Annotated in this window: 51 protein-coding genes and 1 pseudogene (2 of these 52 only partly in view); 27 read left to right on the forward strand and 25 right to left on the reverse strand. The window is 62.6% G+C overall.

Features of this window, described 5'->3' with window-relative positions; all coding sequences use genetic code 11:
- The 3 genes from aroC to H9642_RS14860 form a co-directional block, all read left to right on the forward strand.
- Positions 1-55, forward strand: the 3' portion of a protein-coding gene (gene aroC, locus H9642_RS14850; RefSeq protein ID WP_251837242.1) for a chorismate synthase. Its footprint begins 1,037 nt before the window's first position; only the last 55 of its 1,092 coding nucleotides appear in the window; its start codon lies off the left edge, out of view; it ends in the stop codon at positions 53-55.
- A gap of 83 nt (positions 56-138) precedes the next feature.
- On the forward strand, positions 139-1,296 hold the full coding sequence (locus tag H9642_RS14855; protein ID WP_251837295.1) for an MFS transporter: 1,158 nt from the start codon (positions 139-141) through the stop codon (positions 1,294-1,296).
- Positions 1,297-1,362: 66 nt separating this feature from the next.
- Positions 1,363-1,902, forward strand: coding sequence for a 1,2-dihydroxy-3-keto-5-methylthiopentene dioxygenase (locus tag H9642_RS14860; RefSeq protein WP_251837243.1), 540 nt, complete (start codon positions 1,363-1,365; stop codon positions 1,900-1,902).
- A 13-nt stretch (positions 1,903-1,915) separates the two neighbouring features.
- On the opposite strand, the gene H9642_RS14865 is transcribed toward H9642_RS14860, so the two are convergent.
- The 8 genes from H9642_RS14865 to H9642_RS14900 form a co-directional block, all read right to left on the reverse strand.
- Positions 1,916-2,413 (reverse strand): methylated-DNA--[protein]-cysteine S-methyltransferase, encoded by a 498-nt coding sequence (locus H9642_RS14865; RefSeq protein WP_251837244.1) that lies wholly within the window; start codon positions 2,411-2,413, stop codon positions 1,916-1,918.
- A 2-nt stretch (positions 2,414-2,415) separates the two neighbouring features.
- Positions 2,416-3,300 (reverse strand): DNA-3-methyladenine glycosylase family protein, encoded by an 885-nt coding sequence (locus H9642_RS14870; RefSeq protein ID WP_251837245.1) that lies wholly within the window; start codon positions 3,298-3,300, stop codon positions 2,416-2,418.
- A gap of 329 nt (positions 3,301-3,629) precedes the next feature.
- On the reverse strand, positions 3,630-5,321 hold the full coding sequence (betA, locus tag H9642_RS14875; protein ID WP_251837296.1) for a choline dehydrogenase: 1,692 nt from the start codon (positions 5,319-5,321) through the stop codon (positions 3,630-3,632).
- 93 nt (positions 5,322-5,414) lie between these two features.
- Positions 5,415-6,887: a betaine-aldehyde dehydrogenase gene (gene betB, locus H9642_RS14880; protein ID WP_251837246.1), complete on the reverse strand. Its 1,473-nt coding sequence runs from the start codon at positions 6,885-6,887 to the stop codon at positions 5,415-5,417.
- A 144-nt stretch (positions 6,888-7,031) separates the two neighbouring features.
- A complete protein-coding gene (locus H9642_RS14885; protein WP_251837247.1) occupies positions 7,032-7,889 on the reverse strand; it encodes a glycine betaine ABC transporter substrate-binding protein in 858 nt (285 codons plus the stop codon).
- Between the two features lie 178 nt (positions 7,890-8,067).
- Positions 8,068-9,012, reverse strand: coding sequence for a choline ABC transporter substrate-binding protein (gene choX, locus H9642_RS14890; protein WP_251837248.1), 945 nt, complete (start codon positions 9,010-9,012; stop codon positions 8,068-8,070).
- Positions 9,009-9,920, reverse strand: coding sequence for an ABC transporter permease (locus H9642_RS14895; RefSeq protein ID WP_251837249.1), 912 nt, complete (start codon positions 9,918-9,920; stop codon positions 9,009-9,011). Before H9642_RS14895 ends, choX begins: the two co-directional genes overlap by 4 nt.
- Positions 9,917-11,119, reverse strand: a complete 1,203-nt coding sequence (locus H9642_RS14900; protein WP_251837250.1) for a quaternary amine ABC transporter ATP-binding protein — start codon at positions 11,117-11,119, stop codon at positions 9,917-9,919. Before H9642_RS14900 ends, H9642_RS14895 begins: the two co-directional genes overlap by 4 nt.
- Before the next feature lie 1,058 nt (positions 11,120-12,177).
- On the opposite strand from H9642_RS14900, the gene H9642_RS14905 reads away from it, so the two are divergent.
- Complete coding sequence (locus H9642_RS14905; RefSeq protein WP_433962712.1) at positions 12,178-13,362, forward strand: patatin-like phospholipase family protein; 1,185 nt, start codon at positions 12,178-12,180, stop codon at positions 13,360-13,362.
- 260 nt (positions 13,363-13,622) lie between these two features.
- Here H9642_RS14905 and H9642_RS14910 read toward each other — a convergent pair whose 3' ends face one another.
- Entirely contained in the window at positions 13,623-14,306 is a 684-nt protein-coding gene (locus H9642_RS14910; RefSeq protein ID WP_251837252.1) for a spermidine synthase, read from the reverse strand.
- A gap of 163 nt (positions 14,307-14,469) precedes the next feature.
- On the opposite strand from H9642_RS14910, the gene H9642_RS14915 reads away from it, so the two are divergent.
- The 12 genes and pseudogenes from H9642_RS14915 (at position 14,470) to H9642_RS18530 (ending at position 27,415) form a co-directional block, all read left to right on the forward strand.
- Positions 14,470-15,177 carry a succinate dehydrogenase iron-sulfur subunit gene (locus H9642_RS14915; protein ID WP_251837253.1) on the forward strand — a complete coding sequence of 236 codons (708 nt, stop codon included), beginning with the start codon at positions 14,470-14,472 and terminating at the stop codon, positions 15,175-15,177.
- Between the two features lie 308 nt (positions 15,178-15,485).
- Positions 15,486-17,663: a transcriptional regulator NosR gene (gene nosR / locus H9642_RS14920; RefSeq protein ID WP_251837254.1), complete on the forward strand. Its 2,178-nt coding sequence runs from the start codon at positions 15,486-15,488 to the stop codon at positions 17,661-17,663.
- 59 nt (positions 17,664-17,722) lie between these two features.
- Positions 17,723-19,621, forward strand: coding sequence for a TAT-dependent nitrous-oxide reductase (nosZ, locus tag H9642_RS14925; RefSeq protein ID WP_251837255.1), 1,899 nt, complete (start codon positions 17,723-17,725; stop codon positions 19,619-19,621).
- Positions 19,622-19,746: 125 nt separating this feature from the next.
- Positions 19,747-21,051, forward strand: a complete 1,305-nt coding sequence (locus H9642_RS14930) for a nitrous oxide reductase family maturation protein NosD (protein WP_433962713.1) — start codon at positions 19,747-19,749, stop codon at positions 21,049-21,051.
- Positions 21,048-21,971: an ABC transporter ATP-binding protein gene (locus tag H9642_RS14935; RefSeq protein WP_251837257.1), complete on the forward strand. Its 924-nt coding sequence runs from the start codon at positions 21,048-21,050 to the stop codon at positions 21,969-21,971. The genes H9642_RS14930 and H9642_RS14935 overlap by 4 nt, the downstream gene beginning before the upstream one ends.
- The gene (locus tag H9642_RS14940) at positions 21,968-22,798 is read left to right on the forward strand and encodes an ABC transporter permease (protein WP_251837258.1); all 831 of its coding nucleotides are present in this window, start codon (positions 21,968-21,970) and stop codon (positions 22,796-22,798) included. The genes H9642_RS14935 and H9642_RS14940 overlap by 4 nt, the downstream gene beginning before the upstream one ends.
- 22 nt (positions 22,799-22,820) lie before the next feature.
- Positions 22,821-23,384, forward strand: coding sequence for a nitrous oxide reductase accessory protein NosL (locus tag H9642_RS14945; RefSeq protein ID WP_251837259.1), 564 nt, complete (start codon positions 22,821-22,823; stop codon positions 23,382-23,384).
- Positions 23,385-23,430: 46 nt separating this feature from the next.
- Positions 23,431-23,622: a twin-arginine translocase TatA/TatE family subunit gene (gene tatA, locus H9642_RS14950; RefSeq protein WP_286010358.1), complete on the forward strand. Its 192-nt coding sequence runs from the start codon at positions 23,431-23,433 to the stop codon at positions 23,620-23,622.
- A 586-nt stretch (positions 23,623-24,208) separates the two neighbouring features.
- Positions 24,209-25,399, forward strand: coding sequence for an NnrS family protein (locus tag H9642_RS14955; protein ID WP_251837260.1), 1,191 nt, complete (start codon positions 24,209-24,211; stop codon positions 25,397-25,399).
- Positions 25,400-25,517: 118 nt separating this feature from the next.
- On the forward strand, positions 25,518-26,261 hold the full coding sequence (locus tag H9642_RS14960) for an SDR family NAD(P)-dependent oxidoreductase (RefSeq protein ID WP_251837261.1): 744 nt from the start codon (positions 25,518-25,520) through the stop codon (positions 26,259-26,261).
- A 353-nt stretch (positions 26,262-26,614) separates the two neighbouring features.
- Positions 26,615-26,911: pseudogene (locus H9642_RS18525) on the forward strand (methyl-accepting chemotaxis protein); the annotation flags it as partial.
- Positions 26,912-26,992: 81 nt separating this feature from the next.
- Entirely contained in the window at positions 26,993-27,415 is a 423-nt protein-coding gene (locus H9642_RS18530) for a CZB domain-containing protein (protein ID WP_433962714.1), read from the forward strand.
- A 101-nt stretch (positions 27,416-27,516) separates the two neighbouring features.
- On the opposite strand, the gene sodC is transcribed toward H9642_RS18530, so the two are convergent.
- The 15 genes from sodC to H9642_RS15040 all read right to left on the reverse strand — a co-directional run bounded on the left by sodC (position 27,517) and on the right by H9642_RS15040 (position 44,540).
- Entirely contained in the window at positions 27,517-28,035 is a 519-nt protein-coding gene (gene sodC, locus H9642_RS14970; RefSeq protein ID WP_251837263.1) for a superoxide dismutase [Cu-Zn] SodC, read from the reverse strand.
- Between the two features lie 144 nt (positions 28,036-28,179).
- Positions 28,180-28,794, reverse strand: a complete 615-nt coding sequence (locus H9642_RS14975; RefSeq protein WP_251837264.1) for a NapC/NirT family cytochrome c — start codon at positions 28,792-28,794, stop codon at positions 28,180-28,182.
- 10 nt (positions 28,795-28,804) lie between these two features.
- Positions 28,805-29,245, reverse strand: coding sequence for a nitrate reductase cytochrome c-type subunit (locus H9642_RS14980; protein ID WP_251837265.1), 441 nt, complete (start codon positions 29,243-29,245; stop codon positions 28,805-28,807).
- Entirely contained in the window at positions 29,242-30,153 is a 912-nt protein-coding gene (gene napH / locus H9642_RS14985; RefSeq protein WP_251837266.1) for a quinol dehydrogenase ferredoxin subunit NapH, read from the reverse strand. The genes H9642_RS14980 and napH overlap by 4 nt, the downstream gene beginning before the upstream one ends.
- Complete coding sequence (napG, locus tag H9642_RS14990) at positions 30,150-30,905, reverse strand: ferredoxin-type protein NapG (RefSeq protein ID WP_251837267.1); 756 nt, start codon at positions 30,903-30,905, stop codon at positions 30,150-30,152. The genes napH and napG overlap by 4 nt, the downstream gene beginning before the upstream one ends.
- A 48-nt stretch (positions 30,906-30,953) precedes the next feature.
- Positions 30,954-33,485, reverse strand: coding sequence for a nitrate reductase catalytic subunit NapA (gene napA / locus H9642_RS14995; RefSeq protein ID WP_251837268.1), 2,532 nt, complete (start codon positions 33,483-33,485; stop codon positions 30,954-30,956).
- Positions 33,476-33,775 carry a chaperone NapD gene (locus H9642_RS15000; protein ID WP_251837269.1) on the reverse strand — a complete coding sequence of 100 codons (300 nt, stop codon included), beginning with the start codon at positions 33,773-33,775 and terminating at the stop codon, positions 33,476-33,478. Before H9642_RS15000 ends, napA begins: the two co-directional genes overlap by 10 nt.
- Positions 33,772-34,263, reverse strand: a complete 492-nt coding sequence (gene napF, locus H9642_RS15005; protein WP_251837270.1) for a ferredoxin-type protein NapF — start codon at positions 34,261-34,263, stop codon at positions 33,772-33,774. The genes H9642_RS15000 and napF overlap by 4 nt, the downstream gene beginning before the upstream one ends.
- A gap of 287 nt (positions 34,264-34,550) precedes the next feature.
- Positions 34,551-36,077 carry a cytochrome D1 domain-containing protein gene (locus H9642_RS15010; RefSeq protein WP_286010359.1) on the reverse strand — a complete coding sequence of 509 codons (1,527 nt, stop codon included), beginning with the start codon at positions 36,075-36,077 and terminating at the stop codon, positions 34,551-34,553.
- Complete coding sequence (gene cobA / locus H9642_RS15015; RefSeq protein ID WP_251837271.1) at positions 36,068-36,901, reverse strand: uroporphyrinogen-III C-methyltransferase; 834 nt, start codon at positions 36,899-36,901, stop codon at positions 36,068-36,070. The genes H9642_RS15010 and cobA overlap by 10 nt, the downstream gene beginning before the upstream one ends.
- A gap of 119 nt (positions 36,902-37,020) precedes the next feature.
- On the reverse strand, positions 37,021-38,208 hold the full coding sequence (nirJ, locus tag H9642_RS15020; protein WP_251837272.1) for a heme d1 biosynthesis radical SAM protein NirJ: 1,188 nt from the start codon (positions 38,206-38,208) through the stop codon (positions 37,021-37,023).
- 208 nt (positions 38,209-38,416) lie between these two features.
- Entirely contained in the window at positions 38,417-39,106 is a 690-nt protein-coding gene (locus H9642_RS15025; protein WP_251837273.1) for a lysoplasmalogenase, read from the reverse strand.
- 650 nt (positions 39,107-39,756) lie between these two features.
- Positions 39,757-42,354 carry a TRAP transporter permease gene (locus H9642_RS15030; RefSeq protein ID WP_251837274.1) on the reverse strand — a complete coding sequence of 866 codons (2,598 nt, stop codon included), beginning with the start codon at positions 42,352-42,354 and terminating at the stop codon, positions 39,757-39,759.
- Positions 42,355-42,462: 108 nt separating this feature from the next.
- Complete coding sequence (locus tag H9642_RS15035) at positions 42,463-43,428, reverse strand: TAXI family TRAP transporter solute-binding subunit (RefSeq protein WP_251837275.1); 966 nt, start codon at positions 43,426-43,428, stop codon at positions 42,463-42,465.
- A 200-nt stretch (positions 43,429-43,628) separates the two neighbouring features.
- Positions 43,629-44,540 (reverse strand): LysR family transcriptional regulator, encoded by a 912-nt coding sequence (locus H9642_RS15040; protein ID WP_251837276.1) that lies wholly within the window; start codon positions 44,538-44,540, stop codon positions 43,629-43,631.
- A 284-nt stretch (positions 44,541-44,824) separates the two neighbouring features.
- On the opposite strand from H9642_RS15040, the gene H9642_RS15045 reads away from it, so the two are divergent.
- The 7 genes from H9642_RS15045 (at position 44,825) to H9642_RS15075 (ending at position 52,200) form a co-directional block, all read left to right on the forward strand.
- Complete coding sequence (locus tag H9642_RS15045; RefSeq protein WP_251837277.1) at positions 44,825-45,652, forward strand: HTD2 family dehydratase; 828 nt, start codon at positions 44,825-44,827, stop codon at positions 45,650-45,652.
- 131 nt (positions 45,653-45,783) lie between these two features.
- On the forward strand, positions 45,784-46,947 hold the full coding sequence (locus H9642_RS15050; RefSeq protein ID WP_251837278.1) for an acyl-CoA dehydrogenase family protein: 1,164 nt from the start codon (positions 45,784-45,786) through the stop codon (positions 46,945-46,947).
- A gap of 137 nt (positions 46,948-47,084) precedes the next feature.
- The gene (locus H9642_RS15055) at positions 47,085-47,477 is read left to right on the forward strand and encodes a VOC family protein (protein ID WP_251837279.1); all 393 of its coding nucleotides are present in this window, start codon (positions 47,085-47,087) and stop codon (positions 47,475-47,477) included.
- The gene (locus H9642_RS15060) at positions 47,474-48,826 is read left to right on the forward strand and encodes an MmgE/PrpD family protein (RefSeq protein ID WP_251837280.1); all 1,353 of its coding nucleotides are present in this window, start codon (positions 47,474-47,476) and stop codon (positions 48,824-48,826) included. The genes H9642_RS15055 and H9642_RS15060 overlap by 4 nt, the downstream gene beginning before the upstream one ends.
- A 79-nt stretch (positions 48,827-48,905) precedes the next feature.
- On the forward strand, positions 48,906-50,111 hold the full coding sequence (locus H9642_RS15065; RefSeq protein WP_251837281.1) for a CaiB/BaiF CoA transferase family protein: 1,206 nt from the start codon (positions 48,906-48,908) through the stop codon (positions 50,109-50,111).
- Positions 50,112-50,209: 98 nt separating this feature from the next.
- The gene (locus tag H9642_RS15070; RefSeq protein ID WP_251837282.1) at positions 50,210-51,031 is read left to right on the forward strand and encodes an HpcH/HpaI aldolase/citrate lyase family protein; all 822 of its coding nucleotides are present in this window, start codon (positions 50,210-50,212) and stop codon (positions 51,029-51,031) included.
- Positions 51,032-51,183: 152 nt separating this feature from the next.
- On the forward strand, positions 51,184-52,200 hold the full coding sequence (locus tag H9642_RS15075) for a TRAP transporter substrate-binding protein (protein ID WP_251837283.1): 1,017 nt from the start codon (positions 51,184-51,186) through the stop codon (positions 52,198-52,200).
- Positions 52,201-52,434: 234 nt separating this feature from the next.
- Here the strand turns inward: H9642_RS15075 and ada are convergent, their stop codons facing one another.
- Entirely contained in the window at positions 52,435-53,517 is a 1,083-nt protein-coding gene (ada, locus tag H9642_RS15080; protein WP_251837284.1) for a bifunctional DNA-binding transcriptional regulator/O6-methylguanine-DNA methyltransferase Ada, read from the reverse strand.
- Positions 53,518-53,798: 281 nt separating this feature from the next.
- Between ada and H9642_RS15085 the strand changes: the two genes are divergently transcribed.
- The 4 genes in view from H9642_RS15085 to H9642_RS15100 are tightly spaced (each overlapping or abutting the next) and all read left to right on the forward strand, a layout consistent with a single transcriptional unit that may run on beyond the window.
- Positions 53,799-55,121 carry an ABC transporter substrate-binding protein gene (locus tag H9642_RS15085; protein ID WP_251837285.1) on the forward strand — a complete coding sequence of 441 codons (1,323 nt, stop codon included), beginning with the start codon at positions 53,799-53,801 and terminating at the stop codon, positions 55,119-55,121.
- Positions 55,121-56,017 carry a branched-chain amino acid ABC transporter permease gene (locus tag H9642_RS15090; protein ID WP_251837286.1) on the forward strand — a complete coding sequence of 299 codons (897 nt, stop codon included), beginning with the start codon at positions 55,121-55,123 and terminating at the stop codon, positions 56,015-56,017. The genes H9642_RS15085 and H9642_RS15090 overlap by 1 nt, the downstream gene beginning before the upstream one ends.
- Positions 56,017-56,961, forward strand: coding sequence for a branched-chain amino acid ABC transporter permease (locus tag H9642_RS15095; RefSeq protein ID WP_251837287.1), 945 nt, complete (start codon positions 56,017-56,019; stop codon positions 56,959-56,961). The genes H9642_RS15090 and H9642_RS15095 overlap by 1 nt, the downstream gene beginning before the upstream one ends.
- Positions 56,958-57,016: the 5' portion of an ABC transporter ATP-binding protein gene (locus H9642_RS15100; protein ID WP_251837288.1), read on the forward strand. It continues 682 nt past the right edge of the window; the window shows 59 of its 741 coding nt (coding positions 1-59); it begins with the start codon at positions 56,958-56,960; its stop codon lies beyond the right edge, outside the window. The genes H9642_RS15095 and H9642_RS15100 overlap by 4 nt, the downstream gene beginning before the upstream one ends.

Raw genomic sequence — 57,016 nt, forward strand, 5'->3', positions numbered from 1 at the left:
TCGCGCTCAGAATGCCGATGTGCGAGTGAGCACGCCGGTATTGCCGCAGTTGTGAGTTTCCGTACGTAGGCTGGGTTGAGCGCAGCGATACCCAGCGGCCCCTGTCGGCTATCGCTGCGTTCAACCACCTCGACGTGAATCATGCCTGCCTTACCTTACTGGCGCCTTTCCTCGTTCTACTTCTGCTATTTCGCCCTGTTGGGCGGCACGGCGCCGTTTCTGTCGCTGTACTTCGACCATCTGGGCTTTTCCCCGGCGCGCATTGGTGAGCTGATCGCCATACCCATGCTGATGCGCTTCGTGGCGCCCAACCTGTGGGGTTGGCTGGGCGATGTCACCGGCCAACGCCTGCTTATCGTGCGCCTCGGCGCGCTTTGTACGCTGCTGTCCTTCGCGTTGATTTTCGTGGCCCAGAGTTATGCCTGGCTGGCGCTGGTGATGGCGCTGCATGCGTTCTTCTGGCATGCAGTCTTGCCGCAGTTCGAGGTCATTACCCTGGCGCATTTGCGTGAGCGCTCGGCGCGTTATAGCCAGATCCGCCTGTGGGGCAGCATTGGCTTCATCCTCACCGTGGTGGGTTTGGGCCGGCTGTTCGAGGTGGTCAGCCTGGCGGCATATCCGGTGGCGCTGCTGGTGATCATGGGCGGCATCGTGGTCGCCAGCCTGTGGGTGCCCAACGCCCAGCCCGAGCAACCGGCCGATGCGGCCGGGCAGGGTGGCTTTCTGCGTCAATTGCGTCGACCGGGCGTACTGGCGTTCTTCTGCTGCGTGGCGTTGATGCAGCTGTCCCACGGTCCTTATTACACCTTTCTGAGCATTCACCTCGAGGCGCTCGGCTATACGCGCGGCACCATCGGTCTGCTCTGGGCCCTGGGTGTGGTAGCGGAGATCCTGCTGTTTCTCGGCATGGCGCGGATTCTCGAGCGTTTCTCCCTGCGCCGCGTGCTGATCGCCAGCTTTCTGCTGGCCGCGCTACGCTGGCTGCTGTTGGGTTATCTGGCCGAGCAGCTGGCGATACTGTTGTTCGCGCAGGTACTGCACGCGGCAACGTTCGGCAGTTTTCATGCGGCCGCGATTCATTTTGTGCAGCGCAGCTTCGGCGCGCGCCAACAAGGACAGGGGCAGGCGCTGTATGCCACCTTGTCCGGGGTCGGCGGCGCCTTCGGTGCGCTGTATGCCGGGTACAGCTGGAACAGCCTGGGCGCGGGAATGACCTTCACCCTGGCCAGTCTGGCCGCATTGCTCGCAGCGGGTATCATGGCGGTCCGCTTGCAGGAAACCGCGCCGCATAGCTGACGCGGCGGCCAGATCATTACCGCGGTCGGTGTTATCACCGGCCCGCCGCATTAAAAGAGAGTTCCCATGAGCATTCTGAGCGTTTACGACCAATCCCGCCCCGAGCAGCCCAACAAGGTGCTGACCTATCTTGAGGACATCGTTTCTACTCTCGCCACGGTCGGGGTGCGGGTTGAGCGCTGGGCTGCCAGTGCGCCGCTGCAAGCGGACGCCGGGCAGGACGACGTGATGGCCGCCTACCGCGCTGATCTCGACCGGCTGATTGCGCAAGGCGGCTATGGCAAAGCCGAGATGTTCGCTGTCGATCGGGATACCCCCGAGCAGGACGCCCTGCGTGCCCGCTTGCTGCAAGAGCGCCGCTACGCCGAAGACAAGGCGTTTTTCTTTGTGGCCGGCAGCGGGTTGTTCAACCTGCACATCGGTGACGCGGTATATGCCTTGCTGTGCGAGAAAAACGATCTGCTGGTGGTGCCGGCGGGCACGGCGCACTGGTTCGACATGGGTGAGAATCCCTATTTTATGACGCTGCGGATGTTCAACAATGCCGAAGACGGTACGCCAACCGGCGACGACATCGCCAGCCGTTTTCCAGGTTTTGAAAACTAGCAGGGCGAGCCATTTACAGGGCCAACGCTGCCTGCCGCATCCCTTGCCAGCCTTCCAGTTTCAGCAATAGCGTCTTGCGTTCCAGGCCACCGGAAAAACCGGTGAGGCTGCCGTTGCTGCCGATCACCCGATGACAGGGCTGGATTACTGCGATGGGGTTGGCGCCGTTGGCAGCGCCCACGGCACGCATCGCTTGGGGACTGCCGATGTGCCGTGCCAGTTGGCCGTAGCTCCAGGTCTGGCCGAAGGGAATTTCCAGCAGCGCTTGCCAGACGCTCCGTTGGAATGCGGTGCCCAGCGGTGCCAGGCGCAGGTCGAAACGCTGGCGACGACCGGCGAAATATTCGTCCAACTGCCGGCAGACGTTATCCAATTGCGTTTCAGCCGGCACCCATTGCTCACCGATCACCCAAGGCTCGGTGGGCACATCCATGAGCAATTGGCGTAGCCCAGCCTCATCGCCCACCAGTAGCAAGCGGCCGATGGGGCTTTCCTGATAGCGATAGAACATGTTCAACCTCCTGCGTAACTGTGCCAGAGATGAATCGCAGCATAGGCTCGCCAAGGACGCCAGGCCTCAGCGCGAATTTTCAGTTCCCGCGCACCGATACCGCCTTGCCCCCAGACCGGCGCCTTGAGCAGGCCAAGATCGGCAGCAGGAAAGGCATCCACCGCGCCGAAACCGCGCAGGGCGATGTATTCGGCGGTCCAGGGCCCAATGCCGGGCAGGGCGCAGAGGCGTTCCACCAGCGCGTCGGCGCCGTCCTCGACATGCAGCTCAAGGCTGCCATCGGCCACGGCGGCCGACAGGTGTTGCAAAGCCAGCACCCGCTTGGCAGGCATGCCGATGGCGGAAAGGTCGGCGCTGGCAATCTGTTCCGGCGTTGGGAATAGATACTGGGGCCCCTGAGCGGGCGCATCCGGCAACGGCTCGCCGAGACGCGCCACCAGCCGGCCGGTGATGGTCACCGCCGCCTTTACCGTGACTTGCTGGCCAACGATGGCGCGCACGGCTTGCTCGAACGGGTCGAACGCCGTGGGCAGACGCAGGCCCGGATAACCCGCCACCAGCGGCCCGAGCAATGCATCGGCGGCAAAATGCGCGGCAATGGCCTGCGGGTCGGCATCCAGATCGAACATGCGCCGCACCCGCGTCACCAGTGCCGAACTGATGGTCTGGGCCGAAGGGCTGATGCGTAGCTCCAAAAGGTTTTGCCCGGCCAACGGACTCACCGCCAACCAGCCCGTCACGCCGCCGATACGTATGCTGCGGCAATAGCCGTCGTCGGCGAGGGTTTCCACGCCGGGCAACAGGCGCAGGGCGAAATGGCGCTGGAACTGTTGCCAATCCCAGGGGGCGAGAAAGGGGAGGTGGAGGGTAGTTGCTGCGCTGTTCATGGCTTGAGCATAGAGCGTGCAGAAGAGCTCGGTCGAGCGCTTGAGGTCCGGAGTTTGCTTAAGCTGCGAACCGCTTCAGCAAGGGTGCCAGCGCTTCGCCGTGCGCTTTGGCGAGGCGAATAGCGGGGGGCCGCTTTACCGCTGCGTGCGAGTGCCGGGGAACCTGTGCGGCCATCTTTCGGCCGCCGGCGGTGTCCATCCCGGTGCAGGGGCCGCACCTGCGCTATGTCTGGGATGGCACGGCGATTAGCGAAGTATTCAAGATTTCCCGCGTAGAGGCCTCAAGCCCGACACGCTGTCGCCTGCGGCGGCGACAGCGTGGGCCTGAGTCAGCTGAAGCTTCTTTCTGCCGAGGTGCGTGCCGGTGCGTTGCCCGCCACGTAATAAGCCGCATTGCTGCGCGGCAGCGGTTGGCGGTCGCGAATTTTGTCGGCAATCTTCTCGGCGATCATGATGGTGGTGGCGTTGAGGTTACCGGTGACGATCAGCGGCATGATCGAGGCATCGATCACGCGCAGCCCTTCGAGACCGTGCACGCGGCCCTGACCATCGACCACCGCCATGCCGTCCTCGCCCATCTTGCAGGAGCCGCAGGGGTGGAAGGCGGTTTCGGCGTTATCCCGTACAAAGGCGTCCAGCTCGGCGTCACTCTCGCAATGTGCGCCAGGACTGAGTTCGCGGCCGCGATAGGGATCGAGCGCCGGCTGGTTGATGATCTCGCGGGTGATACGGATGGCATCGCGAAATTCCTGCCAGTCCTGAGCGGTGCTCATGTAGTTGAACAGGATGCTCGGGTGCTGGCGTGGATCTTTCGAGGTGAGCCGTACGCGGCCGCGACTGGGCGAGCGCATGGAGCCGACGTGGGCCTGGAAGCCGTGTTCCTTCACCGCGTTGCTGCCGTTGTAGTTGATCGCCACCGGCAGGAAGTGGAACTGGATGTTCGGCCATTCGAAGTCGGCACGGGTGCGGATGAAACCGCCTGCCTCGAAGTGATTGCTGGCTCCGACGCCATCGCCGGCGAGCAGCCACTGTGCGCCGATGGCCGGCTGGTTCCACCACTGTAGGGCCGGGTAGAGAGAGACCGGCTCCTTGCAGGCGTACTGCAGGTACATCTCCAGGTGATCCTGCAGATTCTCACCCACGCCGGGTAGTTCGTGCACCACTGGAATGTTCAGGTCGCGTAGCAGGTCGGCCGGACCGACGCCGGAGCGTTGCAAGATCTGCGGCGAGGCGATGGCGCCGCCGCACAGCAGCACTTCGCGTCGCGCCCGCGCGCTGATCGGCTGGCGGGCGTTGCCGCGCAAATAACTGACGCCGCTGGCACGCTTGCCGTCGAACAGGATGCGCTCGGTCAGGGCATGGGTGACGATGGTCAGGTTTTTTCGGTCGCGGGCCTGGTCGAGATAGCCGCGCGCGGTGCTGGAGCGCCGGCCGTGGGGCGTCACGGTGCGGTCCATCGGACCGAAGCCTTCCTGCTGGTAGCCGTTGAGGTCCTCGGTGCGCGGGTAACCGGCCTGCACGCCCGCCTCGACCATGGCGTGGAACAGCGGGTTGTTGCCGTTTTTCGGCGTGGTCACGCTGACTGGACCGTCGCCGCCGTGATAGGCATTGGCACCAATGTCACGGGTTTCCGCCTTGCGGAAATACGGCAGGCAATCCAGGTAGCTCCAGTCTGCCAGCCCCGGCAACTGGGCCCAGTGGTCGAAATCCAGGGCGTTGCCGCGGATGTAGCACATGCCGTTGATCAGCGACGAGCCCCCCAGGCCCTTGCCGCGCCCGCATTCCATGCGGCGGTTGTTCATATGCGGCTCGGGGTCGGTTTCGTACGCCCAGTTGTAGCGCTTGCCTTGTAACGGGTAGGCGAGGGCGGCGGGCATTTGCGTGCGAAAGTCCAGGCGATGGTCCGGGCCGCCGGCTTCCAGCAGTAGCACGCTGACGTCGGCATCCTCGGTCAGGCGGGTAGCCAGCACGTTGCCGGCGGACCCTGCGCCGATGATGATGTAGTCGAATTCCATGAAAATCTCCTCCTGCGGAGGGCTGGAAGGCTGGAGGCTGGACGAGCCGAGGCCGCTGTTTCGTCCAGCCTTCAGCCTCCAGCGCTTTTAATCGTCCGTTCAGAAAACCGAGGCAAATTCGCCCAGTTCCACCTGCACCGATTTGATCTGCGTGTAGTGGGCCAAGGTGGCCAGGCCGTTCTCGCGGCCGACGCCGGAATGCTTGTAGCCGCCCACCGGCATCTCGGCGGGGGATTCGCCCCAGGTGTTGATCCAGCAGATCCCGGCCTGCAGGCGGTGGATCAGGCGGTGCGCACGGGCCAGGTCAGGGGTCACCACGCCAGCGGCCAGGCCGTAGTCGGTGGCGTTGGCACGGCGAATGGCTTCCTCTTCGTCGTCGTAGGCGAGCAGGCTGAGCACCGGGCCGAAGATTTCCTCGCGCACGATGCGCATGTCGTCGCGGCAGTCGGTAAAGATCGTCGGCGCCACAAAGGCGCCTTGAGCGCAGGTACCCTCGGTGACGCGCTGGCCGCCGGTCAGCAGGCGTGCGCCTTCCTGGATGCCGCTGTCGATGTAGCCGAGCACCCGCTCCATATGGGCGAAGCTGGCCAGTGGGCCGAAATTGGTGGCTTCGTCCTGCGGATTGCCCAGGCGGATGCGTTGCACACGTTCGAGCAGTTTTTGCTCGAATGCGGCCTGCAGCGTGCGCGGCACAAACACCCGCGTGCCATTGGTGCACACCTGGCCGGAGCTGTAGAAATTGGCCATGACGGCGATGTCGGCGGCGCGGTCGAGGTCGGCGTCGGAGCAAATAATCAACGGCGACTTGCCGCCCAGCTCCAGGGTCACCTCCTTGAGGGAGGAACGGGTGGCGCTGGCGATCACCTGCTTGCCGGTGACGGTGCCGCCGGTGAAGGAAATCTTGGCAATGCCGGGATGCTCGGTCAGCCACTGGCCGACCTCGGCGCCAGGGCCGGTGAGCACGTTGAACACGCCGTCCGGCAGGCCGGCCTCGGTGTAGATCTCGGCCAGCTTGAGCGCACTCAGCGGGGTGATTTCGCTGGGCTTGAAGATCATCGCGTTGCCGGCGGCCAGGGCCGGGGCGGATTTCCAAAGGGCGATCTGGATCGGGTAGTTCCAGGCGCCGATGCCGGCAACTACGCCCAGCGGCTCGCGGCGGGTGTAGACGAAGGAGGTGTCGCGTAGCGGAATCTGCTCGCCTTCGATGGCCGGGATCAGGCCAGCGTAATACTCCAGCACGTCGGCGCCGGTGACGATGTCAACGTAGCGGGTCTCCGACAGCGGCTTGCCGGTGTCCAGGGTTTCCAGCAGGGCCAGTTCATCGTTGCGCTCGCGCAGGATATCCACGGCGCGCCGCAGGATGCGCGAACGCTGCATGGCAGTCATCGCTGCCCAGACCTTTTGGCCCTCGTGAGCGGTAGCCACGGCGCGTTCGACATCCTCGCGGCTGGCGCTCTGTACCTGGGCCAGTACTTCGCCGTTGGCGGGATTGATGGTTTCGAAACGCTGGGCAGACGACGCTGCGACATAGCGACCGCCGATATAAAGCTGTTGTTCGCCGAAGCGGGGCATTAGGGTTCCTCGTGGTTGGGCGTGAGGGGGCGAGCCTGGGTAGGGCGGAGCCAGTTCACTAAACGGCAGTGTTGCCCGCTTGGTGGACAGAAAAAGCGCTGTCCACCCTACGGATACTCACCGACTGGAAGCGAAACTGAAGCGTTAGTTCAGCCACTCGGCGACGCGTTCGGGGTTCTCGGCAACCCAGGCGCTGGCGGCCTTTTTCGGGGTTTCGCCGTTGTCGATGGCGAGCATCACCGCGCCGATTTCCTTGTCGGTCCAGGCAAAGTTCTTCAGGAAGCCGGCGGCTTCGGCAGCCTTGGTTTCCAGGCCTGGGTTGGCCACGGTGTAGACGGTTTCGGCTTCACCGAACACCTGCTGGGGATCCTCCAGGAAGCGCAGGTCCCACTTGGCGAACATCCAGTGCGGAATCCAGCCGGTGACGACGATGGGTTTCTGCTGCTTCTCGGCGCGGGCCAGGGCGATGGTCATGGCCGGGCCGGAGCTGGCCATCAGGTTGAAGTCCAGGTCGTAGGCCTTGATGGCTTCCTCGGTGCGAATCATGATGCCGGCACCGGCATCGATGCCGGTGATCTGCCCCTGGAAGGCCTTCTTGTGCTGATTGAGGTCGGCGATGCTTTGGACGTCGACGTAGTCCGGCACGATCAGGCCGATCTTCGCCCCGGTGTAGTTGGTACCGATCAGGTTGACCTTATCCTTGAGCTTGTCGTAGTAATCGCCATGAGTGGCCGGCAGCCAGGCGGAGAGGGCGGCGTCCAGATCGCCCCGGGCCACGCCTTGCCACATGATGGCGGCTTCTACCGGCTTGAGCTTGACGTTATAACCCAGCTGGCTTTGCAGCACTTCAGCGGCCACGTGGGTGGTGGCGACGCTGTCGGCCCAGCCGTTGACATAGCCGAGGGTCAGGGTGGGTTTGTCGGCGGCCATGGCGCTGGACAGGCCGAAGGCCAGGGCTGCAGTGGCGAGGCTTTTGCCGAGTAGGTTTTTCAATGTACGCATGGTGTGCTCCTTGATTTTGCAGGGGCGCCTTGATTAGAGGCGTCGTCCCTTGGCCGCATGGATGCGGCGCTTCCGTATTGGATTTATGCCGGGGCGTAGGGTGGATGTCGTTTTTTACATCCACCATGGGTACGCGCGAGGTGGACAACGCACAGCGGTTGTCCACCCTACGCAGGGGTTAGAGTCCGAGGTGTTTCTGCACGGCAGCGAGGCCGTCCTGGCCGTCGAAGGTGGTCACGCCGTCCAGCCACTGCTCGAGAATCGCCGGGTTGGCCTTGATCCAGTTCTTGGCAACGACCACCGGGTTCTGCTTTTGCAGCACCTCATCCATCAGTTGGCTTTCGATCTCGACGCTGAACTGCAGGTTGTTGAGTAGCGTGCCCATATTGGGGCAGCGCGCTTCGTAGTCGGTCGGTACGGCGGTGAACACCTTGGCCGCGCCGTGGTCAGGGCCGAATACTTCATCGCCACCGTCCAGGTAGGTGATGTCGAACTGGGTGTTCATCGGGTGCGGCGCCCAGCCGAGGAAAACCACCGGCTTGTTCTGGCGAACGGCGCGCTGGATCTGCACCAGCATGCCGGCCTCGCTGGATTCCACCAGGCGGAAGTCGCCGAGGCCGTACTGGTCACCCTTGATCATCTGTTCAATCAGCAGGTTGCCGTCGTTGCCCGGCTCGATGCCGTAGATGCGCCCGTTCAACTGATCCTTGAAGTGGGCAATGTCCTGAAAGCTCTTTAGGCCGGCTTCGGCGGCGTAAGTCGGCACGGCCAGGGTGTACTTGGCACCGTCCAGGTTGGGCGTGGGCAGGATCTTGATGCCGTCGTTCTTCTGGAACGGTTCGACGATGGCGTCCATCGACGGTGACCAGTAACCGAGGAAGGCGTCGATCTGGCCTTTTTGCACCCCGGTGAAGGCGATGGGCACGGAGGCCATGACCTTCTTCGGCTGGTAGCCCAGGCCCTCGGTAAGGGCCATGGCCACGCCGGTGGTGGCGGCAATGTCCGCCCAGCCGATTTCGGCAAAACGCACCTGTTGGCAACTGGCCGGTTCCTGAGCCCAGGCGGTGGGCATTAGCAGGCTGCTCAGCAGGGCGGCGCCTGCGAGGGTTTTCAAGCAATTCATTTGGTCGTCCCTGGGGTGGGTGAGGTTTTCGCGCTGCTCAGCAGAGCGCACAGTCGGGCATACAGGCTGTCGCTGCGCGTTTGGCGCGGCGTGCCGAAGCTTTCGGTGATGCGGTCGAGAATGATCGCCAGCAACACCACGGCCATGCCGCTTTCAAAGCCCAGGCCGATGTCCAGGCGCTGGATGCTGGCCAGGACGTCGTTGCCCAGGCCGCCGGCGCCGACCATCGAGGCGATGATCACCATCGACAGGGCCATCATGATGGTCTGGTTGACCCCGGCCATGATCGACGGCATGGCATTGGGCAGCTGCACCTTGAACAGCAACTGGCGGCGGTTGCAGCCGAAAGCCTGGCCGGCTTCCACCAGTTCCTTGTTGACCTGGCGGATGCCCAGGTTGGTCAGGCGCACAGCCGGTGGCATGGCAAAGATCACCGTGGCGAAGATGCCCGGCACCCGGCCGAGGCCGAACAGCATGGCGGCCGGAATCAGGTAGACGAAGGCCGGCATGGTCTGCATGAAGTCGAGGATCGGCCGGGTCACGGTGGAGATGCGCTCGCTGCTGGCGGCCCAGATGCCCAGCGGAATACCCACCAGCAGGCTGATCAGCGTGGCGGAAAGGGTCAGGCCGAGGGTAACCAGGGTCTGCTCCCAGAAACCGGTCAGTACGATCAGCGTGAAGGCTACCGCGGTGAACAGGGCAAAACGTGCGCCGATGCGCCACAGCCCGAGGGCAACGAACAGCGCGATCAGCAGCCAGGCCGGCGGGAACATCAGCAACGCTTCGATGCCTTCGGAAAAACCGCTGACCCACTGCCCGGTTTTGTCGAAGGCATCGCCGTAGTTCTCGAGCAGGTGCTCGACGCCGTCGTTGATCCAGCTGCCCAGATCCAGATACTTGTCGCTCATGCCATGCCTCCCTGCAGACGGCTCAGCAGGCGGCCCTTACTGATCGCACCGCAGTACTGCCCAGCCTTGTCGACCACCGGGATCGGTCCCTCGTTGATCACCAACTGTTCGATCACCTGGTCCAGCGGCAGGTCTTCAGGCACCGGCTCGATCTGTTTGAGCACGTCGCCGTGCAGGCGCAGGTGCTTGTCGTCTTCCACCAGTAGGGCGATTTTTTCCAGGCTGATGGAGCCTTGGAAGGTATTGTCTTCATCGACGATGAAGGCGTAGTGCTTGTCCTGCTCTTGCAGTTCGTCGCGCACCTGGATGGCGTTCGGCGCCTTGCCGTTGTGCACGAACAGCGGAACGCTGTCGGCCTTGAGTTGGCCAGCGGTGAGGTAGCGGTTGGTGTCGATGGTGTCGAAGAAGTTGCGCACATAGTCGTTGGCCGGGTGGTCGATCAACTCCTGGGGCGTGCCAACCTGCACCAGCTTGCCGCCTTCCATGATGCCGATGCGCGTACCGATGCGCAGGGCTTCCTCAATGTCATGGGAGACGAAGATGATGGTGCGGCGCTGGGTTTCCTGCAGCTCCAGCAGCACATCCTGCATTTCGCGACGCTTGAGCGGGTCGAGGGCCGAGAACGCCTCGTCCATGAAGATGACCGAGGGATTCACCGCCAGGGCGCGGGCCAGGCCGACGCGCTGCTGCATGCCGCCGGACAATTCCTCAGGAAGCTTGTCGGCGAAGCCGGCAAGGCCGACTTGTTCGAGTACTTCCATGGCGCGCGCTTCGCGTTCCGCGCGGCCGACCTTGGCGATTTCCAGGCCGAACGCGGCATTGTCCAGCACAGTGCGCGAGGGCATCAGGGCGAAGGATTGAAAGACCATGCTCAGGTCGCGGCGACGCAGGTCGATCAATTGTGCGCGAGGCATCTGCGCGACATTCTGGCCATCGATGTAGACGTTGCCGGCGGTGGGCTCGATCAGTCGATTGATCAGCCGGATCAGGGTGGACTTACCCGAGCCGGACAGACCCATGAGCACAAAGATCTCGCCTTCCTCGACGCTGAACGACACATCGTTCACGCCGACGACCGCGCCGGTTTCGGCGAGGATGCGGTCTTTGCTCCAGCCTTTGCCGAGTTGCTCGATGGCTTGTTGGGGATGGTCGCCGAAGACCTTGGTAAGGTTTTCAACGACGATTTTTCCAGTCCGCATGGAATGGTTTCCTTTCTAGCGACAGTTAGCCGTCATCCGCAGCCCGGCGCGTGCCCATGGGCATTCGCCAGGCGAGGGCGACAGGCCTTGCCTATGGAGGGGTGAGACGTAGGGGAATCGGAGAGAGGACCGGTGGACGGTCGTGCGCCGAGGCGGGGTGCCAGCGTGGCGCCGTACTTCGCATTGAGCGAGGACGTAACTGGCGAGTATGCGTATGTGCCGTACCGCACAATGACTCCGAAACCTTTGACAGTGTGTTGAGACTCACTGCGTGGCGGTCAGGCTTCCCGGTACGAGAGGTCGGCGGATTATGCAGGGCTGTAACCCCGGTATATGGGAAACAGCATTGGTTTGATTCCGCACCAGTGCAGTGAATCATTTAACTGCCAGGAGGCGCACGGGCAAAGAATAATAGAACTTCTCTGCCCGTAAGTTGCCCGAAATATCATAGGAATAATCAGGCGGGGCACCACCCGGCAGGATGAAACCTTTTAAACCATAGCAGACTTCATTCCCCCCGGGTCAAGGCTGAAAGTGGCGCCGGCCGTGGTTTTGCGTCTGGTGAATCGGCGTTGGACGCCGTATGGCGGGGGCTGTGGCGCAATCAGAAATATGTAAAATATTTTGGCCAGGATGGATATCGTGGGGGTGATCCCTGCGGGTGTTTTCGCTGGCTAGCCAATGGCTTGCGTGATGGTGTTGGCAGTTTGCGAGTGCCAACAGAGGAAACAATAAATTAAAGGCAACATGAATCTTTAATGCCAGCTCATGAAGAAAGATTACTACCTGGGCGGCATGTTAGTTATTGATTCGAATTTACTTAATGCATGTAAAAACAATGCGCTACGGCGGTCTCGAGGCTGAGCAATCACAATTGCCCGCCGCGTTTTCAATTGAGGCACGGCAGTTGGCAGCGCCTGCCCATCCCGACCAAAGTACCCGCATCTGCAGTTGATCTGTCGACTTGGCCTATGGCACTTTGATGGCTGCTAATGGCCTTTCGCGGCATAGCCGGAAAGGCTGGTACGCAAGCCGCGTCCAATGGATCAAGAATCAGGATGAACGTCATGCAGTACCCCTCCGGCTCGGCGACCACCGGGCTGGTTCTTTCTGGTGGCGGCGCGCGTGCGGCTTATCAGGCCGGGGTGCTGGCCGCGATTGCCGACCTGTTGCCCAATGCAGCGCACAATCCGTTTCCCGTCATCGTCGGCACGTCGGCCGGCGCTATCAATGCGGCGGGTCTGGCCAGTGGCGCCCTGCATTTCGGTGAGGCGACCCGGCGAATCTCTGAGGTGTGGCGCAGCTTCCATTGCGACCATATCTACCGCACGGACTGGCCAGGCTTGTTGCGTCAGGCATCGCGCTTTATCGGCTGTAATCTGCTCGGGCTCGGACCGGACGTGCCAGTGGCCTTGCTCGACAGTTCGCCTCTGCGCGCCTTGCTGGAGCGTGAGCTGGATTGCAGCGGGATTGCCGCCGCCATCCGCCTGCGTCGTCTGCGGGCGGTGGCGGTCACGGCGTTCAGCTATGACTCGGGCCAAGCGGTGACGTTTTATCAGGGACAGGCGGCGATCGATCCCTGGCTGCGCCATCGTCGCATCGGGATACCAACCCGGCTGGGGGTGGAGCATCTGCTGGCCAGCTCGGCGATTCCACTGGTGTTCCCGCCGGTCTGGCTGAGCCGCGAATACTATGGCGATGGCGCGGTACGTCAGGCCGCTCCCATCAGTCCTGCGCTGCACCTGGGGGCAACGCGAGCGCTGGTTATCGGTGTCAGCGACCCTGCACATGACGACTTGCCGGCGGTTCGCGGGCGCAACAACCCGCCGAGTCTGGCGCGTATCGGCGCTCATCTGCTTAACAGCACCTTCGTCGATAACCTGGAAACCGACCTCGAACTGCTCGAACGGCTCAACCTGATCAGTAGGTCCCTCCCTGAAACGCGGCAAGCACGCCAACTCGGTCTGCAGCCGGTGGAGGTGCTGGTGATCAACCCCAGCGAGTCGCTGGACCGAATCGCCACGCGCCATCGCCACTCACTGCCGCGCTCGCTGCGGACATTCCTGCGCGGCCCCGGCGCCACCAAGGTCAGTGGCGCCGGCGTGTTGAGTTACCTGCTGTTCGAGCCGGAATACTGTAACGAGCTGATCGAGCTGGGCTACAAGGACGCCATGGCGCGCCGCGAGGCACTGGTGGACTTCCTGGGCCTGAGTACGCTGCAGCCAGCCGAGGCGTTGGCGTGATGCGGTCACGCAACGGCGTGGGGGGGACGCGTTTCGTAGGGGCGAATTCCATTCGCCTGGCACCGAGCCTTCAAGCAGTCTCGGAGCTGCACCTAACCAAGCGGCCGACACCTTGATGTAGGTCACAGCGGATTCATGGCCTGGAAATAATGCGCCAGGCGAATGAATTCGCCCCTACAGGTTTCGTGCAGGGCTGGGCTATTGAGCGATCTCGTCGCTCTAGCGAGGAGCCTTAGGCGCCCAGCAGCGAGTCGTCTACCTTACTGCGTTTTCTCGGCGATCCAGATGGTGTGGCGGGTGCCGCGATTGCCGTGGGCGTAGACCTGTACTTCCTCCGCCTTGAAGCCGGCTTTCTTCAAACGTTCGGCGAAGGGGCGGTCGGCACTGGCCGACCACACGGCAAGGATGCCCTTGGGGCGTAGCGCGCGGGCGCAGGCCTGCAAGCCGGCCAGGGAATACAGCCAGGTATTGGCCCGCTGGGTCAGGCCCTCGGGGCCGTTGTCAACATCCAGCAAGATGGCATCGAAGCCTTGTGGCTCGTCCTGCAGGACTTTGGCGACGTCTTCATTGAGCACGCTGGCGCGAGGGTCGCGCATCGGGTAACCGGATTTTTCGCCCAGCGCGCCACGGTTCCACTCGATGACCCCGGGCACCAGTTCCGCCACCACCACTTCACCATTCTTGCCCAGGTGCTTGAGCGCGGAGGCAAGGGTGAAGCCCATGCCCAGACCGCCGATCAGCACCCGTGGCGCCAGGCGCGCGGCGATTTTCTTGCAGGGAATCTCGGCCAAGGCGTCTTCCGAGCCGTGCATGCGCGTGTTCATCAACTGACCGCCACTGCCGCCCTGGATCTTGATGACGAAATCCTCACCGTACTCGAACAGGCACAGGGCGCCGCCGTTGTTGGGGATCGGGGCGGTGTCGAGCAGGACAAAACGTTTCATGGGGGATCTCGGAGCAGGGCCGACCGGGCGAAGGCTGAGGAGTGTACCGGCCTCGGCCCGGAATGCTAATGAACCTCGTGTGGCGTGCATGTCACGCAAACACGTTCCCGACTCCCTGGCTAAGCTTCAGGCAGGCATCGCCATGGCTGCCAGGAGCTCCCCCATGATCAATGTGCAGGTTTACCGTTACAACGCCGAACGCGATGCTGCGCCTTATATGCAGTCATTGGAGGTGCCCGACGAGTTCCGTCCGCGCATGGTGCTGGACGTGCTGGAGTACCTGCACGAACAGGATGTCTCACTGGCATACCGCCGTTCCTGTCGGGAGGGTGTCTGCGGCTCGGATGGCATGAACATCAATGGCAAGAACCGTTTGGCCTGCATCAGTCCGGTGGCGGACGTGCTGGAGGCGGGCGACAGTCTGGTGATCCGGCCATTGCCGGGAATGCCGGTGATCCGCGATCTGGTAGTCGACCTGAGTCTGTTCTTCAAGCAGTACGAGCGGGTTCACCCCTGGCTGATCAATGACGATCCGGCCCCCGCCATCGAGCGCCTGCAATCGCCTGCCGACCGGGCCAAGCTCGACGGCCTGTACGAGTGCATCCTCTGCGCCTGCTGCACCTCGCAATGCCCGTCCTGGTGGTGGAATCCGGAGGATTACATTGGCCCGGCCGGCTTGCTGCAAGCCTGGCGTTTCATCGTCGACAGCCGTGACCAGGCCACGGCCGAACGGCTGCAACGGCTGGACGACCCGTTCAGCCTGTTCCGCTGTCGCAGCATTGGCAACTGCAGCTGGGTGTGCCCCAAGGGATTGAATCCCATGGGTGCCATCGGTCATATCCGTCGCGAGTTGTTCCGTTCGGGCACCTGATCTGCCTTTACCGCACCTGGAGCAGTTCGCTGTGGCCGACAGGCCGCTGGCGGGGGCTCGTTTGGCCCTATGCACTTTTCTCTAAACGAGAGCGACGCCTTCAGGTACACGCGTTGTGCTGCCATCTGTCGTGTTGGAGCTCGTTCAGCCAAGTGCATTTGTGCCGCTATCGCCCGAGCGCAGGGGTGCGGCATTCGGCCGCTGTAAGTGAAATGCGCGGAGCGGCTTGATCAAGGTCAAGGAGTGCAGGAGGGCAGGCTCACTACCATGCAGGCGTAAATCTCTCGTACTAGAAGTTTGATAAGCCCATGAGTAGTGTGCATTTTTCGGTAACAGGCAGGTCGTTCCCAAGCGCCTGCTGGCTGGTCTTCCTGATGATTCTGAGCCTGGCAATGATGCCGAGCGTGCAGGCCAAGGAATACGGCGGGCTGGAACGACAGCGCATGGAACTGGTGTTTCCCGGATTGACCGACGTGTCCGAGCCAGCCGGCGACTATCAGGTGCAGACTCTCACGCAGGGCGACGACATTCTCGGTTACGCTTTCCAGAGCATCAACGTCGTCAATATCCCTGCTTATTCCGGCAAGCCGATCAATTTGCAGGTCATCCTCGACCCTCAGGGGGTGATCCGCGATGCCTACATGCTCGAACACCACGAGCCCATCGTTCTGATCGGCATCCCCGAGCAGAAGATTCACGATTTCAACGCCACCTACACCGACATCAATGTCCAGCAGCGGGTCGTTGTCGGTCGCTCCAGTGACAAGAGCGCGGTCACCGTCGATGCCGTGACCGGCGCCACCGTAACGGTGATGGTGATCAACGAAGCGGTGATGCGTTCCGCCCATGCGGTGGCCGTGTCCCTGGGCCTGGTCGAGGACGTGGCCGGCGCGACGCAGAAACCGGCACTCGTGCGCGAGGATGTCTACCAGCCGGCCAACTGGAGCGAGCTCACAGGCAACGGTGCGATTCGCCGCATGCTGCTAACCCGCGGTGATATCGACGAGGCGTTCAAGGGCAGCGAAGCCGAGGGCATCGACGAGGCCACTGCAGAACAGGTAGGCGACACCTTCGTCGACCTCTATGTCACCCATCTGAATCCGCCCACCATCGGTCGCAACCTGCTGGGCGATAACCAGTACCGTTTCCTGATGGAAGATCTCAAGCCTGGCGAGCATGCCATTGCCGTGCTGGGCAACGGTGAGTACTCCTTCAAGGGCTCGGGCTACGTACGTGGCGGGATCTTCGATCGCATCCAGTTGCGTCAATTCGGCGACATCATCAGCTTCCGCGACCTGGATTTCATCCGCCTCTCCGACGTGTATGCCGCTGGCATACCGGACTTCTACGAGATGGCGATCTTCATCATCCGCGACCAGTACCGCTTCGATCCGGGCTCGGCCTGGAACCTGGAGCTGCTGGTGCGCCGTCAGATCGGTCCGGTGGAGAGCATCTTCACCAGCTTCGAGCTGCCCTACCAGATGCCCGAGCAATACATTGAGCGGCCGCAACCGACCGCCGAAGAGTTGGCCGCCATCGAGGAAGCCAACCGGCCGCTGTGGGTCAACATCTGGTACCAGAAAAGCTTCCAGGTCGGCGTGCTGCTGGCCGCGCTGGGCCTGCTGACCGTCATCCTGTTCCTGCAGGACAGCTTCACCAAGAAGCCGCAGTTCCTGCACTGGCTGCGCCGTGGCTACCTGCTGTTCACCGTACTGTTCATCGGCTGGTACTGCCTGGGGCAACTGTCGGTGGTCAACGTGCTGACCTTCGTCCACGCGCTGTTCCAGGACTTCCGCTGGGAGCTGTTCCTCACCGACCCGATCATTTTCATTCTCTGGGTGTTCACCGCCGCCAGCATCCTGCTCTGGGGCCGGGGCGTGTTCTGCGGCTGGCTGTGCCCGTTCGGAGCACTGCAGGAGCTGCTCAACGAGCTGGCGCGCAAGATCAAGATTCCTCAGTACGAACTGCCCTTTGCCCTGCATGAGCGGCTATGGGCGATCAAGTACATCGTGTTGCTGGTGCTGTTCGGCATCTCCCTGGAATCCATGATGCTGGCCGAAAAGGCTGCTGAGGTGGAACCGTTCAAGACGGCGATCACGCTGAAGTTCGACCGTCAGTGGTGGTTCGTGCTCTACGTGGTGGTCCTGCTGGTGGTCAACCTGTTCACCCGCAAGGTCTATTGCCGCTACATCTGCCCGCTGGGCGCGGCGCTATCGATCAGCAGCAAGGTGCGCCTGTTCGACTGGCTCAAGCGCCGCAAGGAATGTGGCAACCCCTGCCAGCTGTGCGCGAAGGAATGCGAGATCCAGGCGATCCACCCAGACGGGCACATCAACCACAACGAGTGCCACTACTGCCTCGATTGCCAGATGACCTACCACAACGACACCAAATGTCCGCCGCTGATCAACAAGCGCAAGAAGCGCGGCAAGAAAGCGCCGGACAGCCCCGAGTTGATACCTGCTGTGCAAGTCGTTGAACCCTGAGCCTGGCCTGACGGCGCAAGGCGAACAGACAGTAATGTTGTCCCTAAGGAGCAAAACCCATGAGTGACAAGAAAAACGAAACGGAAGTGAAGAACGGCCTCAGCCGTCGCGGCTTCCTCGGCGCCAGTGCGCTGACCGGTGCGGCCGTCGCCGCCACGGCGATGGGCACCAGCGTGATGAGCCGCGAAACCTGGGCCGCTGCGGCCAAGGAAGCGAAGAACAAGGCCCACGTCGGCCCTGGCGAACTGGATGAGTACTACGGCTTCTGGTCGGGCGGTCACCAGGGTGAAGTGCGCGTGCTGGGCATCCCCTCGATGCGCGAGCTGATGCGTATTCCGGTGTTCAACGTCGACTCCGCCACCGGTTGGGGCCTGACCAACGAGAGCAAGCGCGTCCTCGGCGACAGCGCCAAGTTCCAGAACGGCGACTGCCACCACCCGCACATCTCGATGACCGACGGCAAGTACGACGGCAAGTACCTGTTCATCAACGACAAGGCCAACACCCGCGTCGCGCGTATCCGTCTGGACGTGATGAAGACGGACAAGATCACCACCATCCCCAACGTCCAGGCCATCCACGGCCTGCGTCTGCAGAAGGTGCCGCACACCAAGTACGTGTTCTGCAACGGTGAGTTTTTCATTCCGCACCCGAACGACGGCTCCAGCTTCGATCTCTCCGCCGACAACAGCTTCACCTGCTTCAGCGCGGTGGACGCCGAAACCATGCAAGTGGCCTGGCAGGTTATCGTCGACGGCAACCTGGACAACCTCGACGCCGACTACACCGGTCGTTTCGCCGCCGCCACCTGCTACAACTCCGAGCGCGCCCTGGACCTGGGCGGCACCATGCGCAACGAGCGTGACTGGGTCGTGGTGTTCGACGTGCATGCCATCGACAAGGCCGTCAAAGAGAAGAAGTTCGTCATGATGGACGGCGTGCCGGTGGTCGACGGCCGTAAGAAAGACGGCAAGAACAGCCCCTTTACCCGCTACATCCCGGTGCCGAAGAACCCGCACGGTTGCAACACCTCGCCGGACGGCAAGTACTTCATCGCCAACGGCAAGCTGTCGCCAACCTGTACCGTAATCGCCATCGCCAAGCTGCCCGACCTGTTCGCCGGCAAGCTGAAGGACGAACGTGACACCGTGGTAGCCGAGCCGGAACTGGGCCTCGGCCCGCTGCACACCACCTTCGACGGCCGTGGCAACGCTTACACCACGCTGTTCATCGACAGCCAACTGGTCAAGTGGAACATTGACGAGGCGATCCGCGCCTACAAGGGCGAGAAGGTCAATTACATCAAGCAGAAGCTGGACGTGCACTACCAGCCAGGCCATAACCATGCGTCGCTGACCGAAACCAGCGAAGCCGATGGCAAGTGGGTGGTGGTGCTGTCCAAGTTCTCCAAGGACCGTTTCCTGCCCACCGGTCCGCTGCACCCGGAGAACGACCAGTTGATCGACATCTCCGGCGACGTGATGAAGCTGGTGCACGACGGCCCCACCTTCGCCGAACCGCACGACTGCATCATGGCCCGTCGCGACCAGATCAAGACCAAGAAGATCTGGGACCGCAACGACCCCTTCTTCGCAGGCACTGTGGCAATGGCCAAGAAGGACGGGATCAACCTGGAGACCGACAACAAGGTCATCCGCGACGGCAAGAAGGTCCGGGTGTACATGACCTCCATGGCTCCGTCCTTCGGCATCACCGATTTCACCGTCAAACAAGGCGATGAAGTCACCGTGACCATCACCAACATCGACCAGATCGAAGACGTGTCCCACGGCTTCGTGATGGTCAACCACGGTGTGAGCATGGAAATCAGCCCGCAGCAGACCTCGTCCATCACCTTCACGGCCGATAAGCCCGGGGTGTTCTGGTACTACTGCAGCTGGTTCTGCCATGCCCTGCACATGGAGATGATGGGCCGCATGATGGTTGAAAAGGCCTAACGGCTGAGTAGCGAGTGCGTGCGGAACGGATCTCTCCGAACCGCCCGGCTCGCACCGTGTACGCAACTGGCGATCCCCGATGATCGCCGGTTGTATCAACCGCCTGGCCCTGAAGAGGTAGTGTTTTGCTCAGATCTCAGGCTGTTAACGGGGTGTTGTCTGCACTCCTGTTTTTCGCGGGTACCGCCCTTGCGGACCTGCGACCCATTACCGACCTGCCCTTGATAGCGGCGGGCGATTCTCACTGGACCTTGCCGGCGGGTGAATACATCGGCAACTTCCGCATTGACCAGAGCCTACGCTTGCAGTGCGCGCCGGGCGCCGTGCTGAGCTCGGCGGGAAGGGGCAATGTGCTGTCCATCAGCGCCAACGATGTGGTGATCGAAAACTGCGACCTGCGTGACTGGGGCCAGGACCTCACCGAGATGAACTCGGCGATCTTCATCGGGCGCGGCGCCGATGGCGTGATCGTACGCAACAACCGGCTGCGTGGCGCGGGCTTCGGCGTCTGGGCCGACCGCACCGAGAACGTGCAGATTATCGGCAACCAGGTTCAGGGCGACCCGACGGTGCGCTCCCAGGACCGTGGCAACGGTATTCACCTGTTCAACGCCCGTGGCGCCTTGGTCGCCGGCAACCATATCCGTGAGACCCGCGACGGCGTCTACATCGACACTTCCAACGGCAACCGCATTGAGCACAACCTCATCGAGGATCTGCGCTACGGCATTCACTACATGTTCGCCAACGACAACCAGGTGATTGGCAACATCACGCGCCGCACCCGCACGGGTTACGCGCTGATGCAGAGTCGCAAGCTGACCGTGATCGGCAACCGCTCCGAGCATGATCGCAACTACGGCATCTTGATGAACTACATCACCTATTCGACGCTCAAGGACAACTTCGTCACCGACGTGCAGGCCGGCGACACTGGCGGCGATAGCATGATCCAGGGCGGCGAAGGCAAGGCGGTGTTCATTTACAACTCGCTGTTCAACGACATCGCCCACAACCATTTCGAGCACAGCAATCTAGGCATCCATCTCACTGCCGGCTCGGAAAACAACCGCATTGTCGACAACGCCTTCGTTGCCAACGAGCAGCAAGTCAAATACGTGGCGGTGCGCACCCAGGAATGGTCCGAGAACGGCCGGGGCAACTACTGGAGCGATTACCTGGGGTGGGACCGCAATGACGACGGTCTGGGCGACGTGCCTTACGAGCCCAACGATAATGTCGACCGCCTTCTATGGATGTACCCGCAGGTGCGCCTACTGATGAACAGCCCGAGCATCGAACTGCTGCGCTGGGTACAGCGCGCGTTCCCGGTGATGAAGTCTCCGGGCGTGCAGGACAGCTATCCGCTGATGCAACTGCCCACCGAAACCATGTTGAAGAAAGAACCCGCACAGGAGCCGCTGTCATGAAGGCCGTCGATATCCAGGGCGTCAGCCAGCGCTACGGCAACATGACCGTTCTGCACGAACTGTCCCTGCAGCTCGCCGAGGGTGAGGTGCTGGGCTTGTTCGGCCATAACGGCGCCGGCAAGACCACCACCATGAAGCTTATTCTGGGTCTGCTGCAGGCCAGCGAAGGTCGCGTGAGCGTGCTCGGCCGCAACCCCAACGATCCGGAAGTCCGCCGCCAGCTGGGTTACCTGCCGGAGAACGTGACCTTCTACCCGCAGCTCAGCGGCCGCGAAACCTTGCGGCACTTCGCGCGCCTCAAGGGCACGCCGCAGCATCAGGTGGATGAACTGCTGGAGCAGGTCGGCCTTGGGCACGCCGCCGACCGCCGGGTGAAAACCTATTCCAAGGGCATGCGCCAGCGCCTCGGCCTGGCCCAGGCTGTGCTCGGCGAGCCGCGCTTGTTGCTGCTCGACGAGCCCACCGTGGGTCTGGACCCGATTGCCACCCAGGATCTCTACCTGCTGATCGACCGCCTGCGCCAGAGCGGCACCAGCGTGATTCTTTGCTCCCACGTGCTACCCGGCGTCGAGGCGCACATCAACCGTGCAGCGATTCTTGCCAAGGGCCGTTTGCAGGCCGTCGGCAGCCTGGCCAGCTTGCGCGAGGAAGCCGGCTTGCCGGCGCGCATCCGTGCCAGTGGCCTGACCCACAGCACGCAATTACTGCAGCACTGGGGAGACGCCGGTCACCAGGCACGCGCCCTGGGGCATGACAGCATCGAGGTGGTGGCGGTCAACGGCCACAAGATCAGTCTGTTGCGCGACGTGCTCGGCCAGCACCAGGTAGGGGATGTGGAGATTCAGCAACCTTCCCTGGAAGACCTGTACCGCTACTACATGAACCGCGCCGAAGCCGGTAACCAAGGGGTGCACCCATGAACCAGATCTGGAATATCGCCCGCAAGGAGCTCAGCGATGGCTTGCGCAACCGCTGGTTGCTGGCCATCAGCCTGCTGTTCGCCGCCTTGGCCGTAGGCATTGCCTGGCTCGGCGCAGCGGCGTCTGGGCAGGTGGGCTTCACCTCGATCCCGGCGACCATCGCCAGCCTGGCCAGCCTGGCCACGTTTCTGATGCCGCTGATTGCCTTGTTGTTGGCCTATGACGCCATCGTCGGCGAGGACGAAGGCGGCACCCTGATGCTGCTGATGACCTACCCGTTGGGCCGTGGGCAGATACTGCTGGGCAAGTTCGTCGGCCACGGGTTGATCCTTGCCCTGGCGGTGCTGATTGGTTTCGGCTGTGCGGCCCTGGCCATCGCCGTGCTGGTGGAGGACATCGAATTGGGCACGCTGCTCTGGGCGTTCGGCCGCTTCATGGTCTCCTCGACGCTGCTGGGCTGGGTGTTCTTGGCCATGGCCTATGTGCTGAGCAGCAAGGTCAGCGAGAAATCCAGCGCCGCCGGCCTGGCCTTGGGCGTGTGGTTCCTGTTCGTGCTGGTCTTCGATCTGGTGTTGCTGGCGCTGCTGGTGATGAGTCAGGGCAAGTTCAGCCCGGACCTGCTGCCCTGGCTCCTGCTGCTCAACCCAACTGACATCTACCGGCTGATCAACCTCTCCGGCTTCGAAGGTGGCGGCAATGCCATGGGCGTGTTGTCGCTGGGCACTGACCTGCCTGTTGCAGGCTCGGTGCTCTGGCTGTGCCTGCTGCTCTGGGCGGGCGCCATGCTGGCGCTGGCCTTTTGGGTTTTCCGTCGCCGTCTGGCGTGATTTGACTAAGGAAGTAAACGAGATGATTACCTTCTCCACCCGCGCAGTACGCGCGCTCTCCATCACGCTGCTGTGCCTGGGCCTGGCGGCCTGCGGCGAAACCGAAAAAGAAGTCGTGACGCTGGACCCGGTGGCCTTTCACGACGGGGACGAATGCCACGTCTGCGGCATGATCATCACTGAATTTCCCGGTCCGAAGGGACAGGCAGTGGAAAAGAACGGCGTGCGCAAGTTCTGCTCCACGGCGGAAATGTTCGGCTGGTGGCTGCAACCGGAAAACCTGCACCTAGATGCCACGCTGTACGTTCACGATATGTCCGATACCGACTGGAATCACCCCGACGACGCCAAACTGATCGATGCACGCACGGCCTGGTACGTTTCTGGCATCGACGTGCCGGTCGCCATGGGCGGCGTGCTCGCCACCTTCGCGGACGAACAGGCGGCACATGCACTGGCCCGCGAAAAACAGGGTCGCGTGCTGCGCTTTGAAGACATCAGCCAGGCACTGCTACAGGACATCGCCAGCAGCGGCATGCGGCACGACATGCCTGACATGCACAGGCATGGGCACAGCCATCACTGATGGCTGCGGCCTGACCCTAACGATTCACACCTGAGAGGACATACGCATGATGGGTATCAGTATCTGGCAGCTGCTGATCATATTGCTGATCGTGGTCATGCTGTTCGGCACCAAACGCCTGAAAACCCTGGGGTCCGACCTCGGCGGGGCGATTGGCGGCTTCCGTAAAGCCGTAAGCGATGAGAGCACCGCCGCGCAGCCCGAAACCGTCAAGGCAGAGGCCCGCGAGAGCCGCTGAAAACGTGGGTTGCGATACGCGCGGTGACGGGAACGCTACTTGGCGTCGGGCAGCCTCCCGAGCCTACGACGAGCAGCCCCCGCCGCTTTTGTGATGGCGTTTACACAACGCTCCGTGCATGCCCCGTGGCGGGCTGCCCAGGATGCACCGTGCTTCCCTTCCAGCACCGTGCAACGGGCGAGGCCACCCTACGGGTTTGCACGGTGACGGGGACGCTACTCGAGTAGGGCGGCCTCGCGAGCCTACGGCGAGCATCCCGCCGCTTTTGTGATGGCGTTTGCCACGACGCTCCGTGCATGCGCCGTGGCGGGCTGCCCGGGATGCACCGTGCTTCCATCCCAACACCGTGCAACGGGCGAGGCCGCCCTACGGACGTGTGTGAGCACCGCGATGATGCCGTGTTCAAAAGGCGAAATTCCTCTGCGCTTTTTTGCCGCATCGGCAAAAGCTGATTGCAATCAAGTCGCCGACACCTCCAGACCCTGTAGAAAGAGCACTACGCCTCCCGTATGGTCGAGGGCGTTGGTTCCGCTGTCCCGTTTCATCGCAGTCGCGGGCGTAATGGCAAGTTTTTTGGAGGCCTGCTGTGAACATTATCGATAAACGCAAAGCCTTGAGCATTCCTCCGGTCTGGCGTCTGGCCTTCCGGCCGTTCTTCCTGGCCGGCAGCCTGTATGCGCTGGTGGCGGTGCCGTTGTGGCTGCTGGCGTTCTTCGGCGCGTTGCCGGACTGGCAGCCCACCGGTGGCTGGCTGGCCTGGCACCGTCATGAAATGCTCTTCGGCTTTGCTGTGGCCATCGTCGCCGGCTTCCTGCTTACCGCAGTGCAGACCTGGACCGGTCAACCAAGCCTGTCCGGTACGCCGCTGGTGGTCCTGGCGGTGATCTGGCTGGCTGCCCGCATCGGCTGGCTGGTCAACCTGCCGCTGCCGGTGCTGATTCCGCTGGAGCTGTTGTTTCTCATCGTCCTGGCTGCACAGATGGCGCGGCTGCTGTGGGCAGTGAAACAAACGCGCAACTACCCCATCGTGGCGGTGTTGGGCCTGCTGGTAATTGTCGATGCCGTGGTGCTGGCCGGTCTCACCCAGGGCAACGACGCGCTGCAACGCCAAGGCATTCTGGCTGGCCTGTGGTTGGTGGCGGCGCTGATGTCGCTTATCGGCGGTCGGGTGATCCCCTTCTTCACCCAGCGCGGCGTGGGCCGCGTGGAGCAGGTTAAAGCCTGGCCCTGGTTGGAATGGTCGTTGCTGGTGGGCAGTGCGCTGATTGCCATCCTGCATGCCGTCGGTCTGGCCCAGGTTCCGAATATGTTGATTGGCGCGCTGTTCCTGGCCCTCGGCGCCGGGCATCTGCTACGTCTGGCGCGCTGGTACGACGCGGGTATCTGGGGCGTGCCGCTGCTGTGGTCGCTGCACCTGGCGATGCTGTGGTTGGTGGTGGCCTGTCTCGGTCTGGCGTTCTGGCACTTCGGCCTGCTGGCCGCATCCAGTCCCTGGCTGCATGCCCTGACGGTGGGGGCCATGAGCGGGTTGATCCTGGCGATGATCGCCCGCGTCACCCTTGGCCATACCGGTCGCGCCTTGCAGTTGCCGGCGGGCATGGCGTGGGGGCTGGCGCTGTTCAACCTCGGCAGCGTGGCCCGGGTGTTTCTCAGCGGGGTCTGGCCGCTGCACAGTCTGTGGCTGGCAGCGTTCTGCTGGGCGTTAGCCCTGGCTATTTACGTCTGGCGTTACGCGCCGATGTTGGTGCAAGCCCGCGTGGATGGGCATCCGGGTTAAGCCATTCATACGGCTCACTGGTCCGGGTGAGCCGCGTTCCGCGCCATTGATTTCAGACGCTGCCCGATTCGTAAGCGAGGCAGCAGGTGCCCGGCCGATGCCGAGCCTGGAGGGTGTGATGAAAAACGAATTCGCAAACCGTCTGGCGGTGATCACCGGGGCCGGTTCCGGGATCGGTCTGGCCCTGTGTGCCGCATTGCTGCAGCGGGGCTGCAGGGTCGTGGCGCTGTCGCGCACTCAGGGCGAGCTGGCGGGCTTGCAGAAAACCTACCCCACCCTCCTGCACTGGCATGCCGGTGATGTGACTTCAAGGGACGACCTGCAGCGACTGGCGGAGCGGGTCGTGGAGCTGGGGCCGATCGACTACCTGGTACCCAATGCGGGGATCGCCGAGCTGTCCGACAGCCTGGATCTGGCGGCCTTCGACCGGCAATGGGCGGTCAACGGCGCCGGTGCGCTGCATACCCTGGCGGTGTTGCGCGGTCAGTTGGCGACGCCGGCCTCCGTGGTGTTCATCGGCAGCTTCCTGATTCGTTCAAGCTTCCCGGGACTGGCCGGTTACATCGCCAGCAAGGCGGCCCTGGCTGCCCAGGTGCGTACCCTGGCACAGGAATTTGCCCCCCTGGAGGTGCGCATCAACATGGTGTCGCCCGGACCGACCGCGACGCCGATCTGGGACAAACTTGGCCTAAGCGATGATCAGTTCGAGCAGGTGGCTGATCTGGTCACCCGGCGTTTGCTGCCGGGGCGTTTTCTTGATGCCGCCGCAGTGGCCGAGGTCATTGTTTTCCAGCTCTCCCAAGGTGCTCGTGGCGTGTATGGCCAGGACTGGGTTGCTGATAACGGCTACACACTGAACTGAAAGGCGGAAGAACGCAGATGGGCTTCGAGTGGGGAAACAGCGCACGGTTGTTGCGTGAAGAATGTGCAGCCTTGCGACTGGCCAATGAGCAGCAGGCCGCGCGGATCGTCGCGCTGGAGCGCGAGCTCGCCGAAGCGCGTTGTGACAGCCAGGCCAGTCAGCGTCAACTCGATTATTACCGGGGCGTGGCGGGTAATCTGGTTCGCTTCAGCGCATCGGTCAATCATCTGGGCGACTCCTTCGAGCACTTGACCGGTCAGCTGGGCCAGAATCGCGGCCATGCCGAACAGGTGGCCAGCGCGGCGCTGGGTAATCAGAAGAAATTCGGCGAACTGCGCGATAAGGCCAGTCACATGGAAAACGGCCTGGCCGAGGCGTCCCACAAGGTGGAAATCCTGGCGAGTCACTCAAAGGAAATCAACGGCATTGTCGATCTGATCAGTGGCATCGCCAGCCAGACCAACCTGCTAGCGTTGAATGCGGCCATCGAGGCCGCCCGTGCTGGCGATGCCGGGCGCGGTTTTGCGGTGGTGGCGGGTGAGATTCGCCAACTGGCGGAAAAAACCGCGCTAGCCACTGCCGATATCGTCAGCAAGATCAACGAAGTGCAGAGCGAAACCCATGACGTGCATGATTACATCCAGACGCAAAGCACCCAGGCCCATGATTTCAGCCGCACTACCGAAGAGGCGGTGAAGGCGATGGGCAACTTGCATCTGCTGGCCGGCACGATGCGCGAAGGCACCGAACAGTCGGCGTTTCGCGCCGGTCTTGAACTGGCCAACCTGGACGAGTTGTCGCTTAAATTCGTGGTCTACAACCATCTGCTCGGCAGTCCCAAAAGCGCCAAGCCGCAATTGCCCAGCGAGCAGGAATGCCGCTTCGGCCGCTGGTATTACGGCGAGGGTCGGCGGGACTTGCAGAACCAGGACCTCTTCCGGCGCATCGAGCGCCCGCACACTGCGGTGCATGCTCAGGGCCAGGCGGCCATCGAGGCGTTCCGCCGCGATGGACTGGAGGTCGCCCTGCAGCATCTCGAGCAGATGGAAGAGGCCAACCTGGATGTGATGCGAATCGTCACCGAGCTGGTTACTGCGCGGGAATCGGTGAAGGGGCGAGGGGTAGGCAGCGTCGCCCGGGTTTGCCTGGTTTAGCCCGGATAGGCCAATCAAGCCGCCAGCCTACGTCGGCCCCATACACGTCTCCTTGGGGCTTCCACACGTTCAGTGTGGAGCCCTCGATGGATGCATTGCGCTTATTCGATTACTCCGCAGGCGATGCGCGCGCCGCCACCGCCCAGCGGCGCGGGGCTGTCGGCGTGGTTGTCGCCGCCGGCATGCACCATCAGCGCGCGTCCCTTGAGGTCGGATTCCTTCAGGCGTGGCGCCAGCACTGGCTGGGTGGCCGTGCCTTTTTCTTCGACGTACAAACCGGGCAGATCACCCAGATGACCATCGCCCCACGGCGTACCGTGCTTGCCGGTGCTGTGTGGGTCGTAGTGGCCACCGGCTGCCTGGGCGGGCGTCATCTTGCCGTCGCTCTCGGCGGGGTCGCAGCTGGGGTTCTGATGCAGGTGAAAACCATGCAGGCCCGGTGGCAGGCCCTTGAGATTGGGGGTGAACACCAGCCCGTATTCGGTGCTACTGATGGTGACGTCTCCGAGTGCCTTGCCAACGCCCTCGGCGCTGACGGCATGCAGGGTGACCGTGGTGTCGGCAAAGGCGCTGCCGCTAGCCAGCAACAGGGCCAGTAGAGAGGCGGTTTTCAGTGTCATGGGGCTCGCTCCGGTGTCTTCAAACAAGATGAAGAGCTTAGGCGAGCCCGCCCCGATAGGGCCCCCTGCGCGATATACGGAGCCTAGGTCGGGGCGTTCCGTAGGATGCACTTCGCGCCGCGAAACCTATCCTTTTCTGGTCGCTCAGCGGGACGCCGGGTGAAATACCTTAGCCGGCAAGGCGCCCGGAATGGTCTCACTAAAGCCCTGATCGATGGCCGGCAGCTTGTGGGCGATGCCCTTGTGGCAGTCGATGCAAGTCTGACCCTCGGCGAAGCCCTTCTGGTGGGCACCGGACGAGCGGCTGGTCTGCTCGGCGTAGTCGAAGAAGCTGAAATCGTGGCAGTTGCGGCATTCCTGAGAGTCGTTGCGCTTCATGCGCGCCCATTCCCGCTGGGCCATCAGCCCGCGCTTGGCCTCAAACTTCTCCGGCGTGTCGATGCTGCCGAGCATTTTGTGCCACAGCTCGTTGGAGGCGTAGACCTTGCGCACCATCTTCGGCCACCACTCCTTTGGCACGTGGCAGTCCGAACAGACCGCACGCACCCCGGTGCGGTTGTTGTAGTGAATGGTGTTGCGGTACTCCTGGTACACATTGACATTCATTTCGTGGCAGGAGATGCAGAATTTTTCGGTATTGGTCGCTTCCATGGCGGTGTTGAAACCGCCCCAGAAAATGATGCCCAGCACGAAGGCCAGGCCCACGGCGCTGAATGCCAGCCCGATTGCCCAAAGCCAGAGCTTTTTGATCTTATTCATAACGTGATCCTTATAGGCCCGGGGCGGGGCTGAAATCATTGCCTACCAGCGGCTTGGCATCGGTCTGTGACACGTGGCACTGCAGGCAGAAGTAGCGGCGAGGGCTGACCGACGACAATTCCTCGCCATCGCGGTCACGGAAGTGGGTCAGCGACACCTTAGTGGCACCCGTTGTGGCGGAGCGGCTCCAGGAGTGGCAGTCCATGCACTTGTTGTAATTGAGCGTCACCTGATAATTGGTGGTGCTATGAGGAATCAGCGGCGGTTGTTGTACGAAGTCGCGTGGCAACAGCCCGCCGGCATCACGGATCTCTCGCCAGTTGTGGGCGTGCTGCTCGGCGTCGCCGACGGCGTTTTCCCGGAGACTCTTGACGCCCTCGGCGCTAGCCGAGAAGGGTATGACCAGCATGAGCGCAGCGATGCCCACAGCTTTTTTTATGGCGGTTTTCATGATTCGCTCCTGTTGAAACGCGTCGTCAGGCGGAAAACATCCTGACTGCACACATCGACACAACGGCCGCAGGTGGTGCAGTCGGAAGAAAGGATGAGGGAATGGTCTTGTCCGACCGCCTTGAGGGCGGGACGGATGACCTGGGGTTCAGGGCAGACCTTGAAGCAATCCATGCAGTCGTCGCAGGCCCGGCGGCGCGGGGCGGCCACGCGCAGCAGGGCGAACCTGCCCAGCAGGCCGTAGAACGCGCCCACCGGGCACACGTGGCCACACCAGCCACGCGCGGCGAACAGCAGGTCGTAGAGAAACACTGCGGCAACCACGCCCCAGGCCGCGCCAGCGCCGAAGACCAGCGCGCGGTGCAGCATGGAAATGGGGTTGACCCACTCCCAGGCGATGCCGCCCGTAATCAACGACACCACCAGCGTGGCCAGCAGCAGCCAGCGGCGCAGGCTTTCCGGCGGCGTTGGTGCGGTTCTAATCCGCAGCGTGCGACGCAGCCAGCCGGCGGCGTCGGTGACCGGGTTGATGGGGCAGAACCACGAGCAGTACATGCGACCACACACCAGGGCGTAGAACAGCAGCACGATCAGCCCGCCGGTGAGCGCCGCCATTTCCGGCAGATGCCCCGCGAACAGTGCCTGCATCAGCATGTACGGATCGCTCAACGGCAAGGTGTCGAGCGTGACGCTCGATGCCAGGTTGCCCTTTACTGGCCACCACGGCTGATCGAGATGGCCGTTGCGGGCCAGCCACAGGGTGATGGGGCCGATCAGGAACAGGCCGAGAAAGCTCAGTTGCGAAGCTCGGCGCAACAACAAAAAGCGGTTGGCGCCCAGCCAGCCCTTGGTCTCCCGGGCGGCGGCGATCGGGTTGCGCCCGGCCACGCTCTTGTGTACCGGGCTCATGGCGTGCCTCCATTATCCAGCCCGCGTACCGGCAACTGGATCTGCTCGCCGATCAACGAGCCGCCGGCCTTGCCCTTTTCCTCCCAGCCCTTGCGGTAGTGGTCGGCGGCCTTGGCCTGGGCCAACGGGCGCGGCAGCACCTTGATGGCCGAGGCATCGGGCAGCACGCAGGCCTGTTCGCACTTGCCGCAGCCGGTGCAATGGTCCGAGTGCACGGTCGGCAGCAGCAGGGCATGCCGGTCCGAACGCGGGTTGTGGAACGGCTCCAGTGTGATGGCTTCGTCGATCACCGGGCAGACCCGGTAGCAGACGTCGCAGCGCAACCCCAGATAGTTCAGGCACTGTTCCTGGTCGATCAGCACCGCAAGGCCCATGCGCGCATCGTTGATGTCGGTGAGCGCGGGGTCCAGGGCGCCGGTCGGGCAAGCGGGTACGCAGGGAATGTCCTCGCACATCTCGCAGGGCACGTCCCGCGCGGTATAGAACGGCGTGCCGGTGGGGACGGGTTCGCCGAGCGTGGCGAGTTTGAGGGTGTCGTAGGGACAGGCGCGCACGCACAGGCCGCAGCGCACGCAGGCGGCGAGGAAATCCTCTTCAGCCAGCGCGCCCGGAGGCCGCAGTGCCGTTGAGGCCAGCACGTTCGCCTGGTTGCCATACAGCCCTACGCCCAGCCCCAGCACGCAGGCACCCCCAATCGCCGCGGCGGACTGCTGCAGGAAATGGCGGCGGCTCGGGTTTGGTTTGTCGGTCATGGCAGTGACTCGGGCTCAAATGGGGCGCCGGAGCGCCCCGTTTGACCATCAGGCCTTGAGCACCTTGACGGCGCACTTCTTGAAGTCCGTTTCCTTCGAGAGCGGACAGGTGGCGTCCAGCAGCAGCTTGTTCACCAGGCGACCCTCGTCGAAGAACGGCATGTACACCAGGCCGCGCGGCGGCTTGTTGCGGCCACGGGTTTCAATGCTGGCCACCACTTCACCGCGACGGGACACGATGCGCGCCTGCATACCGCGCTGCAGCCCGCGCTCCCTCGCGTCATCCGGGTGGATGTAGAGCAGCGCCTCGGGCGCCGCCCGGTGCAACTCGGGCACGCGGCGGGTCATGGAACCGGTGTGCCAGTGCTCCAGCACGCGGCCGGTGGACAGCCACAGGTCGAACTCCGCGTCCGGGGACTCGTGCGGCGGCTGGTAGGGCAGGGCGAAGATGTTCGCCTTGCCGTCCTTATGTCCGTAGAAACGCACGCCTTCGCCGGCCGGCACGTACACGTCGTAGCCTTCGCGGAAGCGCCACAGAGTTTCCTTGCCATCCACCACCGGCCAGCGCAGGCCGCGCGCGCGGTGATAGACGTCGAAGTTCGCCAGGTCGTGGGCATGACCACGGCCAAACTGGGCGTATTCCTCAAACAGTCCCTTCTGCACGTAGAAGCCGAAATGCTTCGACTCGTCGTTCATGTAGTCCTTGATGGCGTGTTCGTTGACGCGCTTCAGGTCCTTGAGGTCGAAGCGGGTGGTCATCGTGTTGGCGAACAGGACGTCATACAGAGTCTTGCCGCGGACGTCGGGCTTCTTGGTCAGCAGTTCCTCGGGCCAGACTTCTTCCACCTTGAAACGCTTGGCGAATTCCAGGTACTGCCACAGGTCCGAACGCGACTCGCCCGGCGCCTTGACCTGCTGACGCCAGAATTGGGTGCGGCGCTCGGCGTTGCCGTAAGCACCTTCCTTCTCCACCCACATGGCGGTGGGCAGGATCAGGTCGGCGGACAGCGCGGACACGGTCGGGTAGGGATCGGACACCACCACGAAGGCTTCCGGGTTGCGCCAGCCCGGGAGGATTTCCTCGTTGATGTTCGGACCGGCCTGCATGTTGTTGGTGGTCGAGGTCCAGTAGCACTTCAGCGTGCCATCCTTCAACGCGCGGCTCTGGGCCACGGCGTGCAGGCCGACCTTGGACGGAATGGTGCCCTCGGGCAGATCCCACAGCTTCTCGGTCAGGGCACGGTGCTCGGGGTTGGTGACCACCATGTCCGCCGGTAGGCGGTGGGCGAAGGTGCCCACTTCACGGGCGGTGCCGCACGCCGAGGGCTGGCCGGTGAGCGAGAACGGCCCGTTGCCCGGCTCGGAAATCTTACCGAGCAGCAGGTGCACGTTGTAGATCATGTTGTTCACCCAGGTGCCCCGGGTGTGCTGGTTGAAGCCCATGGTCCAGAATGACACGACCTTCTTGCTCGGGTCGGCATACAGCTCGGCCATTCGCTGCAGTTTCGCCGCCGGCACCTTGGACAACTTGGCGGTGTATTCCAGGGTGTAGGGCTCGACGAACGTGGCGAACTCCTCGAAGGAGATCGGCGTGTGGGCGTTCGGATCGCCCTTGCCGTTGTAGCCGTTCTGGGTGGCGATTTCCTCGCGCGGGTCATTGGCGCGCAGGCCGTAGCCAATATCCGTGACGCCCTTGCGGAAGTTCACGTGCTTGGACACGAACTCCTTGTTCACCTTGCCGTTCTGGATGATGTAGTTGCAGATGTAGTTAAGGATGGCCAGGTCAGTCTGCGGCTCGAAGATCATGCCGTTGTCGGCCAGCTCGAAGCTGCGGTGCTCGAAGGTGGAGAGCACATGCACTTCGCTGCTCTTGTGGGTCAGGCGGCGGTCGGTGATGCGGCTCCACAACACCGGGTGCATCTCGGCCATGTTCGAGCCCCAGAGCACAAAGGCGTCGGTCTGTTCGATGTCGTCATAGCAGCCCATCGGCTCATCGATGCCGAAGGTGCGCATGAAGCCGACCACCGCTGACGCCATGCAGTGGCGGGCGTTCGGGTCGAGGTTGTTGGTTCGCAGACCGGCCTTGTGCAGCTTGGAGGCGGCGTAGCCTTCCCAGATGGTCCACTGGCCGGAGCCGAACATGGCGACGGAATCCGGGCCGTGGTTCTTGATGGCTTCTTTCCATTTGCTGGCCATGATGCCCAGCGCTTCGTCCCAGCTGACCGGGGTGAAGTCGCCGTTCTTGTCGTACACGCCGTTCTTCTTGCGCAGCAGTGGGGTCTGAACGCGGTCGGCGCCGTACATGATCTTGGAGAGGAAATAGCCCTTGATGCAGTTCAGGCCGCGGTTGACCGGCGCGTCTGGGTCGCCCTGGGTGGCCACGACCTTGTCGTTCTGTACGCCGACCAGTACCGAGCAGCCGGTACCACAGAAGCGGCAGGCCGCCTTGTCCCAGCGCACGGCATTCTTGGCGCCGGCCTGTTCGGCGGACAACACGGTAGTGGGTACGGCCATGCCCGCGGTCGCGGCAGCGGCGGCGACGGCGTTGGCCTTGATGAAATCGCGTCTGTTCAGTGACATGGTTGGACTCCCGTTGCCGGTTGCGGGGGCACTCGCGCCGGGTCGAGTTCCTCGACGATTTCCCCGTTGAACTCGTAGGCCAGAGTGGCGGACAGCACCTGCGGCACCCTATGGGCCGCAATGATCGAATCGGCGACGGAATAACCCTCGCCATCTTCCACCGTGACGATCATGCGTCCGGCGTCGAAGTCTTCCGCGTGCACCTGCACGCCGGGAACCTGCTCCAGACCGGAGCGGGCCGTGGGTATCTGCTCGGGCATGACCCGCAATACCAAGCTCACGACTTTCATGCGGGCTTTTTCTCCAGGGGTGATGGTGTGATGCAACTGACCGGGCAGGGAGCGATGCACTCTCCGCAGCCATTGCAGAGGTCGATATCCAATTCGGGCTGCGCAATGCCGCCTAGTCGGGGACGAAAGCGAATGGCTCCGGTCTCGCAACTTTCCGCGCAGATGCGGCATTCCACACCGCGTTGCGGCAGACAATCGGTGCCGATTCGTGCCCGCCAGGGGAAGGGTTGGCGTGCTTCGTCGCACTCCAATGCCCGCGGCTGGCACGCCTTTACGCAATCGCCACAGAGTGTGCAGCCTGCATCGTCGAACACGATGGAGGGAAAACCGCCGCTTCCAACCCTGAGGACCTGCTGCGGACAGGCTTCCACGCAGAGGTTGCAGCGATTGCAGCGCGCAATGAATAGATTCTCTTCAGCCGCCCACGGCGGTCGGTTGCCGGGTGCTGATAAGCCGAGAGAAAAAAAACGACGCCTTGATGCGTCCATACGGTAATTCCCATTTATTCAATGAGGATTTAACCGTCTATCGGATTGTTGAGATTTGATTTGAATCAATGACTGCCGCGTCAAATCAGCACATATCCAAACTGTTTCGCTTGAGTGCGGGGAGGGATGGGGGTGCAGGACTAGAAAAAGGCGCCTGCCCTGCACGAGGGGTAGCAAGGCGGCTGGGGGCCTGGTCAGGCGTTAGTGATTCTCAGGCCCCCGTCGTCGAGCACGACGGGGGTTGCCAGGCCGTATCAGTCGATTCGGTAGTGCCTCTCAGGCGTGGTTCAATGCGACGTTCCCTCCACAAACCCGATCTTGTTGCCCACGTTGTACTTGCCCGAGGGCTTGTTCATGGGGATGCGCTTGACCTCCTTAAGGGTGTCGGACTCGAGCACCAGCAGGGCGCCGTCGGTGTCCCAGACGCTGAGCAGCAGGTGCTTGCCGTCGCGGGTGAACTCCACATGAGCGGCGTTCTTGCCGGGCACCGGGCGCAGGGTATGGGCGACTTCCAATGACTGCTTGTCGATCAGGTGGATGGCGTCGTTGTTGGGGCCGAAGAACACGTCGGTCCAGGCGTATTTCGAGTTCTCATGGCTGCGCATGAAGAAGCCCGGCCCCTCGGTGGGAATTTCTTTAATCAACTCCCAGGTCTGCATGTCGAGCACCGAAATCAGACCCTGGCTGACGTTGGGCGTGGCAAATACCCATTTGCCGTCGCGCTGCCAGTAGATGCCCGAGCCCAGGTGCGGCATGCCGGGGAGGGGAATGTCGGTCAGCGCCCTGCCGCTGTCCAGGTCGATCACCTGGCCGCCTTGGGCCTTGCGTGAGGTCGCCAGCAATTGGCGGTAATCGGGAGTGAAGGAGAAGTCATCGAGGAAGTCCTTCGCTTGAATACGGCGCGGCACGAAGTCCGGCGTGCCGGCGTAGGACAATTCCCAGACTTCCTGCACATCCTTGAGCGCCACCACGAAGCTGTCGCGTGGCGGCGCGGTGTACACGGCGCTGACGCGTGAGGTCACGCCGTCCAGCCCCGTGGCCGGGATGCGCTTCACCAGTGACAGGTCGCGGGCATCCAGCACCACCAGTTCACCCGGCAGGTAGTTGCCCACCAGTGCCCAGCGGCCGTCGTTGCTGATCGCCAGGTTGCGGGTGTTCAGGCCGGCGCGCACCTCGGCGACCATGGTCAGGTTGTGCAGGTCGTAGACACTGACCCAGCCGTCGCGGGAGGCGAAATACACGAAGCGCCCATCCGGTGAAAATTTCGGCCCGCCATGCAGCGCGAAGTGGGACTTGAACTTGGCCAGCTCCTCGAAGTGGTCGCCGTCGAGGATGCGCACCTGATGGTTACCGGCCTCCACCACCACGAACAGATTGAGCGGATCGGCGCCGTGCTGCGGCGTGGCGGGCAGCGTGGCCACGTCGGCGAAGATGCGTTGGCTGGCGCGCAGATCGGCGTCGCTCCAGGTCGGCGGCACGGCGGACGGGGTATACAGGTAGTCGACCAGCGCGTCGATCTGCGCAGCATCCAGCACGGCGCCGTAAGCAGCCATCTGACTGGCTGGACGGCCTTGCTCAATCACCTGGCGGACTTCGGCGCGCTTGATGCGCCCGAGGCTTTCCGGCAGCAGGGCAGGGCCGGCGCCGCCCAGACGATTGGCGCCATGGCAGCTTTGACACTGCTGTTCATACAGCGCGTGGGCGGTCGATGTGGACGTGGCGGCCTCGGCATGGGGAATGGCCTGGTCAAGGGCCATATAAGTGGCGGCTGGTAGCGCTGCGGCGGCCAGCAGGAAGGTCGCAATCAGCCGCATACGGCCTCCTCACGGCTTTCTCGCTGGCCCTGCAGGCGGGCCGGATAACCGACGGTGTGTTCTGCAAACAGCCCGACCACCCGGCCGATCACCGTCAGCGTCGGCGCGTTGAGCTGGTTGTCGCGGGCCAGTGCGGCAAGCTGTTGCAAGGTGCCGCGCACCACCTGTTGATCTTCACGGGTGCCATTGCCGATCAGTGCGGCGGGTGTGTCGGCGGGAAGCCCGGCGGCAATCAGGTTGCGGGAGATCTCATCAAGGCTGGCCAGGCCCATGTAGAACACCAGGGTCTTGCCGTTATCGGCCAGGCTGGCCCAAGGCAGGGCCAGCTCGCCATCTTTCTGCAGGTGGCCGGTGATGAACTGGCACGACTGCGCCAAGTCACGATGGGTCAGCGGGATGCCGGCATAGGTGCTGCAGCCGGCGGCAGCGGTGATGCCCGGTACTACCTGGCAGTCGATGCCGCGTTCCAGCAAGTATTCCAGCTCCTCGGCGCCGCGACCAAAAACGAATGGGTCGCCGCCCTTGAGACGAACGACGCGGCGTTTACCCAGGGCCAGCGCGGCCAGCAGCTCGTTGATCTGTTCCTGGGGCAGGCTGTGATAGCCGCTGGCCTTGCCGACGTAGTGCAAGCTGCAACGTGCCGGTAACAGATCAATCAGCTGCTGACCGACCAGGCGGTCGTACACCACTGCATCGGCCTGCTGCAGCAAACTCCAGGCGCGCAGGGTGAGCAGGCCGGGATCACCGGGGCCGGCGCCAACCAGGGCGACTTCGCCGGGGGCTAAGGTGGCACACAGCGAAGCGGGAAAGGTGGGCTGATCCATGCGGACTCCTGAAATTCTCATCGAGGTTGGGCGGCTGACGCTTGGTCAAATACGGCTCTGTGACCGCTGGGTGGCGTTTGCTTGCAGGAGCACTGGAGGCGCTCCCGCACCGGGGTGTTCTAGGCAATCTCCACGCGTGGAATGCAGGACGGCTGGGCCAGGCCGATTTCTTCATCGCTCAAGTAGCAGCCGGGGTCCTCGCCCCACAGGTTGCCGGCGGCCCAGGCGCGGGTTCGGGTGTTGCCGTTGCAGATCGACAGCCAGCGGCACTGGGCGCAACGGCCTTCGACGGCGCGCGGGTGCTCGCGCAGCTGCACCAGCAGCGGCTCGGGCTGCTCCAGCCAGATCTCGCGGAACGAGGTTCGGCGCACGTTGCCGACGGTGTGCTGCCACCAGTAAGTGTCCGGGTGTACGTCGCCGATGTTGTCGATATTGGCGATGCCGCTGCCAGAGGCATTGCCGCCCCAAGCGCGCAGCATCTGCTCCAGTCGCTCGGCGTGTTGCGGCAGGTTTTCCGTGACCCACTGCAACAGCAGGATGGCGTCGGCATCGTTGTTGCCGCTGACGAAGTCGGTTTCGCGGCCGTTGCACACATCGTCCCAGGCCTGCTCGAACAGCTGGCGCATGGCGTCGCGGGTCATCTGGTGATGGGCATCGGCCTTGCGGCTGCGTTTGCCGCGCCCGCTGTAATTCAAATGCGAGAGATAGAACTTCTGCACGTCGTGCTCGCGCATCAGCTCCAGCAGCGCCGGCAGTTGCGGGTAGTTGTGCTGGGTCAGCGTGGTACGCAGGCCGACACGGATATCATGCTGACGGCACAGGTCGATGGCGTGCATCGAGGCGGCGAAGCTGCCCTTGAGCTGGCGCCAGTCGTCGTGCACCGCTTCCAGGCCGTCGATGCTGATGCCGACATAGTCGTAGCGCGCTGCAACGATGCGCTCGATGTTGTGTGCGTCGATCAGCGTGCCGTTGGTGGACAGGGCGACGAAGAAGCCTTTCTCGCGGGCGTAGTCGGAGAGCAGGAAAATGTCGTCGCGCAGCAGCGGTTCGCCACCGGAGAGAATCAATACCTTGACCCCGGCTGCGTGCAAGTCGTCGATCACCCGCAGCGCCTCGGCGGTGTCCAGCTCATCGCGAAACTCGCTATCGGCCGAGGTGGCGTAGCAGTGCTTGCAGGTCAGGTTGCAACGGCGCAGCAGGTTCCAGATCACCACCGGCGGGCGCCGCCCCGGCGTGCCCCGGGCACTGAGCACGTGCCCGGCACCGGGATGGGCGAGGGCTCGCAGGTAATGGCTGATTCTCAACATGAAGGCGACTCCCACCGCATACTTCTATGGCGGCAGGATTACCGAGGCGCGAATGCCAATCCTTGATCGGAAACAATAAAAGGCTGACTAGCGGTAGGGAATTGGCGCGTAGGGGGGAACGTGCCGATTGATAGTGCCGGCACTTGAGGCGGGCACCGCTACGTCGGTGCGGCGATGCCTGCATGTAGGCGCTGCCTCACATTGAATGTCAGCTCATGCCCTGTGTCGTCTGAGCGCTGAAATTATTCAAGCCCTTTGTTTGAGGCTGCAAACGCAGAAGCCCCAGCGCAATCAGCGTCTGTCCGGTGAAGTAACAGGTGACGATCACCGGAATGGCATAAGGAAACGGCTGCGCAAACTTGTTCACGCCAATCAGCGAATCGGCGATGACGAACAGCATGGCGCCCAGCCAAAGCAGGCCCACTTGCTGCTCGACCCGGCAGGCCATGATTGCCATGACGAATAGGCACAGCAGATAGATCGCCACCGGAGACTGATAGGCCCCGGCCGCCGGCACCAGCCAAAGCGCCAGGACGAGGCAATACAGCGTGACCGGCAACATGCGCCATAGCAGCCAGGGCTTGGCAGACGACAGCCGCGTAAACGCAGCTGCAAAGGCCAGTTGGTTCACCAGAAATGCGAGCAGTGCCTGAATGAACAGTCCGTCCCGCTCCCCATAATCCAGAAAAAAATCCCCCGCTGCCGCCGCCACGAAGCCGATCCCCAGACAGACTCCCGTCGCGCCGGGATAGGCACGCCAGGACAACAGGGCAAACAGCAGCATAGGGATGGGCTTGAGTAGCCAGCTCAGGGGATAGGGCTTGAAGGGCAGCAGGGCGAGGTAGATCAGCCCCATTACAACGGCAACGGCAAAACAGCGGCGCTGGAAGGCGGACATGGGTGGCTCCCGGTTTCGTTCTTGTTGTGTTCTCGAGGCTGTAGCGCGGGGGAGCCCCTGTCAATCAGTCATGTAATTTGTTTATTTTTTGGGATCTATACCTGAATAAAATTCTTAGTGGGCTTGTCAGCTACTCGCTGCAGCGGCGATAGCGATTTCGCTCAGTTGGATAATCCAGTCTGGCCGGCAAAGGCGCCAGCGGTGCCAGCGTGTATCTGATCACCCAGCGCTTCATCAACACCTTCGGCCGTGCCGGCGAAAAGAGCTAGCTGGCCCAGTACGGTTATGACTTCGCCAAGCTCGGGGTGCCGGGACTACCAGAAGGGAAAAATGGGATAACGCGGCCAACCGCGGGCAGACCGAGAGGAACACGACATCTTCGTTAGCTACGTTATGCCGACCGGCGCCTTGAAAGGCGTCGGCGTGCAATGGCGCAACGGCGTGCTGCGCTCCGATGGCGGTACGACCCAGGGTCACAACCGCCTGACTATAGCCTGCCGCTGCTGTAACGCTGGATTCTCACGCCGAGCTTCAGTCTGCTGGGTACGGTGCATACATGGCGTAGGATGGGTTGCACGCTGGGCTACCCATCACTCGCTGGCTTTTCTCCAGCCGCCCTGCACAGAACGCGGTGCAGGGCGGCTGTCAAATCAATTGCCTGGGTGCGGATGGTGTGCAGTGCTACCGGAACCGGGCACCTGCTGCCTTGCCCGCCTGCGCTGCAGCCACACCACCAGGCCAAGCACCATAAGGCCGGGTAGCCACATCCACTCCTTGGTCCAGCGATCGGTTGGTGCCCGGACGATCAGGATTTCCTGATCGAACTCAAGACCGGCTTCAGCGGCCAGGCTGCCAAAGCCGACACTGTCAACCAGTACCTTGCCGTCCTCTTCATACAGCGCCAGGCCGAGCTTCTCGAGCCGCTCCTCACCGCTCGCGCCTTCCGGCACGGGCAACAGCAGTGCAAACTCGCGGGGATCGCCTACCGCATTCTCACCGCGAATACGTAGGCGCAGCTGGCTGTTTGCATCCACGGAGCCCAACGCCTGCGCCAACTCGGACGGCGGTATATCGCGATAGGGATCGTGCACCATGTCCGTCCAATAACCCGGGCGGAACAGCGTAAACGCCACCAGCAGCAGCAGCACGCTTTCATACCAGCGGCTGCGGACCAGAAAAAAGCCCTGGGTACCGGCGGCAAAAATCAGCATCGCGCCGGTGGCCACGATGAAGATCAGCACCCCATGCCAGAAGTCCACATCTATCAGGAGCAAATCGGTGTTGAAAATGAACAGGAACGGCAGTGCCGCCGTCCGCAGGCTGTAATAGAACGCGGTAATGCCCGTCTTGATCGGATCGCCCTTGGACACGGCCGCTGCGGCGAAGGAGGCCAGCCCCACCGGTGGCGTCACGTCAGCCATGATGCCGAAGTAGAAGACGAACAGGTGCACCGCGATCAGCGGCACGATCAAGCCGTTTTGCTGTCCCAAGGCCACTACCACCGGCGCCATCAGGCTCGACACGACAATGTAGTTGGCGGTGGTCGGTAGTCCCATGCCCAAGATCAGGCTGAACACTGCGGTGAACAGCAGCATCAGCAGCAGGTTGCCCATCGACAACACTTCCACTACGTCGGCCAGCACCAGACCAACGCCAGTCTGTGAAACCGCGCCAACGATGATCCCGGCCGCTGCGGTGGCGATGCCAATGCCGATCATGTTGCGCGCTCCGGCGATCAACCCTTCCCGCAAGTCCACTACGCCATCGACGAAGCCGCCATGGGTGGCGCCGTGATCGGCCCGCATCCATGACAGCAGCGGGCGTTGGGTGAGCAGAATGATGACCAGCATCACCGCGCCCCAGAAGGCCGACAGGCCAGGAGACAGGCGTTCGATCATCAGGCACCAGACCAGTACCACCACCGGCAACAGGAAGTGCAGACCGGACAGCAGCACGGCGCGGGTCTGTGGCAGTTCATTCAACGGCTTGTTCGGGTCTTCCTCTGGCAGCGGCGGGTTACTCGCGGCAACTTTGAGCAGTCCCAAGTAGGCGACGGCCAGCAGCACGGCAATGCCCGACAACGCATACTCGCCCAGCGCCGGCTTGAGCCAGCCCAGCCCGTAGTACACGGCCAGCGAAAGGCCGGAAATCAGGGCAGCACCGAACGCGAAACCCGTCAGGCGGCGCAACCAGGGTTTGTGCTGGGGAATCCCGATGGGCTGCATGCCCTGCTTGAGCGCTTCCAGATGCACGATATAGACCAGCGCAATATAGGAAATGGTTGCTGGCAGGAAGGCATGCTTGATGATCTCCACATAGGGAATGCCGACATATTCGACCATCAGGAACGCCGCCGCGCCCATCACGGGAGGCATGATCTGGCCGTTGACTGAGGAAGCCACTTCCACCGCACCGGCCTTCTCCTTGGAGAAGCCGACCTTCTTCATCATCGGGATGGTGAAGGTGCCGGTAGTTACCACGTTTGCGATCGACGAACCGGAGATCATCCCCGTCAGCGCTGAAGACACCACCGCCGCCTTGGCCGGGCCTCCACGCATATGGCCGAGCAGACTGAAGGCCAGCTGGATGAAGTAATGCCCGGCACCGGCGCGCTCGAGAAGCGCACCGAACAGCACGAAGAGAAAGACGAAGCTGGTGGACACCCCCAGAGCGATACCGAACACGCCTTCGGTGGTGATCCACTGGTGATTGGCCAATGCGGTGAAGCTCACCCCGCGATGCGCCAGAAAGCCCGGCATGTAGGGCCCGGCCAGGCTATAGATCAGGAAAGCCAGCGCAATGATCGCCAGAGGCGGACCAAGCGCGCGTCGCGTTGCCTCCAGTAACAGCGGGATGCCAATGCAGGCGGTGACCAGATCCGCGGTGGTCAGGCTACCTGGACGCAGCGCCAACTGCTGATAAAAGATGAATAGATAGGCGGCACTCGCGGCCGCTACCAGGCCCAGGGCGATATCCACCAGTGGCACGCGATTACGCGGCGAGCGCTTGAAGGCGGGATAGGCGAGAAACGCCAGCAACAGAGCAAAGGCCAGGTGAATAGCTCGCGTCTCGGTATCGTTGAGTACGCCAATGCGGAAAATGAACGGCAGCGGCGAGGCAATCCACAGTTGGAACAGCGACCAGAGCAGCGCCAAGCCGGCGATCACGTGGGCCATTAGCCCCTCGGGCAATCGTGCGCCGACGTCTTGGGCGATCAGCTCTTCAGTGGAAAGTGCTTTGTCATGCATGGGGTGAGGCCTGTCGAAGAACGAATACGGCAAAACCCGCGACCGAGCGGCACACGGGTTTTGGGGGGAAATCAGGCCCGGCGGCGAACACCGTCAGGCCCCTGGCCGTTACAGCCAGCCACGTTCTTTGTAGTAACGCTCGGCGCCTTCATGCAGTGGCGCAGTGAGGCCGACCTTGATCATGTCCTCAGGCTTGAGGTCCTTGAACGCAGGGTGCAGACGCTGAAAGCGCTCGATGTTATCGAATACCGACTTGACCATTTGATAGACCACCTCGGCATCGACCTTGGTGGTCGTCGACAGAACGGCCTTGCCGCCGATGGACTGGGTCGCGTTGTCGTTGCCCTTGTACAGCCCGCCGGGAATCTCGGCCTTGGTGTAGTAGGTCTTTTCTTGCAGCAGCTTATCGATCGCCTCACCGGTGATCGGTACCAGCACTGCGTCCACGGTGGTGGTCGCTTCCTGGATCGCGCCGTTCGGATGACCAACGAAGTAGGTCATGGCGTCGATATTGTTGTCGCCCAGTGCGCTGGCCTGCTCGGCGGGCTTGAGCTCCGACGCCAAGGAAAAGACCGACTTGTCCCAACCCTTGATCTGCATGATCTCTTCCAGGGTGTCGCGCTGGCCTGAACCAGGGTTGCCAATGTTGACGCGCTTACCCTTCAGATCGTCCAGGCTCTTGATGTTGGCATCGCGACGGGCGAGTACGGTGAACACCTCACTCTGCAGGGAGAAGACTGCACGCAGATCGCCCATCGCGCCTTCTTTCTCGAAAGGTGTCAGGCCTTTCATCGCTTTGTACTGATGGTCGGACTGCATGATGCCGAAGTTGAATTCACCGCTGCGCAGGCCGTTGACGTTGGCTACACCGCCGCCACTGGCCGGGGCGTTGCACTTGATGTTCTCAGCGTTACGGTTGACGAAGCGACAGATCGACTGGCCAGCCACATAGTAAACCCCGGTTTGGCCGCCGGTACCGATAGTCACGAATTGTTCTTGCGCCTGCGCTGCGCCGCTCATACCGCTACCCGCTAATGCAGCGGAAAAGATCCATGCCAAGGATTTGCCTTTCATGGATGCACTCCTTTAGTTGTTGTTGAATGCCCCGAGAACGTTTCGAGTGCTCTAGGGATTTCTGAGTCTATCAGGCCATTCTCCTGAAAGAGCACCGTTGACGCGTCTAAAGTCGGGGGTGGGCAAGACGGCGTTGTCGTCGTGTGAAGCGGTCTTGCGTATAACCAGCATGATCATCTGGAAAACGGTAGATAACGCCCTCATTCTTGTCGACTATCCTCCTCACGTCCTACGTCTTGCAGCCGTGCAATCAGTGCGCGAACGCTGCCGGGCAGGGCGTCAAGGTCGCGGACCAGTACCCTGCGCTCGCGTACCGCCCAGGTCTCGTCGAGCTCCACGGTAGCCAGACGCATGGTGCGGCTGTGCCGCCGGGCGGCGGATTCGGGGATGATGCCGATGCCGACGCCCGCCTCGATCATCCGGCAGATCGCCTCGAAGCCTGACATCTGAATACGCAGCGACAATTTGCCGCCCAGGCGTTCCACCTGGTCATGCAGGAACGTCAGCAGCGTGCTGCCGGCGTGCAGACCGATGTGCTGGTAAGCGAGGGTTTGCTGCAGGGTAACTTTCTGTTCGCCGGCTAGCGCGTGGCCCACTGGCAGAGCCAGCAGCAGGCGGTCGGTGCTGAAGTGAATGGCCTGCAGGCCGGTGGCCTTCACCGGGCCGGCGATGATGCCCATGTCGGTTGAGCCATCCAGTACGCCGCGCACAATGTCGCGGGTGAGTTTTTCCTGCAGGTCGACGGTGACGCCGGGGCGTTGGGCGAGAAAATCGGCGAGGATTTCCGGCAGGAACTCGGTAACAGCCGTAGTGTTGGCAAAAATACGGATATGCCCGGCGTTATCGGCGCCGTATTCGGTGAACTCGCTTTTCAGGTACTCCACTTGGCGCATCACCAGACGGGCATGCTGCAGCAGTTTCTGGCCTGCCGGGGTCAGCTCCACGCCACGGCTGTCGCGGTACAGCAGGCGGCTGTCGAACTGGCTTTCCAGGGCCTTGATGCGCGCACTGGCAGCGGCCGGGGAGAGGTGCGCGCGCCGGGCGCCCTGGGTCAGGCTGGGGGATTCGGCGATATGGATAAAAAGTCGCAGGTCGGCCAGATCGAAATGCATGTGTTCTCTCAGTAAGCATTGTCGCGTTGGTGGGGTGACTCATTCGCCAGACACGTTATTGCGCGAATGCGCAGCTAACCGGCTGGCGATCAGGTCGGTGTGCGGCGGAGCGAATGCATGACCTGAGGCTTGCAGGCCAAGCCCATGATCCGCTCCCGCAGCGCAATCCGCCTAGGTGTAAGCGTTCAGCATATCCGAACGCCATCCTCTGTAAATAGAGATTCCCGGAACACGACCTTCATAGCATTCTGCAAAAAAACAAACACAAGCGCGGGAACCCAGCGATGACTGACTCTGCTTTTACTGCCTGGATCGGGCGTGGCGAAGAGGCTCACGACCAGTTGAGCCGCAACCTGATCAAGCGTATCGCCGCAACCTTTGGCGAGCCCAATCCGGCGCACGGTTCGCCTCTGCCGCCGCTGTGGCAATGGTGCTTCTTCCAGGAGCCAGTGGCCGAAAGTGGCCTGGGTGCTGACGGTCATCCGGCCCGTGGCGGCTTCCTGCCGCCGGCCGACAACCGCAACCGCATGTGGGCCGGCGGCCGCGTCGAGTTCTTCGAGCCGCTCAAGGTCGGCGGTGAAGCGACCCGTGTGTCCACCATCAAACACATTGAAGAAAAGCACGGCCGTACTGGCGCGCTGCTGTTCGTCACCGTGCAACATGACTACCTGCAGGATGGCGTCCTGGCCATCCGCGAAGAGCAGGACATCGTCTACCGCGAACCCACGCCGCCCAAGCTGACTAGCGGTGAAGCACTGCCGACCGGTGACTGGAGCGAGCCGGTAGAGCCGACCCCGACCCTGCTGTTCCGTTATTCCGCAGTGACCTTCAACGGCCACCGCATCCACTATGACTGGCCATATGTCACCGAAACCGAAGGCTACCCGGGGTTGGTGGTGCACGGTCCGCTGATCGCCACCCTGAACCTGCGCGCCTTCTGCCGCGCCAATCCCGAGGCCCGGGTCAAGCGCTTCGCCTACCGGGGCGTGCGCCCGCTGATCGCGCCGCAGACCTTCGAGACGGGGGGGCGCATCGTCGCGCCCGGCAAGGCCGAGCTGTGGGCCGGCAATGCCGACGGCATCGCCCAGAAGGCCGAAGTGGAATTCGACTGACCCATCACTTTATCTAGGGCGGCGTAGGGTGGATCACGTTTTATCGATCCACCGTGTGGAGTTTCGGTGGATGTAGAAAACGACATCCACCCTACGTCATCCAGCACAACGACAAGAATCGAGGAGCTGTAATGAATCCGAATCTGAACGAAGAGTACAACGCCATCCGTGAAGGCGTGCGCGCCCTCTGCGCCGAGTTCCCTGCCGAATACTGGCGCAAGATCGATGAAGCCAAGGGCTTCCCCGAAGAGTTCGTGGCGGCGTTGACCGAAGCCGGCTGGCTGTCGGCGATGATTCCGGAAGAGTACGGCGGATCGGGCCTGGGCCTGGCCGAAGCCTCGATCATCCTGGAAGAAGTCAACCGTTGCGGCGGCAACTCCGGCACCGTGCACGGCCAGATGTACAACATGTTCACCCTGCTGCGTAACGGCAGCGAGGAACAGAAGAGCTACTACCTGCCCAAGCTGGCCAGCGGCGAGCTGCGCCTGCAGTCCATGGCGGTGACCGAGCCGACCACCGGCACCGACACCACCAAGATCAAGACCACGGCGGTGAAGAAGGGCGACAAGTACATCATCAACGGCCAGAAGGTGTGGATCTCGCGTGTCCAGCACTCCGACCTGATGATCCTGCTGGCCCGCACCACGCCGCTGGCCGAGGTGAAGAAGAAAGTCGACGGCATGTCGATCTTCCTGGTCGATCTGCGCGAAGCCATCGGCAACGGCCTGACCGTGCAGCCGATCGCCAACATGGTCAACCACGAGACCAATGAGCTGTTCTTCGACAACCTGGAAATCCCCGCCAGCAGCCTGATCGGCGAAGAAGGCAAGGGTTTCCGCTACATCCTCGACGGTCTGAACGCCGAGCGCACCCTGATCGCCGCCGAGTGCATCGGTGACGGCCGCTGGTTCATCGAGAAGTCCGCCCAATACGCCCGTGACCGCGAAGTGTTCGGTCGCCCGATCGGCCAGAACCAGGGCGTGCAGTTCCCGATTGCCGAAGCGCACATCGAGATCGAAGCCGCCGACCTGATGCGCTGGCGCGCCTGTGAAGAATACGACGCCGGTCGCAACGCCGGTGCCGCGGCCAACATGGCCAAGTACCTGGCGGCCAAGGCGTCCTGGGAAGCGGCCAACGCCTGCCTGCAGACGCACGGCGGTTTCGGCTTTGCCTGCGAATACGACGTCGAGCGCAAGTTCCGCGAGACCCGTCTGTACCAGGTGGCGCCGATCTCCACCAACCTGATCCTGTCGTATGTGTCGGAGCATTTGCTGGATCTGCCGCGCTCCTTCTAACCACCCAGCGGAGTCGAGGTGGAAGTAGAAAACGACCTCCACCCTACGAAGTGTTTGCGGCACGTGACAACGGTAGAGCTGTAACCCGGACAGTGGATAACGGTGTCGTTATCCACGTTGAATATTCGGAGACAAGCATGCAGATCAGCCATCTCGATCATCTGGTACTCACGGTGCGTGATATCCCCAAGAGCCTCGATTTCTACAGTCGGGTGCTGGGCATGCAACCGGTCGTGTTTGGCCAGGGCCGTAATGCCCTGGCGTTTGGCAACCAGAAAATCAATCTGCATCAACTGGGCGCTGAATTTGAGCCCAAGGCGTCCTTTCCGCTGCCGGGTTCGGCTGACCTGTGTTTTATCGTCAAAGACCGGCTGGAAACAGTTATCGAGCATATTCACGCCCAGGGCGTGAGCATCCTGGAAGGTCCCGTCAAGCGCACCGGCGCCATGGGACCGATCCGCTCAATCTACCTGTTTGACCCAGACCTCAACCTCATCGAACTTTCGAATCCTGTGGAGAACGCTGTATGAGTCAGCACACTCAAGCGCTCACTGAGTTTTTGGCAGGCCTGCGTTACGAGCAGTTGCCCGAAGCCGTTATCAGCCGTACCGAAGATCTGTTTCTCGACTGGCTGGGCTCGGCTCTGGCCAGCCAGGGCGCGCACCCGATCCCGCTGTTCGAGCGCTACGCGGCGATGATGGGGCCTGCCACTGGCCCGGCGCACATCCTGGTCAACGGCCAGTCCAGCTCCGCGTATTTCGCGGCGCTGGTCAACGGCGCCAGTTCGCATCTGGTGGAGCAGGACGACCTGCACAACAGCTCCGTACTGCACCCGGCCACCGTGGTTTTTCCGGCCGTCCTGGCGGCAGCCCAGGATCTGGGCAAATCCGGCCGCGAGTTGATTGTCGCCGCCGTGGCCGGCTATGAAGCCGGCATTCGCATCGGCGAATTCCTCGGTCGTTCGCACTACCGCATCTTCCACACCACCGCCACGGTGGGCACCCTGGCGGCGGCGGTGAGCGTCGGCAAGCTGATGAATTTCAACCAGGAGCAGTTCACCAACCTGCTCGGCAGTGCCGGCACCCAGGCCGCGGGTTTGTGGGAATTCCTGCGCGACGCGGCGGATTCCAAGCAGCTGCACACTGCCAAGGCAGCGGCCGATGGCTTGCTGGCCGCGTACATGACTGCCGAAGGGCTGAGCGGCGCGAAGAACATTCTCGAAGGCGAGCAGGGCATGGCCGCCGGGATGTCCAGCGATGCCAACCCGGCCTGGCTGTCGGATCGCCTGGGCAGCCGCTGGGCGCTGATCGAAACCTCGTTCAAGTTCCACGCCTCGTGCCGCCACACCCATCCGGCCGCCGATGCGCTGCTTGCCTTGATGCAGCGTGAAAACCTCAGCGCTGACGACATCGCCAGTGTCACCACCCGTGTGCACCAGGGCGGCATCGACGTGCTCGGCCGTGTGGTGGTCCCGCAGACCGTGCACCAGGCCAAGTTCTCCATGGGTACCGTGCTCGGGCTGATCGCCGTGTACGGCAAGGCTGGGCTGCCGGAGTTCCACCAGCATTCGCTGACCGACCCGCGTATCGGGGCGTTTCGCGAGAAAGTACGCATGGCGCTCGACGAAGAAGTCGATAGCGCCTACCCGCAACGCTGGCTGGGCCGCGTCAAGGTCACCACGGTGGACGGTCGCACGCTGAGCGGTTCCATCGATGAACCCAAGGGCGATCCGGGCAACACCCTCAGCCGCGCCGAGCTGGAAGACAAATTTCGCCGCCTGCTGGCGTTCTCCGGCGCACGCAGCGATGACGAGGCGGGCGTGCTGATCGACAAGTGCTGGCGCTTGCGCCAGTTGATGGATTTGAGCGAATTGGCCTGAGGCGATAAGCCCGCCAGGGCACAGGACAAATGTGGTAACCGCACATTTGCCCTGCGCCGGTAATCAACAGGAAACGGACATGAACGTACAAAACAACAACATCCGTCCTCTCGACGGCATCACCGTGGTCAGCCTGGAACACGCCATCGCCGCGCCGTTTTGCACCCGGCAACTGGCCGATCTGGGCGCGCGGGTGATCAAGGTCGAGCGTCCCGGTTCCGGCGACTTTGCCCGTGGCTACGACGAGCGTGTCGATGGCCTGGCCTCGCACTTCGTGTGGACCAACCGCTCCAAGGAAAGCCTGACCCTGGACCTCAAGCAGGCCGAAGCGATGGGTGTGCTCGAACAGGTCTTGGCCAAGGCCGATGTGCTGGTGCAGAACCTGGCGCCGGGCGCCGCGGCGCGCATGGGGCTGTCTTTCGAAGCCCTACACGAGCGTTTCCCGCGCTTGATCGTGTGTGACATCTCCGGCTATGGCGAAGGCGGCCCCTATGAGCAAAAGAAAGCCTACGACCTGCTGATCCAGAGTGAGGGCGGTTTCCTCTCGGTCACCGGCGGTCCGGGCGAGGACGAGATGGCTAAGGCTGGTTGCTCGATCGCCGATATCGCGGCGGGCATGTACGCCTACACCGGCGTGCTCTCGGCACTCATGCTGCGTGACAAGACCGGCGAAGGCAGTCGCGTGGACGTGTCGATGCTGGAAAGCCTGGTGGAGTGGATGGGCTACCCGCTGTATTACGCCTACCAGGGCGCCACGCCGCCGCCACGCGCCGGCGCTGCTCACGCCACGATTTACCCGTACGGGCCGTTCCCCACCGGCGACGGCGGCACCGTAATGCTCGGCTTGCAGAACGAGCGCGAGTGGCTGGCCTTCTGTGACAAGGTTCTGCTGCAACCGGAGTTGGCCCGTGACGAGCGTTTCTCGGCCAACTTCAAGCGCTCGGAAAACCGCGCCGAATTGCGCGCCATCATTGTCGAGTCGTTCTCCACACTGAGCGCCGACGAAGTGATTGCCCGCCTGGACGCGGCGCCGATCGCCAACGCCCATGTCAACGACATGGCTGGGGTCTGGGCTCATCCGCAGCTCAAGGCGCGCCAGCGCTGGACGGACGTCGGTAGCCCGAGTGGCATGATTCCGGCGTTGCTGCCGCCGGGCAAGAACACTGCCTTTACGCCGCGCATGGACCCGGTGCCAGCCCTCGGTGAGCACACCGACAGCCTGCTCGCCGAGCTGGGTTACACCGGCACTGATGTCCAGCGTATGCGCGAGCAAGGTGCGGTTTGACTCATTAACATGTCGGGGTGGGCTCCAACCTGCTGCCCCTGTAGCGTGACCGACTATCGGGTGGGCTTAGGCCCACCCCGCGAGTGAAGGGATTTTTCATGAACCCAAGCATTATCCGCTCCGCCCTGTTCGTTCCGGCGACGCGTCCGGAGCGCATTCCCAAGGCTATCGCCACGGGGGCCGACGTGGTGATCGTCGACCTGGAAGATGCAGTGGCCGAGGCGCTCAAGGTCGAGGCTCGTGCCAATCTCGATCAGTTTTTGCGTGACAACCCCACGTCGAAGGTCTTCGTGCGCATCAACGCCGCCGAGCATGCCCAGCATGCCGCGGATCTTGAACTCTGCGAGCTTTACCCGAATGTGATCGGCGTGCTGCTGCCCAAGGTGGAAAGCGCGGCCCAGGTCGCGCGCGCGGTGGGCACCGGCAAACCGGTATGGCCCATCGTCGAAAGTGCGCTGGGCTTGCACCGCCTGGAAAGCATCGCTCAGGTGCCGGGAATCGAGCGTTTGTCATTTGGCGCGCTGGACCTGGGCCTTGACCTGGGGTTGGCCAACGGCTCGGCAGCGGCCGAACGAATGCTCGATCAGGCGCGTTACCAGGTGCTGCTGCACAGCCGTCTGGCCGACTTGGCCGCGCCGCTGGACAGCGTGTTCCCCGACTTCAAGAACCTCGACGGTTTGGCGCAGGCCACGGCCGATGCCCGCGATATGGGTTTTGGCGGGCTGCTGTGCATCCATCCGAGCCAGGTTGCGGTGGTCCATGAAACCCTGATGCCCGGCGCCGACGAACTGGAGTGGGCCGAGCGGGTGATGGCTGGTTTCGCCGAGGGCAACGCGGTGTTTGTGATCGACGGGCAGATGATCGATGCGCCGGTGATTGGCCGGGCGCGGCTTCTGTTGCAACGCGCCGGTCGAGCGTGACATTACGGCATCGGCAGGAACGGCTTCAGGAGTGAAACCGGTGCCCAAGCCGCTGTTTCCCATTCAGTCACAGAGGAGAAGCACGACTATCCAAGGACGGCAATGCTGTTCCCAACGCTTCCACAATCTTTATAAAAATAATGAGGTAGAAAATGTTGAAACTCACTGTTAAGGCCCTGGCCTGCGCTGTTTCCCTGTCCGTCGCCGGCCTGGCCCAGGCTGCCGATCCGATCATCATCAAGTTCGCCCACGTGGTGGCCGACAGCACGCCCAAGGGGCAGGGCGCGCTGCTGTTCAAGCAGCTCGCCGAAGAGCGTCTGCCTGGGCAGGTACGGGTCGAGGTCTATCCGAACTCGTCGCTGTACGGCGACGGCAAGGAAATGGAAGCGCTGTTGCTGGGTGATGTACACATGCTGGCCCCGTCGCTTGCCAAGTTCGAGCCCTACGCCAAGTCGATCCAGATTTTCGACCTGCCGTTCATCTTCGACGACATCGATGCCGTTGACCGCTTCCAGGCCAGCCCGGAAGGTCAGAAGTTACTGCGCAGCATGGAAAGCAAGGGCATCACCGGCCTGGCATACTGGCACAATGGTATGAAGCAGCTGTCGGCCAACAAGCCGATGCACCTGCCCAAGGATGCCCGTGGTCTGAAGTTCCGCGTGCAAGCCTCCAACGTCCTGGACGAGCAGTTCAAGGCGATTCGCGCCAATCCGCGCAAGATGAGCTTCGCCGAGGTTTATCAGGGCCTGCAGACCGGCGTGGTCAACGGTACCGAAAACACCTGGTCGAACTACTACAGCCAGAAGGTCCACGAAGTGCAGCCGTACTTCACGGCTTCTGACCACGGCGCTATCGACTATATGGTGATCACCAATACCAAGTTCTGGAACGGTTTGCCGGAAAACATCCGCACCGAGCTGAGCGACGTCATGGCTGATGTTTCGGTGGAAGTGAACAAGCAAGCCGATGAGCTGAACCGTGCCGCCCGTGCGGACATCATCAAGGCCGGCACGAGCCAGATCATCGAGTTGACCGCTGAGCAGCGCAACGAATGGCGTGAAGCAATGAAGCCGGTGTGGAAGAAGTTCGAAAACGAAATCGGCAAGGACCTGATCGAGGCCGCTGTGGCTTCCAACCAGCCAGAAGCGCCGCTGGCAGCCAACCAGTAAGCACTGAGTCCGTAGGCGAAAAAGCCCGCAGGCATACTGCGGGCTTTTTTTTGCGCGGTGTTGCTGTTCCTGCGTCGTAGGGCCGGTTCAACGGCCAGGCACCCGTGCCTGTGAACGCAGCGATAGCCAGCGAGTGGCTTTGACGCTGATGGGGATTGGCATGTCCACCGGGTGGACTTGAAGCAAGCGCGGACCTCAGCCCATCCTGGGTATCAGCTATGCAACGAGCTCGCCTTATGTCGTATCGCGGTGTCCGGCTTCGCGCTTGAGCAGTTCGCGCTTGCGCTCCACGCCCCAGCGGTAGCCGGAAATATCGCCGTTGCGGCGCACTACGCGGTGGCAGGGGATGGCCACCGCGAGGCGATTGGCACCACAGGCCTGGGCCACGGCCCGTACGGCCCCGGGAGCGCCAATGCGCTCGGCGATTTCCGCATAGCTCACCGTGGTGCCTGGCGGAATCGCGCGTAGGGCCTGCCAGACGCGCTCCTGGAAGGCCGTGCCGCGTACATCCAGTGGCAAGTTCAGACCAAGTGAGGGCGCCTCGATAAAGCCCACCACCTGCGCGACCAGTTGTTCGAACGCTGTATCGGCACCCAATAGCCGGGCTTTCGGAAACTGATCCTGCACCTGGCGCACCAGTACTTCAGGGTCGTCTCCCAACAGAATGGCGCAGATGCCGCGCTGGCTTTGCGCAACCAGAATGGCGCCCAGCGAACACTGACCCACCGCGAAACGGATCGCTGAACCTGCACCGCCGGTCCGGTAATCGCGGGCCTGCATGCCCAGCAGCTGGTCGGATATTTCATAAAAGCGACTGTTGGAACTGAAGCCTGCTCCATAAATTGCGTCTGTCACCGAGGCATTCGGGGCGTGGAGTTCCTCGCGCAGTTTTCGGGCCCGGTAGGCTGAGGCGTAGGCCTTGGGAGTCAGGCCGATTTCCGCCTTGAACAGGCGCTGGAAGTGAAATGGACTCAAACCGATCTGTGCTGCCAATTGGTCGAGATTGGGCGGTGTTTCCGAGGCTTCGATCAGGCGGCAGGCCTGCGCCACCAAGTCGGCGCGACCGGCGGCGGCACTGGTCTGATCGCCTTTGGCGCGGCGGCTGGGGCGATAGCCCGCTGCCTCGGCGGCCTGGGCCGACGCAAAGAACTCGACGTTCTCGCGTTTGGGCCGGCGAGCCGAGGAGCTGGGGCGGCAATACACCCCCGTGGTGCGCACGGCATAGACAAAGTGCCCGTCAGCATTAAGGTCGCGGGCCTGGACGGCTTGCCAGCGCAGGTCGTCGGTGGCGTAGGCCGAGAGAGCGTTGGACGTCATGAGCAGCTCCTGGAAAGACAAATGACAGCCTCAGAATAAGGTCCACCGCAAGCGCAAAAACTCCGGATCTTGCGGTTGAATTTTCGTGGCCGGTGGCAAAAGGCAGTCGAGCGTGGCGATTTTCATGGGTCGGAGCGCCGTTCGGAGCGTGGGTTCACCACGTTTGGCGTTCACCCAAGCCGAACGCTGGCTTTGTTAAATGCAGCTTCTCGGAATACTTTTCTGGGTTGTAAGTTGCTGATGCGTCAGTACAAAAACAATAGCCGCAAGAGGCAACAATCATGTCAAAAGCTCCCGTCTTGCGGGCGACCCTGCTCGCCTTCGCACTGTCCTCCCTCTCCGCTCTGCCGGCGTTTGCCCAGGCAGAAAAACCCACCGAACTGAAAATCGGCATCAGCACCTTCATGTCCGGCTCCGCCTCGGTGTTCGGCATGCCGGCCAAGGCGGCCGCGGAACTCTACATCGAAGAACTCAACGCCAAGGGCGGCCTGCATGGCGTGCCGGTCAAGCCGATCTTCATCGATGAGGGCGTCGGCAGCGACCGTCTGCTTTCCGAGTTCCGCCGTGTGGTACAGGAGCAGGGCGCCGGGTTGATGCTCGCGTCCATCTCCAGCGGCAACTGCAACACCCTTGCGCCAGTGGCCGAAGACCTCAAAGTGGTCAACATCCTCTGGGACTGCGGCACCGAAAGGGCGCTGGATGGCAATTACCAGTACGTGTTCCGTACCCAGGCCAACGCCGTGACCGAGATGGTCGCCAGCGTGCTCTACCTGCTCAAGGTCAACCCGGATTTCAAGACCATCGCGGTGGTCAACCAGGACTATGCCTGGGGGCGTGAATCCTGGGAAATCTTCAGCCACACGCTCAAGGTGTTGAAACCTGATGTGAAGGTGGTTGCCGAGCTGTTCCCGAAATTCGGCGCCCCGGACTTCTCGGCGGAAGTCAGCCGTCTGCAGGTGCTGCGTCCTGACGTCGTACTGTCCACCTCCTGGGGTGGCGACCTGGACACCTTCGTCCGCCAGGCCAGCCAGCGCGGCCTGCTGCGCACCTCTCAGTTCTACCTGGCCCTAGGCGAAACCTCGCTGCAGAGCCTGGGCAACACCCTGCCCGAAGGTGTGCTGATTGGCGCCCGTGGCGACCACTACTTCCTGCACCCGCAGTACGCGCAGGATCCCAAGCACCAGGATTTCGTAAAGAAATTCCACGCGCGCACCGGCAACTACCCGATCTACTCCGTGTACCACATGGTGCAGGCTCTGGAGGGCATGAGCGCCGCCTATGACAAGGCCATCGAGGCCAACGACGGTCAATGGCCGAGCAAGGAGCAATTGGCCGAGGCGTTTCGCGGTTTGGAGTTTCGCGGTCTGACCAGTCCGGTCACCATCCGTCCGGAAGATGGCCAGGGTCTGGAGTCGCAGCTGTTCGGCGTGACCACCTCAAGCCCGGATCACAAGTTCCGCGTGCTCAAGGACATCGTGATTATTCCTGCCGACATGGTCACTACGCCGCCCGGCGAAAAGACCCTGGAGTGGGTGAAGACCCTGACGCCAGCCCTGCTTGATCAGGTGCAATTCGTTGATCAGAAAACCGCAGGACTGCAGTGATGAGCACGGATATTTTCATCCTCGCGCTGCTCGATGGAGTGTCCTATGCCGGGCTGCTCTTTCTGGTGGCGCTGGGGCTGACGTTCATCTTCGGCGTGGTACGCATCCTCAACGTAGCGCACGGCAGTCTGTATGCGTGCGGCGGCTATGCCGCCGCCACGCTCGGGCTCTGGCTGGGCGGAGATTCCGCCCTGTCCTCGCTGGCGGTGTTGATCGGGGGCGCGATTGCCGTCGGCATCGTGCTCGGCACGGTGCTGATGCTGCTGCTGCGGCGGTTCCAGGATCGTGACCCGATCCTGCAACTGCTGGTGACCTTCGGCGCCTTCATGATCTTCGAGGATCTGCAGCGGATGATCTGGGGGACCCAGCCGTACTTCGTGTCGGACGTGGTCAACCAGATGGGCACCTCCGAGCTGCTTGGCGTGGTGTACATGAACTACCAGCTGCTGTTCGTGCCGGGCGCTGCCCTGGGCGTGTACCTGCTGCTGCGTTGGTTCCTCAACCACACGCTGAGCGGTCGGCAGATCATTGCCGTCACCCATGACCGGGAAGTGGCCACCGCGCTGGGCATCAATGCCAAGCGTATTGCCTACCTGACCTTCGTGGTTGGCGCCATGCTCGGTTCGCTGGGCGGCGCGCTCGCCTCGCCGACCACCTCGCTGGTGCCGGGCATCGGTGCGGACATGATCGTGCTGTCCTTTGCCGTCGTTGCCAGTGCGGGTCTGGGGCAGATCTCGGGTGCGCTGATCACCGCGTTGATGATCGGCCTGTCGCGCTCCTTCTGTGTCTACTTGATGCCGGAACTGGAAGTGGTCATGCCGTACGTGATCATGGTCGCGGTGTTGCTGGTGCGCCCGCAGGGGCTGTTCACCGTGGCTCAGGCTAGGAGAATCTGATGCGTTATTCACTCATTGCGGCGGCGATTGCGTCCGTCGTCATCCTGGGGCTGGCGAGTGCCTTCCCCTGGTTGAAAATCCCGCTGATCCTGGGCCTGTGCTACGGCTTGGCAGCGTTGGGAATCGGTGTGCTGCTGCGCGCCGGGCAGATCTCCTTCGGCCATGCCATGTATGCGTGCATCTCCGGTTACACGGTGGCCTTCCTCGGCCAGCGGTATCCGGGGCTCGACGGCATGCTGCTGATCGTGCTCGGCACGCTGGTCAGCGTGGTCGCCGGCATGTTGATCGGCGCTTTCGTGGTGCGTTACCGGGAAATCTTCTTCGGCATGCTCAACCTGGCGATCTCCATGGTGCTGTTCACCGTGCTCGGCAAGTTCTACAGCTTGACCGGTGGTACCGATGGCATGCGTGTGGAGCGGCCCAGCCTGATGGGCTTCGACCTGGGGCGCAGTGCGTTCGAAACCAGCTTGCTGGTGTTTGTGGTCATCGCGGCACTGCTGGTGATCTGGGGTGTTCAGCGCTACTTCCGCTCCAGTGCCGGCGAGGCCCTGGCGGCGATCAAGAGCAACGAGACGCGCCTGGAATACCTCGGTGTTTCGGCCAAGAAAATCCTCTGGCAGGGCTATGTGCTGTCGGCCGCACTGTGCGGGCTGTCCGGTGCACTGTTCGGCTTGTCGCAGGGCCTGGTCACGCCGGAAATGGGTTACTGGCTGCGCTCGGGCGAGTTCGTGTTCATCGCCATTCTTGGCGGCTCCGGGCATGCGGTCGGGGCGTTCGTCGGCGCGCTGCTGTATGAATTCCTCAAGCTGTACGCCGCGGCTCTGGTCAGCGGTGCCTGGCAACTGGTGCTGGGGGCCACGCTGATCGTGATCATCTACTTCCTGCCCGATGGCTTGATCGGCCTGCTCAAGAAGCGTCGTCCCGCGCTGGGAGGTGAAGCATGAGTGCGCTCCTTGAAACCCAAGGGCTGACCCTGGCCTTCGGTGGACTGGTGGTGGC

It is taken from the genome of Serpens gallinarum, assembly GCF_014836765.1.
Lineage (GTDB): Bacteria > Pseudomonadota > Gammaproteobacteria > Pseudomonadales > Pseudomonadaceae > Serpens > Serpens gallinarum.

Excerpts from the sequence above, each read along its gene's own strand:
- H9642_RS14860 (WP_251837243.1), top strand. The coding sequence starts at position 1,363 with ATGAGCATTCTGAGCGTTTACGACCAATCCCGCCCCGAGCAGCCCAAC.
- H9642_RS14865 (WP_251837244.1), bottom strand. The coding sequence starts at position 2,413 with ATGTTCTATCGCTATCAGGAAAGCCCCATCGGCCGCTTGCTACTGGTG.
- H9642_RS14870 (WP_251837245.1), bottom strand. The coding sequence starts at position 3,300 with ATGAACAGCGCAGCAACTACCCTCCACCTCCCCTTTCTCGCCCCCTGG.
- betB (WP_251837246.1), bottom strand. The coding sequence starts at position 6,887 with ATGCCCCGCTTCGGCGAACAACAGCTTTATATCGGCGGTCGCTATGTC.
- H9642_RS14885 (WP_251837247.1), bottom strand. The coding sequence starts at position 7,889 with ATGCGTACATTGAAAAACCTACTCGGCAAAAGCCTCGCCACTGCAGCC.
- choX (WP_251837248.1), bottom strand. The coding sequence starts at position 9,012 with ATGAATTGCTTGAAAACCCTCGCAGGCGCCGCCCTGCTGAGCAGCCTG.
- H9642_RS14895 (WP_251837249.1), bottom strand. The coding sequence starts at position 9,920 with ATGAGCGACAAGTATCTGGATCTGGGCAGCTGGATCAACGACGGCGTC.
- H9642_RS14900 (WP_251837250.1), bottom strand. The coding sequence starts at position 11,119 with ATGCGGACTGGAAAAATCGTCGTTGAAAACCTTACCAAGGTCTTCGGC.
- H9642_RS14905 (WP_433962712.1), top strand. The coding sequence starts at position 12,178 with ATGAACGTCATGCAGTACCCCTCCGGCTCGGCGACCACCGGGCTGGTT.
- H9642_RS14910 (WP_251837252.1), bottom strand. The coding sequence starts at position 14,306 with ATGAAACGTTTTGTCCTGCTCGACACCGCCCCGATCCCCAACAACGGC.
- H9642_RS14915 (WP_251837253.1), top strand. The coding sequence starts at position 14,470 with ATGATCAATGTGCAGGTTTACCGTTACAACGCCGAACGCGATGCTGCG.
- nosR (WP_251837254.1), top strand. The coding sequence starts at position 15,486 with ATGAGTAGTGTGCATTTTTCGGTAACAGGCAGGTCGTTCCCAAGCGCC.
- nosZ (WP_251837255.1), top strand. The coding sequence starts at position 17,723 with ATGAGTGACAAGAAAAACGAAACGGAAGTGAAGAACGGCCTCAGCCGT.
- H9642_RS14935 (WP_251837257.1), top strand. The coding sequence starts at position 21,048 with ATGAAGGCCGTCGATATCCAGGGCGTCAGCCAGCGCTACGGCAACATG.
- H9642_RS14940 (WP_251837258.1), top strand. The coding sequence starts at position 21,968 with ATGAACCAGATCTGGAATATCGCCCGCAAGGAGCTCAGCGATGGCTTG.
- H9642_RS14945 (WP_251837259.1), top strand. The coding sequence starts at position 22,821 with ATGATTACCTTCTCCACCCGCGCAGTACGCGCGCTCTCCATCACGCTG.
- tatA (WP_286010358.1), top strand. The coding sequence starts at position 23,431 with ATGATGGGTATCAGTATCTGGCAGCTGCTGATCATATTGCTGATCGTG.
- H9642_RS14960 (WP_251837261.1), top strand. The coding sequence starts at position 25,518 with ATGAAAAACGAATTCGCAAACCGTCTGGCGGTGATCACCGGGGCCGGT.
- H9642_RS18530 (WP_433962714.1), top strand. The coding sequence starts at position 26,993 with ATGCGCGAAGGCACCGAACAGTCGGCGTTTCGCGCCGGTCTTGAACTG.
- sodC (WP_251837263.1), bottom strand. The coding sequence starts at position 28,035 with ATGACACTGAAAACCGCCTCTCTACTGGCCCTGTTGCTGGCTAGCGGC.
- H9642_RS14975 (WP_251837264.1), bottom strand. The coding sequence starts at position 28,794 with ATGAATAAGATCAAAAAGCTCTGGCTTTGGGCAATCGGGCTGGCATTC.
- H9642_RS14980 (WP_251837265.1), bottom strand. The coding sequence starts at position 29,245 with ATGAAAACCGCCATAAAAAAAGCTGTGGGCATCGCTGCGCTCATGCTG.
- napH (WP_251837266.1), bottom strand. The coding sequence starts at position 30,153 with ATGAGCCCGGTACACAAGAGCGTGGCCGGGCGCAACCCGATCGCCGCC.
- napG (WP_251837267.1), bottom strand. The coding sequence starts at position 30,905 with ATGACCGACAAACCAAACCCGAGCCGCCGCCATTTCCTGCAGCAGTCC.
- napA (WP_251837268.1), bottom strand. The coding sequence starts at position 33,485 with ATGTCACTGAACAGACGCGATTTCATCAAGGCCAACGCCGTCGCCGCC.
- H9642_RS15000 (WP_251837269.1), bottom strand. The coding sequence starts at position 33,775 with ATGAAAGTCGTGAGCTTGGTATTGCGGGTCATGCCCGAGCAGATACCC.
- napF (WP_251837270.1), bottom strand. The coding sequence starts at position 34,263 with ATGGACGCATCAAGGCGTCGTTTTTTTTCTCTCGGCTTATCAGCACCC.
- H9642_RS15010 (WP_286010359.1), bottom strand. The coding sequence starts at position 36,077 with ATGCGGCTGATTGCGACCTTCCTGCTGGCCGCCGCAGCGCTACCAGCC.
- cobA (WP_251837271.1), bottom strand. The coding sequence starts at position 36,901 with ATGGATCAGCCCACCTTTCCCGCTTCGCTGTGTGCCACCTTAGCCCCC.
- nirJ (WP_251837272.1), bottom strand. The coding sequence starts at position 38,208 with ATGTTGAGAATCAGCCATTACCTGCGAGCCCTCGCCCATCCCGGTGCC.
- H9642_RS15025 (WP_251837273.1), bottom strand. The coding sequence starts at position 39,106 with ATGTCCGCCTTCCAGCGCCGCTGTTTTGCCGTTGCCGTTGTAATGGGG.
- H9642_RS15030 (WP_251837274.1), bottom strand. The coding sequence starts at position 42,354 with ATGCATGACAAAGCACTTTCCACTGAAGAGCTGATCGCCCAAGACGTC.
- H9642_RS15035 (WP_251837275.1), bottom strand. The coding sequence starts at position 43,428 with ATGAAAGGCAAATCCTTGGCATGGATCTTTTCCGCTGCATTAGCGGGT.
- H9642_RS15040 (WP_251837276.1), bottom strand. The coding sequence starts at position 44,540 with ATGCATTTCGATCTGGCCGACCTGCGACTTTTTATCCATATCGCCGAA.
- H9642_RS15045 (WP_251837277.1), top strand. The coding sequence starts at position 44,825 with ATGACTGACTCTGCTTTTACTGCCTGGATCGGGCGTGGCGAAGAGGCT.
- H9642_RS15050 (WP_251837278.1), top strand. The coding sequence starts at position 45,784 with ATGAATCCGAATCTGAACGAAGAGTACAACGCCATCCGTGAAGGCGTG.
- H9642_RS15055 (WP_251837279.1), top strand. The coding sequence starts at position 47,085 with ATGCAGATCAGCCATCTCGATCATCTGGTACTCACGGTGCGTGATATC.
- H9642_RS15060 (WP_251837280.1), top strand. The coding sequence starts at position 47,474 with ATGAGTCAGCACACTCAAGCGCTCACTGAGTTTTTGGCAGGCCTGCGT.
- H9642_RS15065 (WP_251837281.1), top strand. The coding sequence starts at position 48,906 with ATGAACGTACAAAACAACAACATCCGTCCTCTCGACGGCATCACCGTG.
- H9642_RS15070 (WP_251837282.1), top strand. The coding sequence starts at position 50,210 with ATGAACCCAAGCATTATCCGCTCCGCCCTGTTCGTTCCGGCGACGCGT.
- H9642_RS15075 (WP_251837283.1), top strand. The coding sequence starts at position 51,184 with ATGTTGAAACTCACTGTTAAGGCCCTGGCCTGCGCTGTTTCCCTGTCC.
- ada (WP_251837284.1), bottom strand. The coding sequence starts at position 53,517 with ATGACGTCCAACGCTCTCTCGGCCTACGCCACCGACGACCTGCGCTGG.
- H9642_RS15085 (WP_251837285.1), top strand. The coding sequence starts at position 53,799 with ATGTCAAAAGCTCCCGTCTTGCGGGCGACCCTGCTCGCCTTCGCACTG.
- H9642_RS15090 (WP_251837286.1), top strand. The coding sequence starts at position 55,121 with ATGAGCACGGATATTTTCATCCTCGCGCTGCTCGATGGAGTGTCCTAT.
- H9642_RS15095 (WP_251837287.1), top strand. The coding sequence starts at position 56,017 with ATGCGTTATTCACTCATTGCGGCGGCGATTGCGTCCGTCGTCATCCTG.